Raw genomic sequence first — 57,671 nt, 5'->3', positions numbered from 1 at the left:
TTTTCAAAGGCTAAGTCATCTTGTGGTAGCTCTTGCACAAACCGGCTGAGCTCCGTTTGCGATGTTTCACCAAATTGACGACGAATTTTAGCATACGTTAAGGTTAGCTCTTGCTGCGCGCGGGTAATACCTACATAGGCAAGGCGGCGCTCTTCATCTACATTATCCTCATCAATGCTTACTTGGTGTGGTAATAGCCCCTCTTCCATGCCTACCATAAATACATAAGGGTACTCGAGTCCCTTTGAAGCATGCAGCGTAAGTAATTGTACTGCATCTGCTTCATCTTCTTCCTCGTTACGCTCTAGCATATCGCGCAGGGTCAATTTACTAACCACTTCAGCTAACGTCATTGGCGGATTATCGGCATCGCCAGTCAGCATATCGGTGATCCAACGGTACAGCTCCGAGACATTTTTCATCCGCATTTCGGCGGCTTTGGCACTCGGTGATGATTCATATAAATAGGCTTCATAATTAATATTTCGCACTAAATCTTTGACCGCTTCTAAGGTATCGCTGCGTACTGCGTTATCCGACAGCTCAACCACCCAACGGGCAAACCCAGCTAACGCATTAAAACCACGTCCTTTTAGTCTGTATCCTAAGTCGTTATCAAAACAGGTGGCAAACAAGCTTTGATGTTTTTCATTGGCTAAGGTGCCTAGTTTTTCAAGCGTCACCGTGCCTATTTCACGCCGTGGCGTGTTCACGATTCTTAAAAAGGCATTGTCATCATCTTGGTTCACTAAAAGACGTAAGTAAGCCATGATATCTTTAATTTCAGAACGTGAAAAAAACGACATCCCGCCGCTAATTTTATAAGGTATACGGTTACTCATTAACGACTTTTCAAAACCACGCGCTTGGTGATTACCCCGGTACAAAATCGCGTAATCTTTATAGCTGGTGCGCTTCATAAACTTATGAGAAATAATCTCTGCAACCACACGCTCAGACTCATGCTCTTCATCGCGACAACCAATGACTTTAATTTGCTCACCATAGCCAAGTTCACTAAAGAGCTTTTTTTCAAACTCATGGGGGTTATTTGCAATTAATATATTAGCCGCTTTAAGAATGCGCCCTGCACTACGGTAATTTTGCTCTAGTTTTATTAATCTTAATCCTGGATAGTCTTTACTTAATAACACCAAATTTTGTGGGCGAGCACCACGCCAAGAGTAAATTGACTGATCGTCATCTCCTACCACAGTAAAGCGTGCACGTTCACCAACCAGCAATTTTACTAATTGGTATTGGCTGGTATTAGTATCTTGGTATTCATCCACCAGTAAATACCGAAAACGCTGCTGCCAACGCTCACGTGATGTGGCATTACTGCTTAAAAGCAGCGTGGGGATCATAATTAAATCATCAAAGTCGAGTGCATTATAAGCGCGAAGCTGATTTTGATAACGCGCATATAACTGAGCAAACAAGGCTTTTTGTGGCTCTCTGGCTTCGCGAATAGCTTGCTCTGGTAAAATGAGTTCATTCTTCCAGCTACCAATTTGCATTTTAAGTAGATTAAGTAAGTCTTTGTCTTTTTTAAGCTCATCTTCGGTTAAATCAGCAAGTAATTGATTCGTATCTTGGTCGTCAAACAACGAAAAACCAGGTTTGAACCCGAGTATTTTTAACTCTTTTTTGATGATTTCAAGCCCGAGTGTATGAAATGTAGAGACCCATAAACCTTTTGACTCTTGCTTTCCTAAGGTTTGCAAAACCCGCTCGCGCATTTCTTTAGCCGCTTTATTGGTAAAGGTAACCGCCGCAATATTACGCGCTTGATACTCACACTTCTGTACTAAGTAAGCAATTTTGTTGGTGATAACTCGTGTTTTACCCGAGCCTGCGCCGGCTAATACTAAGCAAGGACCACTAATGTACTTTACCGCTTCATCTTGTTTAGGATTGAGTTTCATAACGACTAGCTGATTGCAAAAAGACGGGCAATTTTAACGTAATCACTACAATACGCCTAGCCAATAAGGTAATATTAGTTATTATCATTTTAGGCAACAGGCAAGGGACGACTATGATTAACCCAGCAAAACTTGAAGAAATTGCGAAACAGATCACTAATAACATGCCACAAGGTGTAAAAAACCTGGCTGATACACTTGAAGGTAAAACCAAGCAAGTGTTACAAAATAAGCTTGCCGAAATGGACTTTGTAAGCCGTGAAGAGTTTGATATTCAAAGCCAAGTGCTGATCCGCACCCGTGAAAAGCTAACTGAATTAGAAGCAAAAGTAGCGATACTTGAACAGCAATTATCGGCAAAAACAGACGCAGAATAATAAATATAACGCCATAGACGAACCTGCTTTATGGCGCTAATCACTCAGTTATTCAAATAGCTCGTCGAGCACATAGTAACCCGTTGCTTGTTGCTGCTCTATGCTCACCCTTAGCAATTTATTAGCTACTTGCTCACCGGTTATTGGTCTATACCGTTTGAAGATGCCAAAACGCGTTAACAGTGGCAGTACCACCTCACCTAACTTTTCTGCAATTCTAAGCTCTGATCGCTCGCCGACTAACAAAGACGGTTGCAATATACTCAAGCGCGAAAAACCAAGCTGCTTTACCTGCTGCTCAAGTTCCCCTTTGATTTTTAGGTAACGGCTCATGCTATGCGCATTTGCGCCACTTGATGACACCAAACAATAATGAGGAACACCGTTATTGGCCGCCATTTGCGCACAAATAAATTGGTATTCAAAATCAACTTTACGCTGTGCTGCTGCGCTTCCAGCTTGCTTTAACGTGGTGCCTAAGCAGGAAAAAAACACGTCACCTTTGAATAACTCAACGTAATGTGTCAGGTTCTCAAAATCAATAACATGGCTAGTTAATTTAGGATGAGAAAAGTCTAATTGGCGGCGCGATAAGCTCACTACTTTCGTATAGCAAGGAGATGCTAACAGCTGTTGTAATAACTGGCTGCCCACTAAGCCGGTACTGCCGATTATTAACGCCGTTTTAGCCATATTAAGCGTGACTACCCGCTGACTTGCTCAGTACATGGTGTACTGCTTTTTTATAGCTAGTGCATTCTTCTTCAGCGCAGCTAACTACCGACTCTAAATCATGCAAGTGACCGTTTTCTAATCCATATACCCAGCCATGCACAGTGAGCTCTTGACCTCGTAACCAAGCATCTTGAACAATGCTAGTGCGCGATACGTTACGCACTTGCTCAATCACATTAAGCTCAATTAAACGATCAAGACGCTGTTTTTCTGGTAGAGCATTAAGTTGCTCTAAATGCTTTTCTTTTACATCACCAACATGGCGTAGCCAGTTATCAATAAAGCCAAAGCGATCTTCGTTTAATACCGCTTGTACACCACCACAACCGTAGTGGCCAACAACCATAATATGTTTAACTTTTAATACTTCAACCGCATACTGCATAACCGATAAGCAATTATGATCTGTGTGCACTACCACGTTGGCAACATTACGATGCACAAACAATTCACCTGGTAATAAATCAACAATTTGATTAGCAGGAACTCGTGAGTCAGAACAACCAATCCATAAATATTCTGGATTTTGTTGCATCGATAAAATTTTAAAAAATTCGGGATTAGCTTCGCTCGTTCTAGATGCCCAGCGTTTATTATTTTCTAGTAGGTTATTTAAATTTCTCATTACATCTCTTTTAGGTCGAGGGCGTTAAACTGGCTAAAATTAAAATATTACGGGGTGTTAATTGCTTCTCACAAAATGTACTAACACTGACGTTATAGCCTTGCTGTTGCAAATATAAAGCACGATCGAGCACAAGCCAAACTTCTATTGCTCTTCTAAACACATGTCGAACCAGTTCAACTCGCTCGGTTATCTTTTTTCGCGCCTGCCCAATCAATAAAAATTTATTGTAATCAATATCTTTTGGCAGTTTTAAGGCTTTTTTATCTGCCGCCCACTTACAAAATGATTCAAACGAATCTGAAAATATTGCTTTATTCACTGAGGGCACACTAACATACGCCGACTCACCGGTGAGTGACTTTCTTAAAGCATCAAACCCGAGTCGCCACTCAACTTCTGTTTTTCGTACTTTGCCCACTCGCGATGGAGCCGTGACGGTTTCTTGCAAGGCGAGTTTTAAATCTCGATGAGTTAAATTAAGCGCGCTTCGCTTCGCCTGTTCGCTCATTGCTTGATAATTATTCTCGGTAAACAAGTGATAGCAACAAGGTGAAAAACTAATTTGTGTTACTTTGGCCGCACTGGCTTGATGCATAAAAGTTTGATGTAACGCACCGCAGGCATGTAAAGCAACGGCATGGGTTTGTGGGTTAAAAAAACCCTGAGTGTTATCTGTGAGTACATCAGCTTGGCTAAATTGCATAGCAAGCCCCTGTTGCTGCGCACTTTTTTGTCCTTGCTCACATAAGTGAGATTGTAGCTCAATACTGTGCACGCTCGGCGCACCATTAAAAGCTAACATTCGTCCTAAATGGCCTTTGCCTGCACACCACTCTAAAATAGGCTGATCATTGGCAGGTAGCGCACCAACAAAGTCTTGTAGCTGTGTAAACTTTCGTCCTTTAATACCGTTACTAATCCAAAACGGATAATCCGTTCGACTGCTTGTTATGACAGGGAGTGAAGCTAATTGGCTTAATTGCTCAATACCGGGTATGTAAGGTGAAAAAAACTGATAAAGTTGCGCTTGATCAGTATCTAACTCAGCAACGTCCTGATCAGTTAAAGCAGTTAGGGGGTCGTGTAATTCAGGCCACGGTAAACAGTCAAAATCAAACGCAGTACATTGCCAATACGAGCGCGTATTCATCAGTAACGAATCGAGGGCAGTAAATTGCTCAGTTAAGGTCATAACAGCTTAAAATATTAAAAAGGCAATAAATTATACCAGTACACTCGCGCCTAATTAAGCGGTTATTTTTTTAACCTCGCAGAGCAAGGGGATTACTTAACTTTCCCACCTTTTCTATTGGTTAAATTAGCCATTAGCGTGCTTTGAACATTAACCGTAAATAAAGGGGAATAGAAATAATACTAATAATAATGGCCGCAATCAGCATCCAAGAAAGCTGCAACGTTTCTTGTTTTTTATATTTATAAATAAAATCGGCTTTTACTTCGTCAAACTTTGTTTGGTCAATCTCATATAAATCAGCAATTAAACGCCATTTGGCCATCGACATATTACCCACATTGGTGCTTGGCGGCGCAATATAGTCTTTTAGCACTTCGGCCTCATAAGCTAATTGATGAAAACTACGCTCAGGGGCATAAAACTGCTGAGTAATGGCGATGGCTTCATCCATATTCATTACCGCATAACGCCACCCTTTTAAACTCGCTTGGTAAAACTTTTCTACCGTATCGGGGTGGTACTTAATCATGTTATCACTGGTAAATAAAATATCTGCGTATACGTCCATACCATAACGTTGTGGACATATAAGTCGATGAGCAATACCTTGCTGATCCATATAATAAGGTAAGTCGGTAACATAGACTTCGATGGCATCTATTTTATTTTCCATCCATGCTTTTTGTAATTTATCGCCTTTGTATATAGCCAACTTTTCGATATTTATACCGCTGCGCTTGAGCATAGTTAACAACTCAGAATTGCTCTCTTTACTCACTTCACTTACACGTTTATTGACAAAATCACGGGCATGAAAAATATCAGAGCTTTCTTTGACCATCCAGCAATAAGGAGAAAACTGTAATATGGCAGCCATGGCGACAAAGGGTTTACCTGCAATACGCTGCTGTAAAATACCAGAATGCGCAACCCCAAACTGGGCTTCACCACGCTCTACCGCGCCAAAACTATTGGGTCGTTTTTGATCTGCAGGCACAATAGTAACGTCTAAACCGGCCTCATCATAATACCCTTTTTGCTGAGCCATATAATAACCCGCAAATTGAAATTGATGTGTCCACTTTAATTGTAGTGTGACTGATTCCTGCGCCATTAACTGGCTACAAAAAAGGCAGGCGCTAATTATCATTCCTTTAAGTAACAAAGAGAGTTTCCAAAAAACGTAGTGATTAACGTAACTATATGTAAAGCAGCTGATAAAGCAAGCATCCACAGAAGATGCCTGCTTAAAATAGGATTATGCTAAGGCGAGCTTTTCAAGCTTTTCTGCTTGAGGTTGTGTGGTTAAAAACTGGGTGAAACACGGGTTATGGGTTTCGTCTTGAACACTGTAACCTAGGCGTTTTAAGTGCTCATTAAACATCTCATATTGACTTGGCTCAATAGCAAAACCTGCCAATACATTACCCGTTGAACCGCCATGATTACGGTAGTGAAATAAAGTGATATTCCAATTACTACCCAGTGTATCTAAAAAGCGCGCTAATGCACCTGGGTACTCTGGAAACTCAAACCGCAGTAAGCGTTCATGTAGCTGCTCTGGCGCTTTACCACCAACCATATACCGTACATGAAGTTTTGCTAATTCGTTATCTGACAAGTCGCAAAACGAATAGCCATTATCGGTTAGGCTTTGTTTAAGCTCCTCAAGTTCTGCTAATCCTTGGCGCAGTGCAATACCAACAAAAATTTGCGCCTCGCCAGGCCCCGCATATCGGTAGTTAAATTCGGTAATAGCGCGCCCACCTAAAGAGGCACAAAACTGTTTAAAGCTACCGCGTTTTTCATCAATTGTTACCGCTAATAATGCTTCGTTCTTCTCACCCAATGCAGTACGTTCAGCTACATAGCGTAAGCGATCAAAATTTAAATTAGCACCAGACAAAATAGCCGCTAAGTTTAACCCCTTTAAACCCGACTGCTGAGACCATTTTTTAAGCCCTGCAGTTGCAAGTGCGCCTGAAGGTTCGGCAATAGCACGGGTTGATACAAAAATATCTTGCATGGCAGCACATATTTCATCATCTGACACGGTCACCACTTCATCGCAAAACTTTTGCGCCAGTCTAAATGTTTCGCTACCAATTATTTTTACGGCAACACCATCGGCAAAGCTTCCTACTCTTTCTAGCTCTACAGGCTCTCCCGCTTCCATGGCAGCTTTTAAACAAGCGCTTTCATTAGCCTCGACCCCAATCACTTTGATATCTGGGCGCAGCGATTTAATGTATACCGCCATACCCGCCAGCAATCCGCCGCCGCCAACAGGAATAAATACCACGTCTAAGTCGTTCAGCTGTTGCATTAGTTCACGGGCAACTGTGCCTTGACCAACAATGACATCGGGGTCATCAAATGGAGGGACAAATACGCCGTTTCGCTGCTCAGTTAATTCAAGCGCATAAGCCTTTGCGGCATCAAACTGATGACCATGTAACACGACTTCCCCGCCCAATGCTCTTACCGCATTAACCTTAATTTCAGGCGTGGTTACGGGCATGACAATAGTGGCTTTATGCCCTAGGTGTGAAGCACTCAGCGCCACCCCTTGAGCATGGTTACCTGCCGATGCGGTGATCACAACCGAGCCCTTTGGCAGCTTATTTAATTTATTAAAAGCACCGCGTAATTTAAACGAGTACACCGGTTGCTGATCTTCACGCTTTAACCAAACATGATTACCTAATCGTGCACTCAATTCGGCCATTTCACTCACCTCAGTCACCTTAGCTAAAGGCTCCATATTGGCTTGGATAATAGCGCGAAAATAATCGAGTTCTTGAGAAACCATACCTAACTAAGCTCCTCCAGTTTGGCTAAATCACGCACCGCACCTTTATCGGCACTGGTTGCTAGTAGCGCATACGCTTTAAGCGCAGATGACACATAACGATCGCGGTTAAGCGGCTTATAAGCTTGTTTACCACGAGCCAATTGTTTTTGCCTGCGAGCTTCGAGTTCCTCATCGCTTAATGCTAAAGTGATTTCTCGAGTAGCGATATCGATGATAATTTTATCGCCATTTTCAACATAAGCTATCGCGCCACCGCTGGCTGCCTCGGGAGACACATGGCCAATCGATAAACCTGACGTACCACCTGAAAAACGCCCATCAGTAATTAATGCACATTGCTCTGCCAAACCTTTTGATTTTAAGTAGCTGGTTGGGTATAGCATTTCTTGCATGCCTGGGCCGCCTTTAGGGCCTTCGTAACGAATTACAACTACATCGCCGGCTTTTACTTCGCTATTTAAAATCCCTTCTACAGAGTCATCTTGAGACTCATAAACAACAGCTGTGCCTTCAAAGTGCAGCATTTCATCGACAACGCCGGCACTTTTAACAATACAGCCATCAACCGCTAAGTTACCTGAAAGTACCGCCAGACCGCCATCTTGACGAAATGCATGTTCAACACTGCGAATACAACCATGTTCACGGTCATTATCCCCTTCGTCCCAACGGCAATCTTGGCTCATGGCTTTAGTAGTACGAATACCAGCGGGACCCGCGCGGTAAAACTTTCGCGCCACTTCGTTATTAGGATCCGTTGCATCCCATTTTTTTACCAGCTCACCCATGGTCATGCCGGCAACATGATTAACCGATAAATCAACCAAGCCGGCTTTACCAAGCTCGCGTACTATGGCCATCATGCCACCAGCGCGGTGTACGTCTTCAATATGGTATTGCGCGGTAGCTGGGGCAACTTTACATAAAAACGGGGTTTTACGTGAAAGTTCATCAATGTGTGACATATCAAAATCAACGCCAGCTTCTTGTGCCGCTGCGAGTAAATGTAATACCGTATTTGATGAGCCGCCCATGGCAATATCAACCACCATAGAGTTCATAAATGCGGTTTTATTAGCGATGGCACGAGGCAGTACGTCTTGGTTATCTTTTTGGTAATACTCGCGGCATAAATCAACGATGCGAGCACCTGCTTCAACATACAATTGTTTACGGTCTTTGTGGGTCGCAAGCGTGGTACCGTTACCCGGCAGCGCAAGGCCTATTGCTTCTAATAAACAGTTCATTGAGTTGGCAGTAAACATCCCTGAACACGACCCACAGGTAGGGCATGCAGAGCGTTCAACTTGCTCTGAGTCGGCATCACTTACCGATTCATCGGCACCTTTAACCATGGCATCTACTAAATCGAGTTTAATATCGATATTGGCTAATTTAGTTTTACCCGCTTCCATAGGGCCACCCGATACAAAAATAACCGGTATATTTAAACGCAGCGCCGCTAACATCATCCCAGGGGTGATTTTGTCGCAGTTTGAGATACAAATCATCGCATCAGCACAATGGCCATTGACCATGTACTCTACCGAGTCGGCTATTAAATCGCGCGATGGCAGTGAATAAAGCATACCGCCGTGCCCCATGGCAATACCGTCATCTATGGCGATGGTATTAAATTCTTTTGGAACACCGCCCGCTTGGGTGATGGTTTCAGCCATTAGTTCACTGAGCTGATTAAGATGCACATGCCCCGGCACAAATTGTGTAAATGAGTTAACCACAGCAATAATTGGTTTACCAAAGTCGGTGTCGGTCATGCCTGTTGCACGCCATAATGCTCTTGCGCCTGCGCGTTTACGTCCTTCAGTAGTCGTTGCACTTCTTAATTTAGCCATAGTTACCTCAGTATTTGCCGCAATAAATGCGGGCATTCCTCATTCTTAAAATTGATGAGTAACCACGTGAACAGTTACTCGTAAAATCTGTTAAATTTTTTGTTATACAGCTTGTTGCTGTAAGCTTTGCAGCTTGACATGTTTCACATCAACCAATTTATTTAGTTGACTGGTAAGCAAATAAATTGGTTTATCGCTATCAACCGTCATGGCCATATTATATTGGCCATCGTCCATATTGAGCTGCAAGTGAGTTAAATCAAAACCACGATGACGCACGACACGTAAAAAGCGCTCGATTGCGACACTTTGGCTTTTTAAGGCAATAGTTAAACTATGTTTCATTGTGCTTTCTCCGTCATCATTTCATCGTTAGCAGCCCCAGGTGGAACAAGTGGCCATACGTTTTCTTTATCATCAATACAAGCATGAACAATGTAAGGCCCATCACTATTTAATAAGGCTGTAATTGCATCATCCACTTGGTTGGCATGAGTAATCGTTTGCCCCGCAATACCAAAAACAGCCGCTAGCTGCACAAAGTCAGGGTTATCTGACAAGTTAGTTTCGCTATAGCGCCCTTCAAAAAATAACTCCTGCCATTGGCGTACCATGCCTAAACGCTGGTTATCAAGTATCAGTATTTTTACTGGTAAATTATTACGACGAATAGTGGCAAGCTCTTGGATATTCATCATGATTGAGCCATCACCTGATACGGTGATCACAAAGTCATCTTTTCTCGCTATTTGTGCGCCGATTGCCGCAGGTAAACCAAATCCCATGGTGCCTGCACCGCCACTGCTTAAGTGGTTGCATGGATGGTTAAATTTCATATGCTGCGCAACCCACATTTGATGCTGACCCACATCGCAGCAAACAACACTGGTGCTTGGCATACGCTGGCTTAGTTGATTAAGTAAATAAGGGGCAAATACTTTTTCACCAGGATAGTCGTAGCGCCATGCATGCTTAACCATCATTTGTTTATTATGATCGCACCACGCTTTTGGCGTAACGACGCACTCAAGGGCGGGAAGTGAGGTTTTTAAATCAGCAATTAAAGAAGCCTTTGCGGGTTTACGTTTACCGACCTCGGCTGCATCTATGTCTAAATGAATCACGTTTGCTTTTGCAGCAAACTTAGCTAAGTTGCCTGTTACACGGTCATCAAAGCGAGCACCAATACACACTAATACATCACATTCTTGCACCGCTAAATTAGCGGCTTGACCACCATGCATACCTAGCATGCCTAAATCATATTCGTAATCAGGTAATACACTGCCCAATGCTTTAAGGGTTGAAACCGCAGGCATCTGCGTTTTATTTAAAAATTGCATTAATTCATTTTGCGCATCAGCGGCATGAACGCCCCCACCAACATACGCTACGGGTTGCTTGGCTTCACTGAGTAATTGATTGGCGATAGCAACTTGGTTTAAATTAAGTTGCGGTAAGTATTCATCTGCCGCTAACCAAGGTTTAAAAGGCACCTGCGCCATTTGAATGTCTTTGGGGATATCAACTAAAACGGGGCCTGGACGGCCGCTTTGTGCTAAATGCATCGCTTCTTGTAATATTTCGGCTAAATCTTCTGCTCGCTCAACCATGTAACTGTGTTTAGTACACGAAAGCGACATGCCAAGCACGTCAATTTCCTGAAAAGCATCAGAGCCAATAGCGGCGGTTGGTACTTGCCCTGTAATAGCAAGTAAAGGCACTGAGTCCATCATGGCATCTGCCAATGCGGTAATTAAATTAGTAGCTCCAGGGCCTGATGTTGCCAAGCACACACCTAAACGTCCAGTACTGCGTGCATAGCCCACGGCGGCAAACCCTGCACCTTGCTCATGACGAGTAAGATAATGTTTTACAGGCGCACCATACAAGGCATCGTAAATGGGCATAATAGCACCACCTGGGTAGCCAAATACTTCATCTACGCCGTGTTTGGCGAGTAAATCGATTGTTAGTTCTGCGCCTGTCATTAGTAAATCCTCATTCCTGTGTGACAACCCATTAAAAATTTAACTCTAAAACTAAAAAGCCCCCCGGACGGTTAAGTGCGGAGGGCTTTTCAATGCTTAGTTTTTTAAAGCACTACGAAGCCCTCGCAGGAATAATCACCACGATAATAATCAGGACTAGGTTAAGTGCATTTTTAAGCATAAAATTCAGTACCATTTAAGATTTAGTCATTGCGAACATCTTGTTTCGCTGTCTTTTTATATTAGTACCGCGCTCAGGGCGGTAAGTCAACACCAAATTCAATTCAAAATAATTATAAAAACACGCTTACTCAGGTTTTAAAATTCAATTAAACCAGGTTAAATAGATTTTTTATCCCTTCATTTCAACTCAGGAAATTCACTATTCTTATAACACTGAATTCTGGTTTGATTAATTTTTAGTAAGCCACCTCATTTTTATCTAACAAAATTAAAATAAATCGATTTCTTAAGAGTTTCTTAAGTCTGGCAGCCTAGCATAACAACGTTCACGAAAAAGAGGCGTGTTATGAACCCAACTTTCAAACTCAGTAAGCAACCGCAAGAAAATACTAAAAAACGCTTTTATTTTAATTGCAGTGCTAATGCATTCATTATTTTTATGGCTTGTTATTACGGCTTAGTTATTAATATTCCATTTATGCATGGTGCGTTTAGCGCTATTACCTCGTTGCACACATTTTCATGGCTATTTTTGTTTTCTGTGCCGTTACTACTGATTTGTTTGCTAATCATATTCTTTTCAGTGGTTTCTATTCGGGGAATACTAAAACCCATTAACTACTTGCTGCTAGTGCTCTCGAGTGCGGCGTTATATGGCTCATTGAACTATGGTGTGGTGTTTGATTATTCCATGATACAAAACACCGTCGAAACTGACTCTAGTGAAGCGTTAAGCTATTTAAACCTGCAACTTGTTGGCTTTTTACTGCTTTTTGCCGCATTACCTGTCTTTATTTTGAGTAGAATAAAAATAAACTGCGCTCGCCCATACAAAGAAGTTATTAGCCGTCTTAAACTGCTTTTAGCAAGCTTTGCACTGATTGCATTAGTGGTCGTTAACTTTTACGCCGATTACGCGGCAACGGGTCGTAATAACCGTATTCTTAAAAAAGAAATTATTCCATTTCAATATCTCTCTAGTGGCTACAAATACGCCCGTGACCAGTTACTTTATAGCGATATTGAATTTAAAAATATTGATACCACGCCAACTTTAGCATCGCCAAGCACAACACGAGTTACTGTTATCGTGGTAGGTGAAACCGCTCGAGCTGAAAATTTTTCCTACCAAGGCTATGAGCGTAATACCAACCAATACACGCAAAAACATAATGTCACTTATTTCGATAACGTATCGTCGTGTGGCACGGCCACAGCAGTGTCAGTACCATGTATGTTTTCACTGCAAACTCATGCCAATTTTTCTCGTTTAGACAGTGATAACCAGCAAAACGTAATTGATTTGATACAACAAGCAGGCGCAGATGTCTTGTGGGTTGATAATAACAGTGGCTGTAAAAACGTCTGCACGCGCGTACCTACCATTAATATTGATACCAAAGCATCTGAACTATGTGATGGTAAATACTGTTTTGATGAAGCGTTACTAGCCCCTTTAAAGTACAAGCTTGCCAATTTGAGTCAGGCTAATACGGTTATAGTGCTGCATATGATGGGTTCACATGGCCCTACTTACTTTAAGCGCTACCCTGAAAAATTTAAACAGTTTAGTCCAACCTGCGACCGCAGCGATATTCAAAACTGTAGCGCTGAAGAACTGGTTAACACCTACGATAATACAATTGCTTATAGTGATTTTATCAACGCTCAAGTTATTGAACAGTTAAAGGCACTGCCAGCTAATATTGATAAGCAGTTACTGTATGTGTCAGACCATGGCGAGTCGCTCGGTGAAAATGGCGCATACTTACATGGCTTTCCCTATGCATTTGCACCAACAGCTCAAACCCATGTGCCTCTTTACATCTGGGCTGATGAGCATAATCAGCGCATTACAGCCAAGTGTCTAAACAACTTAAATAGCACTTTAGCGCAATCACACGATGCTATTTTTCATACCCTTTTAAGCTTAACCGGTGTTGCGAGTAAAACCTACCAAACCTCTGAAGATTTACTCGCGTCATGTCAAACGATTAACCATAGCGAAACTAAAATATGAATAATAAAACCGTTATAAAACGCCAAGGCCTAATGCGCCTAATTTTTACCTTAAGCCATACATTTAACGGCCTAAAATGGATGAGCCGATTTGAGGCTGCTTTTCAGCAAGAGTTGGTTTTATTTAGTTTGCTAGGCGTATTTGCCTGCTTGCAAGAAATTACTTTAAGTAGCAAATTAATCTTGATTGCCAGCTTATTGTTTGTGTTATTTGCTGAGTTGGTCAATACCGCAGTCGAAGTGGTGGTTGATCGCATCGGTAGCGAATATCATGAACTATCAGGCCTAGCTAAAGATATTGCATCCGCCAGTGTCTTTATCGCCATGCTTATTGCTATTTTAGTTTGGTGGTCTGTGCTATGGACTTAATCAGTAGCACTAAAAAAGTACTGGGGCCATTGTGGGTTTTAGCGGTATTTTTTTTCGCACTCCTATGCTTGCTAACTTTTGCGCGATTAGGTTTAAGTTTGTGGCAAAGTGGCCGTGTATTTACCGAAGGCGCCTGGCACTTTGTTTTTGTAGGCGGTTTACGTGTTGATATAGCAACATTATGCTACATCATAACCCCCGCTTTGTTACTAACACTTGCAGCACATGCTCTCAAATTAACTGCTTATATTCGAGGAGTCGTAAAGTGGTATTTAGTAATAATGGCTGCAATGTTAGTGTTTTTTGAGGTTATTACACCCACGTTTATTAACGAATACGACTTACGCCCTAATCGCCTATTTATTGAATACCTTATTTATCCTAAAGAAGTCTCTAAAATGATTTTTTCAGGTTACAAACTCGAAGTCCTCTTCGCTGTTTTAGCGCTCGTTTTCACCATTAAATTTGCTAACAAAATTCTTACTCAGCAATGGCAAAACCGCTCGTCCCTAGGGGCAATAAAACTATCACTATTAGCTGTTATTATATGTAGCCTAACACTGTTAGGCGCTCGAAATTCATTAGGCCATCGTCCATTAAACCCCGCTATGGTGGCATTTTCGACCGACCACTTGCTGAATGACCTCACGCTTAATTCATCATATAGCGTAGCATTTGCGTTAAAACAGCTCTCCAATGAGCAATCAAGTCAGGCATATTATGGCAAGGTCCCTCAAGAGGAGTTACTCGCCACAGTACGCAGTACCATGCAAAATCCTCAAGCAATATTTAATAATCCAAATGCCCCTACCCGCACTTTTCATCAGGCAAGCTACCAAGGTAAAAAGAAAAACCTGGTTATTATTCTGCAAGAAAGCTTGGGCGCTCGTTATGTAGGTACCTTAGGTGGCTTACCCTTAACGCCTAATATAGATGCACTTTATCAACAGGGCTGGGGATTTGATAACTTATACGCTACCGGCACTCGCTCTGTACGCGGTATTGAAGCAGTTATAACCGGTTTTACACCGACTCCCTCACGCGCGGTTGTAAAACTCGATAAATCACAACGTGACTTTTTTACCTTGGCTAGTTTTTTAGCAAAGCAGGACTACCATACTCAGTTTATTTATGGTGGAGAAAGTCACTTTGACAACATGCGTAGCTTCTTTTTGGGTAACGGCTTTAGTGATATTGTTGATAGTGAAAGCTTCGATAACATTAACTTTAATGGTTCATGGGGCGCATCTGACGAAGATTTATTTACTCAAGCAGATAAAGAGCTGAATAAATTACAACAACAGCAAAAGCCATTTTTTAGTCTGATTTTTAGTAGTTCTAATCATAGCCCTTATGAATTTCCGGACGGTAAAATAGCCCTGTTTGAGCAACCAAAGCAAAGCCGTAATAACGCAGCTAAATATGCAGATTATGCCCTAGGCACATTCATTGAAAAGGCGAAAAAGTCATCTTACTGGGACGATACTGTGTTTATAGTGATTGCTGATCACGACTCACGCGTGTCTGGTTCCAGCCTTGTACCTATTGATCACTTTAGAATTCCTGCGGTTATTTTTGGAAACGGTATTAAGCCCAAACGCGATCATCAATTAGCCAGTCAGTTGGATATTCCTACCACCTTACTGTCGCTTATTGGCGCCAGCGGTGAACACCCAATGATTGGTCACGATCTCACTCGCCCTGTGGCCAAAAATAAGCAGCGTGCAATGATGCAGTACGATAAAAACTTTGCTTACATGCAAAATGATAACGTTGTTATTTTGCAGCCAGATAAACCGGCAACCACCTATATTTATAAAAATAAGCAATTACACCCCAAACATAACGATAGCGCACTCATCAAGCAAGCTCGTGCGCTGGCTAATTATGGCAACATGGCCTACAGCAATAATTGGTATCAATAACACCGAAAAATGCCTGATTGATTAATCAGGCATTTTTACGTTACCTATAAAGTAAACTAAGTTAGTATTTATAAAACGACTTAAACTTGGATAGGATTTTATGAACGTGTCATTACGTATTAGTCATTTATTTATGGTGTTATTACTTTTAGCCTTTAGCGTCAATGGCTATGCAGCACCGGCTCTATTCAAAATAGAAAAACAAGGCGCTAGCTCGTATTTATTTGGCACCGTGCATGTGGGTGATGCCAGCATGAAAGGGCTACCACAAAAAGTGACTCACGCACTGGATGACAGTAATCAAGTTGTTGTTGAAGTGGATATAAGTAAACTATCACCATTACAAATGCAACAACGTTCTATGCCGTTTATGCTGCTTACTAACGGGCGTACGCTACAGAGCGAGCTTTCAGAAAAAAATTATCAACTCCTCAAAGACTACTTTGCTAAAAAATCGATTGATATTGCCATGTTCAACAGTTTTAAACCTTGGGCTGTCATGTTGACCATGATGCAAATTGAGTTTCAAAACGCGGGCTATTCTGATAAAAACGGCATCGATAAGCAAATACTCGAGTACGCGCAAAAGCACAGTATTAACATTGCGGAGCTTGAAACCATAGAGCAACAACTACAGATGTTTAATGGCTTAGAGTCATTAAGCAATGCCATGATGGCAGAAACTTTTGAGCAACTAAGCGATATTAATACCTACTTTATCACCCTAGTGGATGCATGGAAAAAGGGCGATATGCAAACCCTAACCAGCTATTACCACACCAGTTTTGATGACAGCCAATACGGTCAACAAAGCGAGCAAGTGATGCTGATTGAGCGCAATAATAATTGGGTCACTCAGCTCACGCCTAAACTTGAACAAGGTAAGGTGTTTATTGCGGTAGGTGCTCTGCACTTAGTTGAGCAGCATGGTTTAATTAAACAACTTCGCGACCAAGGGTTTAAGGTTACTCAGTTATAAACAAGCTTATATAAGCGTCTCACTATGAGCAGCTTGTTGCCCATAGTGAGCCGGTTTAAAATCTTCCATTTTTAAGGTGTGTTCAATCCCTTTAATGGTATCTGCTGCATGATGGTTTACATAAATAACGGTACTCGTTTTTGCAGCACACACCTTTTCAATCAGCAGTAAAACGCGTTGACGATTTGCCTCATCAAGCCCTAAACATGGCTCATCTAAAATAAGCAAAGCAGGATGTTTAACCATTGCGCGCACAATCAGTAATAGTCGCTGATCGCCATACGATAGCTGGGTAAAAGCGCTATTTGTTTTGTCACTTAAACCTATTAGTGCCAACCACTCTTTAGCTAAACGCGTTTGTAACTCACTGGCTTGTTGATATAAACCTATACTATCGAAAAACCCTGAAATAATAGTATTAAGCGCCGAAATACTCACTCGATACTGCAAATGTAGCGTATTTGAAATATAACCAATGTGCTGTTTTATATCCCAAATACTCTCCCCTGTGCCACGCTTAAAACCAAACACTTCAATCTCATTGTTATAGCACTGAGGGTTATCACCTGTAATTAAATTTAATAAACAAGTTTTACCTGAGCCATTTTTCCCGGTGAGTTGCCAGTGCTGATATTGGTTAATCGTCCAGTTTAAATTTTCAAAAATTGTTTGTTCGCTGTAACGCACATGAGCATTAGTGAGCTTAACAAGTGGCATGTTTGTCGCTGATTTAAAACAGCGCTCAGGCGCACCGGGAATACTTAATGATGTATGCTCTAAATGAAGTAATTTGAATAAATCCGCTTGTTTTGCTGCACACGGTTTTGCCAAGCTATGTTGTAAACGACCATTATTCACATAAGCAAAGTGATCAACAAACGCTGGAATTTCGTCAACACGGTTTAGCACAAACACAAAGCAGGTTTGTGCGCTCAACTGCTGTAATAGGCGGTTGAGCTGCCCAACCGATTCAGAGTCTAAGCCATCAAATGGTTCATCAAGCACAACTAAATCACTGTTAGCAGATAGCGCTTTAATTAATAATAATTTACGCGTTTCGCCAGTAGATAAATCAGTAAAATCACGATTAAGTAAGGCATCAAAATTAAAAGCGGTGATTAACAGTTGGCATAAATCGCTATTTATTTGAGGCTCAGCAAAGAGCATGTCTGTTACTTTTTGTGGCTTTTCACTTTTACGATGCGTATTAAGTAACTGCTTTTGTAGATCACTTGACACTAATTGTAGCTTGTTAAAGGTACTATGACGTTGCCCGCTTTGTTGTTTTGCTTCACCAATTAACGCTGCTGCGAGTGCTGATTTTCCAGCACCATTACCCCCGAGTAAGACCCAATGTTCACCCTGCTTTACTTGCCAAGTTAAATCGTCGATATAATACCGTTCACTGTCATCGGTAGATAAATAACCACTAAATTGCTGTAGTAAAATTGAGCGCACGTTAGATCCCAAAACAGAGCTTAAAAACTCAAACTAACGTAATAAGGAATAATTAAGCAAGTGAGATTTAATCAACCTCAGGTAGAAAAGCATCGTTTAGCGCCGCGATTATACTTTGCTGATCTATGGGTTTATGAATATGACCTATTGCTCCACAAGCTTTAGCGCGAGCAAGATCACTATCAGAGGTGTTTGCGGTAACCACAATAATCGGCAGTGTTTTATCGTTATCATGCAAGATTTTAGTGGCTTCAAACCCATCCATAACCGGCATATTTAAATCCATAAAGATGACGTCATAAGATTTTTTGGCGACCATTTCACACGCTATTTTGCCATTCTCAGCGCATTCAGCGTGTATGTTCAATGCAGTTAATAGCTTAGTGAGTACCAGCATATTAAGTGGGTTATCTTCAACGACTAAACAATGTAAGTTATCAGGCATTGACGATGACTTGCTTAAAGTAGTATCCATCTCTAATGGTAATGTTAAAAATACAGATGCCCCTTGCTGACGATTATTTTCAAAACGAATCTCGCCCTTAAAGGCATCAACAATATATTGTACACGGGCAAGGCCTGTTCTGAGTCCTTGAAAATGGTTACTTTGCTCAGTGCTGTCTAATTCTAATTGCTCGATAAGGTGATCAAAGCCACAGCCGGTGTCCTCGACGCTCAGCGATAGTTGGTTATTGTTGAGCGTAGCGATGACTTTTACCTCTCCTTGCTCTGTAAACTTTAATGCATTACTAAGTAGCTCATTAACTATTTGTTGTAAGCGTGCATGATCTACAATCACCGCGCAGTCTAAGCTCGCTGCTAACTCTCTGATTAACTTTAACCCTTTTTCAGTACAACCATATTCATACACAACTAACACTTTATTTATGGTGGTTAGTAAGTTGTCAGAGGTCGGGTTTAACGACCAACGATTTAAACTCAGCGCTTGTAAATCTTGTAATTCATCTAACATCGCCAACAACCTCGCCGAGCAATACCGAGCTTGGCGCTGTATATCCTGCTGTGAAGTGGGAATTCTTAGCTCATCGATCGAGGTAATTAACCCCTGTAATGGGGTTCTAAATTCATGACTGGCTCGTGCAATAAAGTGCTCTTTGTTATTACTTACCTGCTCTGCAAATTCTTTTTGTTGTTGATACTTTTGTAAGGTCTGCAGAACTCGTTTTTCCATCGGCATAAACACAAATCTAAGTTCTAAAAACAATAATGCCAGAGTAAAAAACCAACAAAGCAGTTCAATACTAGAGATCCAATCAACCTTTTTTACCGCTTGTTGCTCAAATAAGCTCACCGCAGTGTCTAATTTTTTGAGTAATGCTTCAACTTCGCTCACAGAAAACGAAGCCAAATTAATAGGCTCCTTTCGAGAAACCAAATTTTTAGCTTGCGTTATAAAGGCCAACACTTCTGCATCTAAGTTGCTTGGGGGGGCATAATATAAATCAAATAAAGGTGTATTTAGACAAACTGCGTCACCTTGTTCATCCTTAGTGAGTAAATATTCATGGGCTTGTTCAAATAACTCAAGGGAGTGTTTTAACGATTGAAGATGTTGTGCGTGGTTATCCGTTTGATTAATTAATGCATTGCTATGCCAAGCTATTTTTTGCGAAAGCATACGTTGCTTGCCAGCTATATTGATAATTTTTGCATCGTATTTTTGCACTGAAAAGAAGTATTGCATCAGTAATGCAGATACGCTGACCAACAAGGCAATAGCAACTAAAGCCCAACGGTAACGTTTGCGAATACTCTTAACAATGTTGAACATACACTAGGTTACTTTTTTTGTTTTAACTGTAGCCTAAGCTTAGCAAACTAATTACTAAATTATTAAATATAAAAAACCCAGCTAGTTAAGCTGGGCTCTTGTAACCGTTTAGCGTGTACCTAACGATTTTCTAGTCGATTATAATCAAACATGCCAAATTCAACACCTCGGTACTGGCGGGCAACCTGATGTAAAATATCGCTGTATTGCCAAAATTGCGGGTGAGTTCGACGAATCGCAAACTTAGACTTTAAAGCGCGATAATCAGCTTCCACTTGCATTAGCGGTAACTGTTCGGCAAAGGCCGAAACCTGTTGGGCGTTATTTAAATACCAAATTGCAGAAGGGTAATCACCAATAAAGCCCGGAACAATTGTCACCGTATCTTCTTCATAGGCGCGCTGTCCATCTTCGTTTAGTAGACTCGAAATATTATAGTGCGCGTTATGGTGAATAATCGTATAGCCTGTGTGGCCATCCTGCTCTTTCACTAGCACATACGATAGCTGTGGCAGTAAGTTAACTGCTTTAGCAGGCATGGTATTAATCGCACTTAATGGTGCGGGTACTTTTTTATAGTCATAACGAGGACTTAAAACGGGCTCTAATGCCTCTTTAATTAAGCCATATAGCTCTGATTGCGGTTCATCTGTTTGATAGTTAATACCGCTGGGTTGACTAAACTCACGATTGTTTTCAAAAAAGGTCGACAAACTAGGTGGTGATTTTCGATACCAACTCTGTTTAATTGTCTCTCGCTGAGCTTCAGGTAACAAAGCTAAAAAGTTGTGCTCACCCTCTAAACGTAAAAAGTCCATGTATAAGCGCGTTATTAATTGATGGCCAATATTGCCATACACATCAAAGCCCGCAACTAACAAGTAATGAATACGCTCAAACAGCGCGTAATCAAGCACCCACATAGTTTTAGGTTGTTGGCCAATAAAGCCTTTAACTACAGTTGCACTATCAAAGTGTCGAAAAATAGTCAGTGCCGCATTTTGATTGTGCCCATCCCCTTTCCACAATAAGTCGGTGGTTAAATGCTCGCCGTTTTTGAACAGATTATTAGCAAGCTCTACCTTGGCTTTTAAGTAACGTTTTTCGCGAACCGAGTATTTGACCCAATTAGAAATCGGTAACGCATTACTTTCCTCTGCTGCGGGCAACTCTAATGCATCCTCATGTTGTACCAGCATTTTACCTACCGCCGGAGTCGCTACCTTTTTAGGATCAGCAAACGCCACCCAAAAATGATCATTAATCACATTGAGTGCTATTTGACCACGACAAACAGGGCCTTTAATAAAGCCCATAATAATTAGCTCAGCTTCATCTAGCATAAATTGATATTTTGCATCTATAGGCAGTGCTTCAAACGTTTTAAACGGGTTTGATGCAAGGGTAGGCTCGTAGCTTGGTAAACTAGATACAGTGTAATTTGGCGCAATAAATTGCTGGTAAATACGTGCCAACTTTTCATCATTAAGTTTAAGCGGTAAATGCGTTTTTGATAAAATAGTAGAACGGTCGTGAAGCAGTCGATAATAAACACGCTCAACGTTTGGATTATCGTAAGGGCGACGAGAACTTATTAATTTAATGTCTTCACCAGGGGGAGTACTTGAGCGTACCAACTTAAAAAAGTTAGGTGATTGTGCATCACTAAAATAGATGTGAGCTAAAAACCAATGCTCATAAATATAGCGCGCTGATAATTGGTACTTCAAACTATCTTGATTTAAAAATGCTTCCCAGTTTTTTACTTGCGCAAGCTCACTGGCTGATGGCGGCTTGATGTGCGCCATTTTCCCGCCTTTTTTAATCCAGTTTTGTAAGTGCTGAAATTCAGCAGCAGTCACTCCAGGCAAGCCATAAGGCATACCCGCATGCGGTTGCTCATCCGCTAATTGGTCAAACTCACCCATCGCCGCACAACTTTGGTTGCGGCTAAGCGAAAAATCAAAACGTTCATCTAATACTTCATCTTCTGGCAAGGGTGAACTTTGCTTTAATACCAGCATATTAAATAACACACTACCCGCTAAATTGGCTTCTTCAGTTTGTGCTCGCTCGTTTAATACCGGGCTAAATTCTTTATCACGCCATTGCTCAGTCGTGGTTGCATCAAATAATAATCGGCTCGGCGTTGAGGCTAACAACCGAGTACCATCGTAAACCAACTCTTTACTGAGGCCTCTGTCGATACCTTCAGGAGAAGAGAGTTTTAATTGGCAAGGCGCATCATAACAGCCATGACAAACCACGCAGCGGTTATCGAGTACAGGCTTTACTTGCTGTAAAAACTCAGCCCCAGCACCGCTATTATGAGCAACCATACGATCTTGTGTTTGCTCAGGACCGAATAACTCATTGTAATGTGCATTACCTAAGTAAGCACAACCACTTAAGATAATCAGTACAAAAGTACCTATAATATTTTTTTTCATTATTCAGTCTCATCACCTAAATCGAACGTAGGCATCATATCGATTTGTGGTGATACGAATGTTAGGTTTTCAACAGTAGTCACCACAGCGCTTAATAGAGGGCCCTGTGTTATGGTTAATTGAGCGTCATGCCCGCTATGCGCTATGGTAGCAAAGCTTGAATTGATGATATTCAACTCATAGTCTGCAATGCTAATGCCTATACTACTGTCAGCACTGGGGTTCTGGCATAGTTGAGTAAGCAGCTCATCACTTAAGATAACTGAAATTTCCAAGTCAGGCTGCGCTAAGTCACGGGTACTTAGTGTTTCATCTAGAATAAATAAAGGAAGTGTTAAATTGCTATCTTGTTCAAGTTCCATTGGACTCTCTGCGCTACTGACTATTTAATTATTACCTATTATAACAACGTTCCAACTTAAATAACGATAAACAAGCCATAAAATAGCCTCGTTAATTTTTAAGCAGCGGTATCAATGCTGCTTTAAACTTCGTTACGACAACAGGAACGCCTAACTTCACTAATTAAAACCTGAAACCTGCAGCATTACAGTAATTGAGAACTCAACGATCGTTGCTACTAAGCACCAATGCATAAGGTAAGTGTAGAACCTTCATGCTTTACCCTCTAAGTGCGATAAAACTCAACCCAAGTGACAGTGTTAAATTTACACCGAGCTGCTTTATACCAATCCGCAATAATACTCAATCATTTTGCGGGGCTAAACGTGCCGCTACCTGTGTTAAAAAATTCTCATTTAGAACAACTAAATAGCGAATTTTTTGCCTAACTATCACCCCGTTTTTCCTGCCTCAAAATAGACCGCTTAATTAAGCGAATTGGTATTACCTAAAACCTTAAACCTTGCACCTGAAACCTTTATTTTATTGCAGGCATTAAAAAACCCGAGGCTAAGCTCGGGTTTTTTCGTATTAATTAGCTAGGCTAATTATTACTCTACGATAGTTGCTACAAAGCACCTACGCCTAAGGTAACTGCGCCACCTTCACATGATGTAAATCGCAGCCATTAAAAAAGGCCACCTAAGTGACCTTTTTCTAACAATTAACTTAAACGTTAATTATTACTCTACGATAGTTGCTACAACACCAGCACCTACAGTACGGCCACCTTCACGGATAGCGAAACGAAGACCTTCGTCCATCGCGATTGGCGCGATTAGCGTTACTGTCATCTTAACGTTATCACCAGGCATTACCATTTCTACGCCTTCTGGTAACTGTACGTCACCTGTTACGTCAGTTGTACGGAAGTAGAACTGTGGACGGTAACCTTTGAAGAATGGAGTATGACGACCACCTTCATCTTTCGAAAGTACGTATACTTCTGAAGTGAATGTAGTGTGTGGCTTGATTGAACCAGGCTTAGCTAGTACTTGACCACGTTCAACGTCTTCACGCTTAGTACCACGTAAAAGTGCACCAATGTTCTCACCAGCACGACCTTCGTCAAGAAGCTTACGGAACATCTCAACACCAGTACAAGTAGACTTAGTCGTCTCTTTGATACCAACGATTTCAACTTCGTCGTTCACGTTGATGATACCAGCTTCAACACGGCCAGTTACAACAGTACCACGACCTTGGATTGAGAAAACGTCTTCGATAGGCATGATGAATGGCTTATCGATGTCACGCTCTGGCTCTGGAATGTAAGTATCTAGTGCTTCTGCAAGCTCTACGATTTTAGCTTCCCATTGCTCTTCGCCTTCAAGTGCTTTAAGTGCAGAACCTTGAATTAGTGGTAAGTCATCACCTGGGAAGTCGTATTCAGAAAGAAGTTCACGAACTTCCATTTCTACTAGCTCAAGTAGCTCTTCATCATCAACCATGTCACATTTGTTCATGAACACAACGATGTAAGGAACACCAACTTGGCGAGAAAGTAGGATGTGCTCACGAGTTTGTGGCATAGGGCCATCAGTCGCAGCTACTACTAAGATAGCGCCATCCATTTGAGCAGCACCAGTGATCATGTTTTTAACATAATCGGCGTGACCAGGACAATCTACGTGTGCGTAGTGACGAGTAGGAGTATCGTACTCAACGTGTGAAGTTGAGATTGTGATACCACGCTCGCGCTCTTCTGGAGCGTTATCGATTGATGCGAAATCTTTAGCAACACCGCCGTATACTTTTGCAAGTACGTTAGTGATTGCTGCAGTTAGTGTAGTTTTACCGTGGTCAACGTGGCCGATTGTACCAACGTTTACGTGCGGTTTTACGCGTTCAAACTTTTCTTTTGCCATCTTAAAAAATTCCTAATAAAGAAATTAAAGCCTGACTCAGTATTGAGCCAGACAAGCTAAAATCATATAACAGCGCGAGCTGAAATTATTGTATCTGCAACCTGTTTAGAGGCTTCAGCGTACTTCAAAAACTCCATAGAGTATGAGGCACGGCCCTGTGTTGCAGATCGTAAAGCAGTTGCATAACCAAACATTTCAGATAACGGAACCTGAGCATTAATTTGCTTAAGTCCACCAAGTGCATCTTCCATGCCTTCGATCATGCCGCGACGACGGTTTAGGTCGCCAACTACATCACCCATGTTTGCTTCAGGAGTGAGTACTTCAACCTTCATTACTGGCTCTAATAAAGCAGGGTTTGCATCTAGCGCACCTTGCTTCATAGCGAGTGAACCTGCTATTTTAAATGCCATTTCATTCGAATCTACATCATGGAATGAACCATCATATAAAGTCGCTTTCACGCCAAGTAATGGGTAGCCTGCCAGTACACCTTGAGCCATTTGCTCTTGGATACCTTTGTCTACCGCAGGGATGTATTCTTTCGGAACTGACCCACCTACGGTTTCGTTAACGAACTCGTAAATTGGGGCTTCATCATCCGAAATATCCATCGGTTCAAGTTTAAGCCAGACGTGACCATATTGACCACGACCACCTGATTGACGTATGAACTTCCCTTCAACTTCAACAGTTGAACGAATAGCTTCTCGGTATGCAACCTGCGGCTTACCAACGTTACATTCAACACTGAATTCACGTTTCATACGGTCGACAATGATATCAAGGTGAAGTTCACCCATGCCAGAGATAATCGTCTGGCCTGATTCTTCGTCAGTTTGTACGCGGAAAGATGGATCTTCTGCCGCTAGTTTACCTAGCGCGATACCCATTTTATCCTGGTCAGCGATTGTGCGAGGCTCAACCGCAACAGAGATAACTGGTTCTGGGAATTCCATACGCTCTAGCGTAATAATAGAATTCGGATCACACAGTGTCTCGCCTGTTGTTACGTCTTTGAGACCAATAGCCGCCGCGATGTCGCCTGCGTAGACTTCTTTGATCTCTTCACGTGAGTTTGAATGCATCTGAACGATACGACCAAGACGCTCACGCTTACTTTTTACTGGGTTATATACCGCGTCACCCTGTTTAACAGTACCAGAGTAAACACGGAAAAAGGTCAAGGTGCCAACAAACGGGTCTGTTGCAATCTTAAAAGCAAGTGCAGCAAACGGCGCTTTATCATCAGCAGGACGCTCTTCCTCGGTACCATCTTCGAGGATACCTTGGATTTGTTTCACTTGTGTGGGTGATGGCATGTATTCAACAACGCAATCAAGCACAGCTTGAACGCCTTTGTTTTTAAATGCACTACCACAGGTCATGGGAACAATTTCGTTCGCTAATGTGCGTTGACGCAAAGCATTTTTAATTTCTGCTTCGCTTAACTCTTCACCTTCTAAGTATTTATCCATTAGTTCTTCAGAGGCTTCAGCAGCGCTTTCAACTAAATGAGAGCGCCATTCTTCAGCTAAATCCTGAAGTTCTGCCGGTATTGCCTCATAAGAGAAAGTCATACCCTGGTCTTCATCATTCCAGTTAATAGCTTTCATTTTAATAAGGTCAATAACACCTTTAAAGTCGTCTTCAGCGCCAATTGGCAACTGGACTGGAACAGGCGTTGCTCCAAGACGAGATTTCACCTGGCCGACAACCGTTAAGAAGTCAGCGCCTGTGCGATCCATTTTATTTACGAAGATCATTCTCGGAACTTCGTATTTGTTCGCTTGACGCCAAACTGTCTCAGTTTGCGGCTGTACACCAGATGAAGCACAAAGAACAACTACCGCACCATCTAGTACACGTAAAGAACGCTCTACTTCGATAGTGAAATCTACGTGTCCTGGGGTATCAATGATATTGATGCGATGGTCGTCAAATTGCGCGTCCATCCCTTTCCAGAAACACGTTGTTGCAGCAGAAGTGATTGTGATACCACGCTCTTGTTCCTGCTCCATCCAATCCATAGTTGCGGCGCCATCATGTACTTCACCGATCTTATGAGAAAGACCTGTGTAGAACAGAACACGTTCTGTTGTGGTGGTTTTGCCTGCATCTACGTGAGCACAAATACCGATATTGCGGTAACGCTCAAGTGGAGTTGTACGTGCCATAAAATCCTCTTAAAGGTTAAGGACAGATTACCAACGGTAATGAGCGAATGCTTTATTCGCTTCAGCCATACGGTGAACGTCTTCACGTTTCTTAACCGCAGTGCCTTTGTTGTCAGCAGCGTCAACGATTTCTTGAGCTAAACGTAAGCCCATAGATTTTTCGCCACGCTTACGTGCAGCGTCTACTAACCAACGCATACCTAATGCGTTGCGACGTACTGGACGTACTTCAACTGGTACTTGATAAGTTGAACCACCAACACGGCGAGATTTAACCTCTACCTGTGGACGGATGTTATCAAGTGCAGTTTCAAAGATTTCTAGGTGCGACTTGCCTGATTTCTCAGCAGCCACGTCTAGCGCACCATAAACGATTTTTTCAGCAGTAGATTTCTTGCCGTCTAACATTACGATGTTAACGAACTTAGCAAGAAGTTCCGATCCGAACTTAGGATCTGGAAGAATTTTACGTTGACCTATTACGCGTCTTCTAGGCATTTTGTATCTCCGGTTTATTCAGGTTTGCTCTTTCGAGTCAATCACCCAAAACAATAATTAATAATATTTAGTGCTTGGCCTTACTAACGGAAAACAATTAGCCTTTAGGGCGTTTTGCACCGTATTTAGAACGAGCTTGACGACGGTCGCTAACGCCTGCACAGTCAAGTGCACCACGTACAGTGTGAAAACGCACACCTGGTAAATCTTTAACACGACCACCACGGATTAGGATTACACTGTGCTCTTGAAGGTTATGACCTTCACCACCGATGTATGAAGTTACTTCGAAACCGTTAGTTAAACGTACACGAGCTACTTTACGTAACGCCGAGTTTGGTTTCTTAGGTGTAGTTGTATATACGCGAGTACATACACCACGCTTTTGCGGACACGCTTTAAGCGCAGCTGAGTTACTTTTAGTAACCTTGCTACGACGTGGCTTACGCACTAGCTGGTTAATAGTTGCCATTTAAATAGCTCCTGAAATTAAAATTACTACTGAAAAAAATAAAAAATCCGCCCTTGTTTTACCAGCATGTTTTAAACGTGCAAGTAAATGGGTGGCGGAATTTTAATGAGCAAAGATTGACCTGTCAACCTAAACCGCTCACAAGGCAGTAGATAACTGCCTTGTGAAACTCTAATCTATTGATTAGATTCGGTTTATTGATTTCCAGATAAATCCGCGTTTAAAGCATCAGTGAGTGCTTGAGTTGCCTCTTCCGCACTTACCGTTTGCTCTTCAACAACGTCTTTTTGCTTACGACGAGCCATACGCTCTTGATGATACGCAAAACCGGTACCGGCTGGGATCAATCGACCCACAATTACGTTTTCTTTCAGACCGCGTAGTTCATCGCTCTTACCATTTACAGCGGCTTCTGTTAGGACACGAGTTGTCTCCTGGAACGAGGCTGCTGAGATGAAAGATTCTGTCGCTAGTGATGCTTTTGTGATACCCATTAACTGGATTTCAAACTTAGCTGGGATCTTACCTTGAGCTTCAAGGTCGCGGTTTGCGATATTAACGCGTGCCACTTCAATTTGCTCACCGGCTAAGAACTCAGTATCACCACCGTCTAGAATGATACATTTACGTAGCATTTGACGAATAATAGTTTCAATGTGCTTATCATTGATCTTAACGCCCTGCAAACGGTAAACCTCTTGCACTTCGTTAACAATGTAATTAGCAACATGAGTCACACCACGTAGGCGTAAGATGTCATGCGGTGATTCTGGACCATCGGCGATAACTTCACCTTTAGACACTTGTTCACCTTCAAACACGTTAAGTTGACGCCACTTAGGAATCATTTCTTCGTAATGATCGCCTTCAGCTGGTGTAATAACTAAACGTTTCTTACCTTTAGTCTCTTTACCGAAGCTAATCGTACCGGTGATTTCAGCTAAGATAGCTGGATCTTTCGGCTTACGTGCTTCAAATAAGTCGGCTACGCGTGGTAGACCACCCGTGATATCACGAGTTTTCGAACCTTCTTGCGGAATACGTGCTAACACGTCACCTGGGTTTGCAGTCGCGCCGTCTGTTACTTCAATCGTAGTGAATGAAGGAAGACGCGTTTCTTGCAAGCCACGCTCATCACTTTCAATGATAAGCTTTGGCTCTTTCGCATTCGCTTTAGCAAGATCTTTAACAACTACACGAGTTAAACCCGTTAGTTCGTCAGTCTGTGCTTCAGTGTTTGAATCATCGATATCGCTGAACGATACTTTTGATTTATGCTCAAGAACGATTGGGTGACTATGCGGGTCCCAAGTAGCAACGATGTCGTTACCTTGAACTTCTGCATTGTCTTGCACTGTTAATACCGCACCGTAAGGTACTTTATAACGCTCTTTCTCACGACCATAGCTATCAATGATAGTGATCTCGGTAGAACGAGAGGTAATAACAATCTTACCGTCTGTATTTAATACATATTTAGCGTTGTGAAGTTTTAATGTACCGTTTGTTTTAACTTGTACATTATTTTCAGCAGACGCTCTTGATGCCGCACCACCGATGTGGAAGGTACGCATCGTAAGCTGTGTACCCGGCTCACCGATTGATTGAGCTGCGATAACACCTACTGATTCACCCGCGTTGATGATATGACCACGTGCAAGGTCACGACCATAACACTTAGCACATACACCAAAGTCGTTATCACAAGTGATAACTGAACGTACGCGAACTTCATCAACTGAGTGCTCTTCTAAAAGGTCACACAGTTTTTCGTCAAGCATGATGTTACGTTCAACAAGTACTGTATTAGTACCTGGGATCACAACGTCTTCAGCGACAACACGACCTAGTACACGTTCGCGAAGTGCTTCTACAACGTCACCACCTTCAATTAGCGGTTTCATTGTTAAGCCATCTTCTGTGCCACAATCGTCTTCGTTGATTACCAAATCTTGTGCAACGTCTACTAGACGACGCGTTAGGTAACCCGAGTTCGCTGTTTTCAGTGCTGTATCGGCAAGACCTTTACGCGCACCGTGCGTTGAGATGAAGTACTGAAGTACGTTTAGACCTTCACGGAAGTTAGCCGTGATTGGCGTCTCGATGATTGAACCATCTGGACGTGCCATTAGGCCACGCATACCTGCTAGCTGACGGATCTGAGCGGCACTACCACGAGCACCTGAGTCGGCCATCATAAACACTGAGTTAAATGACGGTTGCTCTACTTCTTCACCTTTTGCATTGATAACCGTGTCTTTTGACAAGTTGGCCATCATTTCACGTGATAAGTTTTCATTTACACGTGACCAGATATCGATAACTTTGTTGTACTTTTCACCAGCCGTTACAAGACCTGATTGGAATTGTTGGTTGATTTCAGTTACTTCAGCTTCAGCTGATTCAATGATTGCTGCTTTAACTGGTGGGATAACTAAGTCATCGATACCAATTGAAACACCAGACTTCATTGCATAGTGGAAACCGGTGTACATGATTTGGTCAGCAAACATAACTGTGTCTTTTAGACCAAGACGACGGTAACACTCATTAATTAAGCCAGAAATCTGCTTTTTACCTAGGGCTTGGTTGATTGACTCATACGGCATGCCTTTTGGTAAAATTAAAGACAGAATCGCACGACCAACAGTAGTATCAATTACGGTTACAGTGTCTTCAACAACACCTTCTTCGTTTTTAACTGATTGGCTAATACGTACTTTCACGATAGCGTGAAGGTCGGCATTACCACTACGGTATGCTTTTTCTGCTTCTTTAGGATCTTTAAATACGGCGCCTTCGCCTTTCGCGTTAATACGATCACGCGTCATGTAATAAAGACCTAATACAACGTCCTGTGAAGGAACGATGATTGGCTCACCATTAGCAGGCGATAAGATGTTGTTTGTAGACATCATTAAAGCGCGAGCTTCAAGTTGCGCTTCAATTGTTAGCGGTACGTGTACCGCCATTTGGTCACCATCGAAATCGGCGTTGTACGCCGCACATACTAATGGGTGCAAATGAATCGCTTTACCTTCGATAAGCACAGGTTCAAACGCTTGGATACCCAAACGGTGAAGTGTTGGTGCACGGTTAAGTAATACTGGATGTTCACGAATTACTTCGTCTAGTACATCCCATACTTCCGCTACTTCACGCTCAACCATCTTTTTAGCAGCTTTGATTGTCGTAGCCATGCCACGACGCTCTAATTTGCCATAGATGAATGGTTTGAAAAGCTCTAATGCCATCTTCTTAGGAAGACCACACTGATGAAGCTTAAGTGTAGGACCAACCGTGATTACAGAACGGCCAGAGTAATCTACACGCTTACCAAGTAAGTTCTGACGGAAACGACCTTGCTTACCTTTGATCATATCAGCAAGCGATTTAAGAGGACGTTTGTTAGAACCTGTAATTGCACGACCACGACGACCGTTATCAAGTAGCGCATCGACCGCTTCTTGTAACATACGTTTTTCGTTGCGTACGATAATATCTGGTGCAGCTAAATCTAGTAGACGCTTAAGACGGTTATTACGGTTAATAACACGACGGTAAAGGTCATTTAGATCAGATGTCGCAAAACGACCACCGTCTAGTGGTACTAATGGACGTAAGTCAGGTGGCAATACTGGAAGTACTGTCATGATCATCCACTCAGGGTTATTACCTGATTGGTGGAACGATTCCATTAACTTAAGACGTTTAGTGATCTTTTTACGCTTAGTTTCAGAGTTAATTGTTGGTAACTCTTCACGCATTTCTGCAATTAATTGAGCAAGATCGAGTTCACGCAGTAAGTCTAATACTGCTTCAGCACCCATCTTCGCTTCAAATTCATCACCGTGCTCTTCAAGTGCATCTAGGTATTCTTCTTCACCTAATAGCTGACCACGCTCAAGCGTTGTCATGCCAGGCTCAGTTACTACGAATGATTCGAAGTAAAGAACACGTTCAATATCACGAAGCGTCATATCAAGCATTAAGCCGATACGTGACGGTAATGATTTTAAAAACCATATATGCGCAACTGGACTTGCCAGTTCTATATGACCCATACGGTCACGACGCACTTTAGTGAGTGTTACTTCAACGCCACACTTTTCACAGATCACACCACGGTGTTTAAGGCGTTTATATTTACCACATAAACACTCATAATCTTTCACTGGGCCGAAAATACGGGCACAGAATAAGCCATCGCGCTCAGGCTTGAAAGTACGGTAGTTAATAGTCTCAGGTTTCTTTACTTCACCGTATGACCATGAACGAACCATGTCTGGTGAAGCAAGACCAATGCGAATTGCATCGAATTCTTCGGTCTTATTTTGTTGCTTCAGAAACTTAAGTAAGTCTTTCACCTTAGCTCTCCTGTCGGAGTTAATCTTGAGGACGGATGTTCTCGTCCCTACATTCTATTCAGCCATAACAGATGCTGCAGCGCTAACTGCAGCATCTAATTGGCTTAATTTTCTTCCAACTCGATGTTGATACCCAGTGAGCGGATTTCTTTCAACAATACGTTGAACGATTCTGGCATACCTGGTTCCATTTTATGGTTACCATCAACGATGTTTTTATACATCTTAGTACGACCGTTCACGTCATCCGATTTCACTGTTAGCATTTCTTGTAGCGTGTAAGCAGCACCGTAAGCTTCAAGTGCCCATACTTCCATCTCACCAAAACGCTGGCCACCGAACTGTGCTTTACCACCCAGCGGCTGCTGAGTAACAAGGCTGTAAGAACCAGTAGAACGTGCGTGCATCTTATCGTCAACCAAGTGGTTAAGTTTAAGCATGTACATGTAACCTACAGTTACTTGACGTTCAAACTGATCGCCAGTACGGCCATCATAAAGTGTAACCTGACCACTTCTAGGGTAGCCGCCTAGCTCTAGCATGTCTTTGATTTCGCTTTCTTTCGCGCCATCAAATGCAGGAGTAGCAATCGGTAAACCACCTTTCAAGTTTTCAGCTAAACGACGAATTTCGTCATCAGAGAAACTAGCAATATCCACAACCTGACGAGACTCACCGATCTCATAAGCTTGTTTAATGAATTCGCGTAGCTCATGAAGCTCGCGTTGCTCTTTCATCATTTCTTCTAAGCGCTCACCAATACCACGTGCAGCTAGACCCATATGTGTTTCAAGGATCTGACCGATGTTCATACGTGATGGTACACCTAGTGGATTTAGTACGATATCTACCGTACGACCTTTGTCATCGTATGGCATATCTTCTACTGGTACGATAGTCGAGATAACACCTTTGTTACCGTGACGACCCGCCATTTTATCACCCGGTTGGATACGACGTTTAACAGCTAGGTATACTTTAACAATCTTAAGTACGCCTGGTGCTAAGTCATCACCTTGGGTAATTTTACGACGTTTGTTTTCAAACTTCTTATCGTATTCAGCTTTAAGCTCATCGTACTGTGCAGCTAGTTGCTCAAGTTCAGCTTGCTTGTCTTCTTCAGCAAGGCTTTGAGTTAGTAACTTTTCAGCATTCAGTGACGCTAAGTTGTCTTCATCGAAACCAGCTGCCACAAGTAACTTGCGTGCACGGTCTAAAACACCGGCTTCTAGAATACGGAACTCTTCGTTGAAGTCTTTTTTCGCTTCGCGAAGCTGCATGTCTTCAACTTCTAACGCACGTTTATCTTTTTCAACACCATCACGGGTGAAAACTTGTACGTCGATTACAGTACCAGTTACAGAGTTTGGTACACGTAAAGAGCTGTCTTTAACATCAGACGCTTTTTCACCGAAGATAGCACGTAGTAGCTTTTCTTCTGGTGTTAATTGCGTTTCGCCTTTCGGAGTCACTTTACCTACTAGGATATCGCCGCCTTTAACTTCAGCACCAATATATACAACACCTGATTCATCAAGCTTGCCTAGTGCAGATTCACCCACGTTCGGGATATCTGCTGTGATCTCTTCTGAGCCTAATTTAGTATCACGGGCAATACACTGTAGTTCTTGAATATGAATAGTCGTTAGACGATCTTCTTCAACTACGCGCTCTGATAGTAAGATTGAATCCTCGAAGTTGTAACCGTTCCATGGCATGAATGCCACGCGAAGGTTTTGACCAAGGGCTAAGTCACCTAAGTCAGTCGAAGGACCATCTGCTAACACATCGCCACGAGTAACCGGTTCACCAACCATGCATGTTGGTTTTTGGTTAATACATGTATTTTGGTTAGAACGTGTGTACTTGGTTAAGTTGTAGATGTCGATGCCCGCTTCACCAGGAATGCGTTCTTCTTCATGTACATTAACAACGATGCGACTTGCGTCGGCATACATTACTTCACCACCACGTTTTGCAACAATCGTTACACCAGAGTCTTTCGCTAGTGTTAACTCAATACCAGTACCTACTAACGGTTTGTCCGCTTTCAATGTTGGTACTGCTTGACGTTGCATGTTTGAACCCATCAATGCACGGTTAGCATCATCGTGTTCTAGGAACGGGATAAGTGCGGCCGCTACAGAGATCACCTGTTGTGGTGATACATCCATATATTGTTGGTCCATGCGACCCATAAAGGTTGATTCACCTTTGTGACGACATGGAATAAGTTCATCTACAAACTCATTGGTTTCAGTTAAGTTTGAGTTCGCCTGTGCGATAACAAACTGACCTTCTTCAATGGCTGATAGGTAATCAACTTCATCAGTTACTACACCGTCTACCACTTTGCGGTAAGGTGTTTCTAAGAAACCGTAGTCATTGGTACGTGCATACGTAGACAATGAGTTAATTAGACCGATGTTTGGACCCTCAGGAGTCTCGATTGGACATACACGACCGTAGTGAGTTACGTGAACGTCACGTACTTCAAAGCCAGCACGCTCACGAGTTAGACCGCCCGGACCTAATGCAGAAATACGACGCTTGTGCGTTACTTCTGATAGCGGGTTATTTTGGTCCATAAACTGTGATAACTGAGACGAGCCGAAGAACTCTTTAACTGCTGCCGAAATAGGCTTAGCATTAATAAGATCTTGTGGCATGATCGCGTCTAGGTCACCTAAGCTTAAACGCTCACGTACAGCACGTTCTACACGTACTAAACCTACACGGAATTGGTTCTCAGCCATTTCGCCAACACTACGTATACGACGGTTGCCTAAGTGGTCTATATCATCAACATCGCCAACACCGTTACGAATAGCAATCAATACTTTCATAACCGCTACGATGTCTTCTTTGCTTAATGTGCCAGGGCCTGTGTCCGAATCGTAACCAACACGGCTATTGAACTTCATACGACCTACTGTTGATAAGTCATAGCGTTCTTCTGAGAAGAATAAGTTCTCAAATAAGGCTTCAGCCGCGTCTTTCGTCGGTGGCTCGCCTGGGCGCATCATGCGATAAATTTCTACTAGTGCTTCTAAACGGTTGCTTGACGAGTCAATGTTTAATGTATTTGACATGTAAGCGCCGCTGTCCACTTCATTGATATATAATGTATCAATAGTAGTGTGACCTGCTTTAACCAATTCAGCCATCATTTCAAGCGTTAGCTCGTCATTTGCAGTCGCGATGATTTCACCTGTTGACTCATCAACATAGTTCTTCGCTAATACACGGCCAATGATGTACTCATGTGGTACTTCTAATTGATTAATGCCTTTTTTCTCGATGCTCTTGATGTGGCGAGCCGTAACACGACGACCGCTTTCAACAAGGACTTCACCGTCTTCGCTCTTGATATCAAAAGCGGCAGTTTCACCACGTAAACGTGAAGGTACAAGTTCCATAAGAACTTTACCGTCAGCAATTTCAAACGCAGTAGTATCGAAGAAGATATCTAGGATTTCTTCACTCGTGTACTCAAGTGCACGTAAGATGATAGACGCCGGTAATTTACGACGACGGTCAATACGTACATATAAGTTATCTTTTGCATCAAATTCGAAGTCTAACCATGAACCACGGTAAGGAATTACGCGTGCGTTATAAAGCACTTTACCTGACGAGTGAGTTTTACCGCGGTCGTTATCAAAGAATACACCAGGGCTACGGTGTAGCTGAGAAACGATAACACGCTCTGTACCATTGATTACAAAAGTACCGGTATCGGTCATGAGCGGAATTTCGCCCATGTAAACTTCTTGCTCTTTAATGTCTTTAACTGTGCCTGGAGCTTCTTTGTCCATTACTACAAGACGCAGTTTCACGCGAAGTGGAGCAGAATAAGTCACACCGCGAATTTGACATTCTTTTACATCGAATACTGGCTCACCAATACGATAACTTACGTATTGAAGCTCAGAATTTCCCGAGTAGCTTTTAATTGGGAACACAGAACGGAAGGCAGCTTCCAAACCATGATCGCCATCAGCGTCCGGGACTAAGAATTTTTTAAACGATTCTAACTGCGTCGACAGTAAGAAAGGTATATCCAAAACTTGTGGACGTTTACCAAAATCCTTACGGATACGTTTCTTTTCAGAATAAGAGTAAGCCATGGGGTTCCTCAGCTTGCTGATCTTTGACCCGACCTGTTCTTGTAAGAACAGACTTAACTGGCATCTATGCCAAGATGTACAACATTTAACTGTTGTTCCAACTTAATCCCACCTCAACACTAGCAAACTATAAAGCGTTGAAATTAAAGAATAAATCAGATTTTATTTGCGCTATAAGAATAGTCGCTCTATAGCGCAAAAAGGCCGGTGATTAAATAATCACCAGCCCTTGCCTGATTTCTCAGGCAGCGAACCTAGCAAAAGCTAGATTACTTAACCTCAACTTCAGCACCAGCTTCAGTAAGTTCTTTAGCAAGAGCTTCAGCTTCTTCCTTAGAAATACCTTCTTTAACTGGAGTTGGAGCAGCTTCAACAAGTGCTTTAGCTTCTTTTAAGCCAAGACCAGTTGCGCCACGAACAGCTTTGATTGCCGCAACTTTATTAGCGCCAGCGCCAGTAAGGATTACGTCAAATTCTGTTTTCTCTTCAGCAGCTTCAGCAGCAGGACCTGCTACCATAGCAGCTGCAGCAGTTACGCCGAATTTTTCTTCCATTGCTTCAACTAGAGCAACAACGTCCATTACTGACATTTCAGCAATTGCGTCAAGGATTTGGTCTTTAGTTACAGACATTACAAATTTCCTAATAATTAACGGACTCTAAGGTCCAAATAAATTTACACCGAAAGGGATTAAACAACTTAAAATTAAGCAGCTTGCTCTTCTTTCTGTACACGTACTGCTTCAATTGTTTTACACAATTTGCCAGCAGACGCTTCTTTCATAGCGCTCATTAAGCGTGCAACAGCTTCGTCGTATGTAGGTAGAGTTGCAAGCATAGCTGCGTCTACTACATTACCTTCAAAAGCGGCCATCTTAAGTTCGAAATGCTCATTCTTTTTCGCGAAATCTGAGAAGATACGCGCAGCAGCACCTGGGTGCTCTGATGAGAAAGCGATTAAGCTTGGACCAACTAATGAGTCAGAAAGGCACTCAAACTCTGTACCTTCAAAAGCACGTTTTGCTAAAGTGTTACGGACAACTTTCATCCAAACACCATTTGCACGAGCTTCTTTACGAAGGGCAGTGATTGCACCAACTGTTACACCACGAGAATCTGCAACAACTGCAGAAAGAGCACCATTGGCTGCTTCGTTGACTTCAGCAACAATTGCTTTTTTGCCTTGAAGATTTAAAGCCATGGGTGTTACTCCTGGTTTAATGGGTTACCGTTTATCGGCTTCCCTGTTTTACTCTTCCCCATCAATAAAGATGGAGATGCTTTTTACGGCGAGAGCCAGAAGATTAGGAAAAATCTATCTGGGGATTCACACCGTCTACGTAGGTAATATTAAGGCCGAAGCCGCCTACGGTCTTGGACGGAAGCCCAATTTATCGCGTTGCCCAAAGGCGCTTCGAAATTATGGACTTCAACCCGAATTCTTTACTTTGCGATTAACTAAATTAATCAACAAAATGGCGCAAAATTATAGTACAAATTTCACGCCATGTAAACACTCAATTAAGCAACAACTGTGCTTAAAGTGCTTTGGTCAACAGAAACACCTGCGCCCATTGTTGTAGAGATAGTTACTTTCTTCAAGTAAACACCTTTAGCTTGAGAAGGTTTAGCCTTCTTAAGCGCAACAATTAGAGCTTCAAGGTTTTGTTGTAACTGCTCAGCAGTGAAATCAACCTTACCAATCGTAGTATGGATGATACCATTTTTGTCATTGCGGTAACGCACTTGACCTGCTTTCGCATTTTTAACTGCTTCTGCAACGTTAGGTGTTACAGTACCAGTTTTAGGGTTTGGCATTAGACCACGTGGGCCTAAGATTTGACCTAGTTGACCAACAACACGCATAGCGTCTGGTGATGCAACAACAACGTCAAAATTCATCTCGCCTTTCTTAACTAGTTCAGCAAGATCTTCCATGCCTACTAATTCAGCACCGGCTTCTTTTGCAGCTTCTGCATTAGCGCCTTGAGTGAATACAGCAACACGAACGTCACGACCAGTACCGTTAGGTAGTACAGTCGCACCACGAACGTTTTGATCAGATTTACGAGCATCGATACCAAGGTTAACAGCAACGTCAACACTTTCTACGAATTTAGCTGTCGCTAATTCTTTTAAAAGAGCAACTGCTTCGTTAATTTCGTAATCTTTAGTTACTTCCACTTTTTCGCGGATAGTACGCATACGTTTAGTTAATTTAGCCATTATCTTAGTCCTCTACGTTCAAGCCCATCGCACGCGCAGAACCTGCGATAGTGCGAACCGCAGCTTCTAAATCAGAAGCTGTAAGGTCTGGTTTCTTTGTCTCAACGATTTCTTCAAGTTGAGCACGAGTTACTGTGCCTACTTTTTCAGTGTTAGGACGGCCTGAACCAGATTTGATACCTGCAGCTTTCTTAAGTAAGTAAGCAGCCGGTGGCGTTTTCATGTCGAACGTAAATGAACGGTCGCCGTAAACAGAGATCACTACAGGAACTGGAGCGCCTTTTTCGATAGATTCTGTACGTGCGTTGAACGCTTTACAGAATTCCATGATGTTTACACCGTGTTGACCTAGTGCTGGACCTACTGGAGGACTAGGGTTAGCCATACCAGCAGCAACTTGTAGCTTGATTAGAGCTTCAACTTTCTTAGCCATTATAAATACCTCATTAGGTGGGTCTTAGCCTTGTGCGCGCGAGGACGCGTACTCTAGCGGCTTCCCAGTTTAAAAATTGGTTTCTCACTTTTTAGTAAACAGTTAAACAAACGTTTTCCCTGAATACAAAAAGGCCGCTGATTATAAGTTAATCAGCGGCCTTTTTCAAGCTTCGTGCCAAAAATTAAGAAACTTTTAACACAACGCTTTAAATCAATTACTTATCTTGTTCAACTTGACCAAACTCAAGTTCAACTGGCGTAGAACGACCAAAAATAAGTACCGATACTTTTACACGACTCTTTTCGTAGTCAACTTCTTCAACCACACCACTAAAGTCAGCAAATGGACCATCAGTAACACGAACCACTTCACCTGGTTCAAATAATGTTGCTGGTTTAGGCGCTTCAGCGTTTTCTTGTAGGCGATTAAGAATGCGATCAGCTTCTTTAGAACTAATTGGTGCAGGACGGTCTGATGTGCCACCAATAAAGCCCATAACACGTTCAGTGCTATTTACTAAGTGCCAGCTTGCATCGTTCATATCCATTTGTACTAATACGTAACCTGGGAAGAATTTACGCTCAGACTTACGCTTTTGACCAGCACGCATCTCAACTACTTCTTCAGTAGGAACTAATACTTCACCAAAGCTATCTTCTAGGCCTTTGATTTTAATGTGCTCTAATAATGTTTGAGCAACACGCTTCTCATAACCTGAGAAAGCTTGTACTACGTACCAACGTAGTTTCTTTTCGTTATTCTCATCCGACATGGGATCAGATCTCCAATCCAGTTAAAAAGCCTACAGCGCGGAATAAAATGCCATCTAATCCCCAAAGGATAAGTGCCATAATCACTGTTGCAACCATTACGATTAATGTCGTGTGCGTTGTTTCTTGACGCGTTGGCCAAATTACTTTGCGTACTTCAATACGCGCTTCTTTAGCAAAAGCAAGGAAGGTACGTCCCTTAAAAGTTTGCGAAGCAATAGCTAAACCCGCCGCTATTGCAACCACAACGCCAATAGCACGTAGTAATACAGACTGATCTGCAAACATATGATTACCAACGACTGCGCCTGCAAGTAGCGCAATTGCTACTAACCACTTTACTGACTCCATCCCACTTGATGGTGTTTCTATATTCGTGCTCATAATATTATTACCTTAACTACAGACACAACAACCCTGCACGTCGACAGGGTTAATCCATTAAAATCTAAACTTAAAAACAAGCTTACTCAAACCGATTTTTAGTTCTAGACTTTATTCACTTTGTAAAAATTGGCAGGGGCGGAGAGATTCGAACTCCCAACCGTCGGTTTTGGAGACCGCTGTTCTACCAATTGGAACTACGCCCCTGCAAAGTGGATGCCTATTATACTTACGCAATTCATTAACACAAGAGTAAAAAGATACCCATAACTTAAAATCTCATTGGCCACACTCAAAATCAAACTTAACATTAATAAAAAAGCAGTTTATGATTATTTCACTTTTAGGAATATTAATAGCACAAGGAAGCGGGTGCATTTACTTCATACACTTTACAAAATCGTGATTCTAAGCGTTTTATGCTTATTTCACAGTGCACTCGTCGCGCGCCCTATTCACTTAGATACATATTCTAGTGAACAGGGGTTATCGCAAAATTCGATTACTTGCAGTATCACTGACAAGCAAGGGTTTCACTGGTTTTCGACACAAGGCGGTCTTAATCGTTTTGATGGTTATGAGTTTAAGCGCTTTAAGTCTCACCCTACTGAGGCTAGCATTTCAGGAAACTGGGTCACCGATTGTCTGGCTGCCGATCAACATGCTATTTGGTTTTCTACCGCCAGTAATGGTTTAAATTTACTTGATACTCAAACCGGCCAATTTAAGGTTTTTAATACGCAAACGGAGTTGGCTATAACTGATAACCGCATTTGGTCATTGGCTTCAGATAGCCTAAATAATATTTGGTTAGGCCATGAGCATGGAAAGTTAACGCGTCTAAATATAGTTAAGAATGAAGTAGAGTCATTTAGCTATACTAGCCCCGAGCAAGCTAATACAGTCATACAAGATATTGTTATAGATACACAACAAAATGTCTGGTTAGCAACCAACGAAGGATTAATTAAGTTTAACCCAAAGCATAAAACCTTTAATCACATTGCAGGAAGTCATAAAAATTTATGGCGGCTGCAATTAAATGCACAAGGGCAGCTATTAATAGCAAGCAAACAAGGGCTTAGCCTATTTAACCCTAAAACAGAGGCTTTTGGGGAGTTTGCTCAGTTTGCAGGTGTATGGATCACCGATATCTTAGTTGACGACACCGATACCTTGTGGCTAACAAGTTATGGTAAAGGTTTATTTTACAAAACAGAGCAAAGTACATCTAAAAATAATTTTCAGCACATACCGCACAATAAGCAGCAACTAAATGGGCTTGCTAATGATTACCTATTGTCACTTTATCAAGATCGGTTCGGTATCATTTGGATTGGTACAGATGGCTATGGGTTACAACGTTATGATAAAAAGCAAAATCAATTTTCGCATCAACAGCACTTGAGCGATGATGACAATACCATTAGTCATAATTTTGTTCGCGCTCTACTCAAAGATACACAAGGCCAATTATGGGTTGGTACTCGTGACGGTTTAAACAAACAAACCGACACAGGTTTTAAGCACTATAAAGTTAACTCAAAATTACAAAGCGGCCTAACCAATAATAATGTCTTTAGCCTGCATGAAGATAACAAGCAGCGACTTTGGATTGGCACTTATGGCGGCGGATTACTGCAATACAATCCAACTGAAGATAATTTTATTGCCTATACAATGCAAAGCCATCAGCTTAGCAGCGATCGTGTTTATGCGATAACGAGCGATCCTAAAGGAAATTTATGGCTAGGTAGCAATCAAGGTTTAACACGCTTTAATCCCGACACCTTAGAGGTTCAACATTACAAGCACGACGACTCGACTAATAGTCTTGCTAACAATACCGTATTTACTCTGCTTTTTGATCAAAATACAAACGGATTATGGGTCGGGACGCGTGCAGGTTTAGATTATCTAAGCATAGAAGATGAATCATTTACTCATTACCCCGCCAATCAGGCATCGCAAACTGGTTTAAGCCATAATATGGTTACTTCTTTGCACCTACAAAATAACGATACTTTATGGGTGGGTACCTTTGGTGGTTTAAACCGCCTTGATAAAAAAACACAAAAAATCTCTTACATTACCGAACATGATGGATTACTAAACGATAATATTTTTGCCATTAAAGATGATAGTAAAGGCTACTTATGGCTAAGCAGTAACCAAGGACTAACTCGCTATAATCCTACGAATCAAGCTATGCAGCATTTTTTACCTCGTGACGGCGTGCAGCATAATTCGTTTATTTTAGGTGCCGCTTTTCAAGCAGCTGATGGCGAGCTATTTTTTGGCGGAATCAATGGCTTTAATCAGTTTTACCCTAGTAAACTGCAACTGAGTACTTCAGCACCAACCCCAGTATTAACTGAGCTATTAATTTACAACCAAGCAAGTGAAACAAAAAACTATCTAACAGATAAAAAACAGCCCGCAAAACTAATAAACCATACTAAAAAACTCTCTTTTCCAACCAGCCAAGGGGTCATTGGCTTTAAATATGCCGCCATTAATAACGCTTCATCGGCTAATCAATACCAGTATGCTTACAAGCTAAATGGTTTAGATAAGCAATTTATCTATACCGATGCAAGCCAACGACAAGTTAACTATTCACAGCTAAGTGCAGGTAACTATCAATTACAATTAAAAGTAAAAGATCAATACGGGCAATGGAGCAAAGTTCACACTATGCTAAAGCTGACAGTAACGCCTCCTTGGTGGCAAACGCAATTAGCCTTTGCGGCTTATTTTATAATAGTTTTGATTATTACATGGTTAATTTTAGCGTCACGCTATCGAGCTAAAACCGCAGAGCAACTCATTCAACAAGAAAGAAAGCTCAATCAACTAAAGACCCAATTTTTAGATAACATTAGTCATGAACTTAAAACGCCATTGAGCTTAATTTTAGCGCCAGTAGAAAACTTACAACAGCAACAACTTGGTGCTCAAGCACAACAACAAGTTTCTATAATTAAGCGCAACGGGCACCGCCTTCTTAATTTAATCAATGAGTTATTACAGTTAAGTCAGCGTCCAAGTTCGGCTACAGAGTATGTATCCGCTTATTCTTTAAGCCCTTTTGTAGCGCAAATAGTAGACGACTTTGCTATTTTGTTTGCCCAAAAAAATATTAATTTTTCCTTTAAAGACACGACGCAACAGCCTAGTTACATAAATTTAGAAACTAAACATACTTTATCTATTATTGATAATTTATTGACCAATGCACTTAAATACACCCCATCAGATGGAACCGTTAATCTAACGCTTTCTAACACAAACAATAATGTTGTTATAACGGTATCTGATACTGGTATTGGTATTGAAGAGCACCAGCAAGCGCTTATTTTTGAACGCTTTACTCGTATTGCAACACACAACCAAACAGGCAGTGGTATAGGTCTCGCTCTGGTTAAGCAGCTTGTAGATCAATACGACGGGCAAATTTCATTAGTTAGTAAAATAAACAAAGGAAGTTGTTTTACAGTCACGTTGCCATTGTGTGAATCAGATAACTTATTAACGGATAAACAACTAGCGTTCTCTCAAACTATGCTGGTAGAAAACAACAAAAAACTACTCATTGTTGAAGATAACGAGGAAATGCGTGAGTTACTGGTTTCATTATTTAGTGATAACTACACCTGCCTCACCGCTAATAATGGAGAAGAAGGGCTAGTGCTGTGCCAAACTCAAATGCCCGATATAGTGCTCAGTGACGTGATGATGCCAACGATGGATGGATATCAACTTCTCAGTGCCATTCGCTCAGATATCTCTATTAATCATATCCCTGTTTTATTACTCTCTGCCAAAGCAGACAGTCGCAGCCGAATAAAGGGGCTTGATTTGCTGGCCGATGACTACCTGTGTAAACCCTTTGAAGCATCATTATTAAAAAGTCGGGTTCATGGCTTATTAGGCATTCGTGATGCGTTAAATAAGCACCTAATAAAACAGTTATCAGCCCAAGCACATGCTGTGACCTTAGATGCACAAATAGAGCAGAATAAAGATTACACGTTTACAGAACGCTTAAAAACAATCTTGCGTGAAAATTACCAAAATGAACTGTTTAGCGTGGAAGAGTTTGCCAGTGCAATGTGTTTGAGCCCTCGTGCACTGCAATTAAAAATGAAAGCACTTTTTGACATTACACCCAGCGATTACATTCGCAATACCCGCTTAGAATATGCAGCAAAATTATTAACTGATAGCGACTTAACCATAGGTTTAGTTGCAGATAACACCGGCTTTAGTTCTCAAAGTTACTTTGCCCGTTGCTTCAAAGCCAAATATTCACTTACACCAAAACAATACAGAGAAGCACAAACATGTAAAAGTAATTAGCTTCGCGTGTGTACTCAAAGCTTTCGCCTGAGTACTATTTTTAAGATACTGATTTATTTAAATTAACCTTAATTAGCCATTGCTAAAAAAATAACTACAAATGTAATTAAGCAGATAAATTAAGGAAAATACTATGCTCTCATCAATACAAAAAACGCTACTAGCTACAGCATTAATAACCAGCTTAAGCGCATGCCAAAGCACCTCAACAAACGTTACTTCAAATCAAAACTCGCCTGACATTAATGAAGTAAGCAAACAGCAATACAATGGCCCTAAAGCACGTATCGCCGTGGCGCGTTTCACTGATAAGTCGAATAACTCTAGATGGTGGCGAAAAGAAATTGGTGAAGGTATGGCAGATCAACTTACCACCGCACTTGTTGGCACTAATCGCTTTATTGTATTGGAGCGCCAAGCACTAGACGCTGTACTTTCAGAGCAAGATTTAGCTGTATCAGGCAGAGTGAGTGCACAATCGGGTGCTGCGTATGGCGAAATTGAAGGCGCTGAGATTGTCGTCGTTGCAGCGGTTACTGAATTTGATGATGACAGTTCAGGGGCAAGTGTTGGTTCAGGCGGCTTTATTGGTGATGTGTTTAGTTCTGTTTCAGCTGGCTTTTCTGGATCGCACATGGCTATTGATTTACGCTTAATTGATACGCGCACTTCACGTATTCTGGCCGCTACTAGCGTTGAGGGTGGTAGCAAAGATTTTGATTTTACCAGCGCAGCGACTAATTTTGGTGGCGCACTCGTTGGAGGAAGCCTTAGTGGTTGGTCAGACACTCCAAAAGAAAAGGCACTACGAGAAGTAATAATTAAAGCCGTTGAATTTTTAGAAACTAAAATTCCAGATACCTACTATCGTTATAACCAAAACAACACGCTTGCAGCAGGCTATACAGCACCACCACCGCCAAAGGTAGCTAGTAAAAAAGCAGCACCTGCTGCTGTCGCTGTCGCTGTCGATGTGCCGAATCATAGAATGCCACATTATGAAAAAATGGATTTGGCTATGTCTCGTATGAACTTGGTTTGCTTAGGCTATTTAAAAAACCAACCTGATTATGAAGAATTTGAGACTGAAGACGTAAAATACGACCGTCAAACTGTATTAGCACTGCGCGAATATCAACAAGAAAAGAGCTTGAAAGTAACGGGCCTTGCCGATGAAACAACAAAGAAATCTTTAGATGACTCAAAATGTTTAGCAAAAACTCAACAGTCAGGGCTAGAAAGCTTAGGCAACATGTTTAAGTTTAACTAATCAGCACCTTTGAATTTTAATCAAACAATAAAAAAGCGGCTACTTTATAGCCGCTTTTAATCCACTCGTAATAACTCACCGCGATAAAAATCACACAGTAACCATATTTGTTCAAATTGATGGGTATTTGGAAAACATACTTTTTTGACTGCCGCTTCAAAGTCGCTCTTATGCCAAATAGTACTAGCGTTACGAATTAACAACCACGTACGCTTTGAATAATAACGCTTAGTCGCTTTTTGTTTTAATAAGCGCTCCAACGCTGATTGCAACCGGTGTTCGCTTGGTTGTTGCGCCATGTCGGCTAAATCACGCTGCATTTGTATCGACAGTGGCCGGCCTAACACGGCCATGGCTTCCGTTTCACTGGCGTATAAATGCGCCACTTCTATATCGAGCTGCTGATTTTCTTGATAACAGCTTACATCGGGTCTGTTCGGTTCATTGTGCCAAATATGGCGCATGTGAATTCCCGTTTGCTGCTCATAACATCGCAAAAACAACTTGGCCGCATCGTGCTCTAACTGTTGTTTTTCGGCATCACTGCTGCGCTTCATTCAACACCTTATAAACGTCATTTAACAGCGATGAAGCGCCAAACCTAAATGTATCTGGTGCTAAATAATCATGCCCCATAATCTCGGTTGCTAGTTGCAAATAAGCATTTGCATCTACTGCAGTCTTGACTCCACCAGCCGCCTTAAAACCAACTCGCTTTGATGACTTTTTGATGGCTTTAAGCATTATTTCAGTCGCTTCAAGCGTGGCATTCACCGCTACTTTTCCTGTACTGGTTTTTACAAAATCAGCTCCGCCTTGAATGGCAAGCTCGGTTGCTTGAGTAATAAATGCTGCTGTTTTTAGCTCGCCAGTTTCAATGATCACTTTGAGCTTAGCACGGCTGCCACATACCTTTTTACTTTCACTAACGTATTCAAGCACGGTATCGGCTTCACCTTTTAAAAGCGCTTTATAAGGAATAACTAGGTCAATTTCATCGGCCCCCCGCTCTATGGCTATCAGGGTTTCATTGAGTACTTCATTGAGTGGCGCATCACCAGAGGGAAAGTTAGTTACGGTGGCCACTTTTACATGGCTCAATAAGCGATTAGCAAGTGCTATTTTAGCGTCATCAACAAATTCACTAAACACACAAAGCGCAGCAGGCGTGCCTAGCTTAGGGTTTATACTGTTTACTAATGCGTTAATACTGGCTTGACTATCATCAGTGTTTAAACTGGTTAAGTCCATTAAGCTAACGGCTAGCGTGGCGTTTTGAGTATTGTTTGTCATTTTATGCCTATGAAATTGTGTGACCTTAAACTATATAAGAGCATCATAGCTTAAACTTGCTATAGCTCATAACCAAACACTATAAGCGCGTTTTTTATACTAAATGTCACTCTACCCCTTACTAAATACGATTTAGACCTAAAAAACATGATTGATATAACTTTTAAGAATATCAACTAAGATTTAATTATTTTTTACTTATCAATAGCCACTATATTCTGCTTCTCAGTTAAACACTTTATTATTTTTAGGGGCGTTATTCAGTGCAATATTTACCTATCTTTACCAAACTCGACAACAAACCCGTATTGGTTGTTGGCGGTGGAGAGGTTGCCTTGCGAAAATGCCGTGCGTTTTTAAAAGCACGCGCCGATGTAACGCTAGTTGCCCCTTGGTTTTGCGAAGAGTTAAAAGAACATGCGCATAATAATGAAGTAACATTAATAGATGCCTATTTTGAAGAGTCGCATCTTGATGGCAAAATTTTGATTATTGCCGCCACCGACAACGATGAAGTAAACAACACCGTATTTGAACTCGCCAATGCGCGTAATGTGTTTGTGAACGTGGTGGATGATCAACCTAAATGTACCTTTATTTTCCCCTCTATTGTTGATCGCAACCCAATTACCATTGCGATTTCAAGTGCAGGTACCGCGCCGGTTTTAGCAAGACGTTTACGTGAAAAGCTCGAAACACTTATTCCCCAGCATATCGGCCCACTCGCTAACTTGGTCGGTGGCTTTCGCCATAAAGTAAAGCAACGCTTTAAACATTTTGCTGATCGTCGCCAATTTTGGGAAGGCGTGTTTGATTCATCAGTAGTAAGCAAAGTCCAAACCGGTGATACCCATGGCGCTGAGCAACAACTAGAGCAAATGCTAGATGCCAAAGTTGAACCAGAAGGCGAAGTATACGTAGTCGGTGCAGGCCCAGGCGATCCAGAGCTACTCACACTAAAAGCGCTGCAACTAATGCAACAAGCCGATGTGGTGGTATATGATTACTTGGTATCCGATGAGATCATGGAATTAGTGCGTCGCGATGCCGATTTAATCTGTGTGGGTAAGCGCTTAGGCGATCACAGCGTAGCTCAAGAAGATACAAATAAGATGTTGGTTGATTTAGCACAACAAGGTAAAAAAGTGTGCCGAATTAAAGGGGGCGACCCATTTATTTATGGCCGTGGTGGCGAAGAAGTCCAAGTACTGGCAGCCAATAACGTAAATTACCAAATAGTGCCAGGTATAACGGCAGCCGCGGGATGTAGTGCCTACGCAGGTATTCCTTTAACGCATCGCGACCATGCTCAGGCTATTCAGTTTGTTACCGGACACTGCAAAAAAGAAGGACAAGAACTTAATTGGCAGTCGCTTGCACAAAAAAACCAAACACTGGCTATTTATATGGGGGTAATTAAATCGCCGCATATTCAAGCCGAGCTATTAAAACATGGGCGAGCAGCAACAACACCAGTGGCCATAATTGAAAACGGCACACGCAAAAATCAACGTGTTGTCACAGGACAGTTAGACCAATTAGCGCAGCTCATTGAGCAGCATCAAATTATTTCACCCGCTTTACTGATTATTGGTGAAGTAGCTTCGCTGCATCAAGAATTACACTGGTTTGGCGAAAAAGCACAGATCAGTAGCTTTGCTCAGCCGCTGACAGACGTAGCGTAGTTTAACAGATTTTAATTTAATCATTTTAGTAGGACGACCAACAATGGCTTTAACTCACCTTCAGCAACTTGAAGCTGAAAGTATCAAAATCATGCGCGAAGTCGCCGCTGAGTTTGAGAACCCAGTTATGCTTTACTCAATCGGTAAAGACTCATCGGTACTTTTGCACTTAGCTCGTAAAGCATTTTACCCTGCAAAAATTCCGTTTCCGTTATTACACGTAGACACCAACTGGAAGTTTCGTGAAATGATTGAGTTTCGCGACCGTTTAGCCAAAGAGTATGGCTTTGATTTAATCGTACACAAAAACCCTGAAGGCATCGAAATGGGTGTAGGCCCATTCACCCATGGTTCGGGTAAACATACCGATATCATGAAAACCCAAGGATTAAAGCAAGCGCTCAACAAGTACGGTTTTGATGCAGCATTTGGTGGCGCACGCCGTGATGAGGAAAAATCACGGGCTAAAGAGCGCGTGTATTCATTTCGTGATAAACACCATCGCTGGGATCCTAAAAACCAACGTCCTGAGCTTTGGAATACCTATAACAGCCAAGTGAATCCAGGTGAGAGTATTCGAGTATTCCCACTATCTAACTGGACTGAGCTAGATATTTGGCAATACATTTATCAAGAAAATATCGAAATGGTGCCACTGTACCTTGCTAAAGAGCGCCCTGTAGTAGAACGCGACGGTACCTTAATCATGGTAGATGACGATCGCATGCCGCTTAATGAAGGTGAAGTACCACAAATGAAGTCGGTTCGCTTTAGAACCTTAGGCTGTTATCCACTCACTGGCGCGGTTGAATCAACGGCAAGCAGCCTAACAGAAATTATTGAAGAAATGTTGCTATCGTCGTCATCTGAACGTGAAGGTCGGGTGATTGATCATGATTCAGCAGGCTCTATGGAGAAGAAAAAACGTGAGGGGTATTTCTAATGTCTAACCTAAATAACGATACATTTAACGAAGTAAAAGAAATTGGTATAGACGCTTACCTAGCACGTCAACAAGATAAAAGCTTATTACGTATGCTAACGTGTGGCAGTGTGGATGACGGTAAATCAACCCTAATTGGACGCCTACTGCACGATAGTCACCAAATTTATGAAGATCAGCTAGCTGCACTTCATAAAGATAACGAAAAAGTAGGTAATGCCGGTGAAGAACTTGATTTAGCATTGTTAGTTGATGGCCTACAAGCTGAGCGTGAGCAAGGCATAACAATTGACGTAGCGTACCGTTATTTCTCAACCGCTAAGCGTAAGTTTATTATTGCCGACACCCCTGGGCATGAGCAGTACACCCGTAACATGGTTACCGGTGCATCAACCAGTGATGTTGCCATTATTTTAGTGGATGCACGTTATGGCGTGCAGGTACAAACTAAGCGCCATAGCTTTATTTGTGACTCATTAGGCATCAAACAGTTTGTGGTTGCGGTTAACAAAATGGATATTGTTGATTTTGACGAAACCGTTTATGAAAAAATTAAAGCCGATTATTTAAAATTTGCCGAGCAACTTAACGTATCCAACATTAAGTTTGTGCCTATGTCGGCGCTTAAAGGCGATAATGTAGTAACTCGCTCTGCACACACTCCTTATTACACCGACAAACCATTGCTTGAGCTGTTAGAAGACTCTCCGGCAGCTGAAATCGACACTGGTTTTGAAGCGCGCCTTCCGGTGCAGTATGTGGTTCGCCCTAATTTAAACTTCCGTGGTTTTCAAGGCACGCTGACCTCAGGTAAATTACGCGTTGGCGATGAGATAAAAGTACTGCCTTCAGGTAAAACATCTAACATTAAAGAGATTGTGACTTTTGATGGCAACCTCGACACCGCCGAAGCAGGCCAAGCAATCACGGTTACTCTTAATACTGAAATAGATATTAGCCGAGGGGACGTTATTGTGCCTGCGAATTCGCAAGCGCAAGTAACCAACCAATTACAGGCTAAAATTGTGTGGATGCACGAATCGCCATTAGTACTAGGTAAAAGCTATAACCTAAAACTAGGCAGCAAAAACACCTCGGCTATGGTCACTAAAATAGACCACACTATTGATGTAAACACCCTAGAGCATGGCAGCGCAGATTCATTACAGTTAAACGAAATTGCGATTGTGACACTCGAGCTCACCGAGACTATTTTAGCGGATCAGTACAATCACAATCATGAAACTGGTTCGTTTATTCTTATTGACCGTTTATCAAACTTAACGGTTGCAGCAGGAATGATAGAACAGGTACTGCAAAGTGAAGAAAATGCGGGTAAATTTAGCGACTTTGAAGTTGAATTTAACGCCCTCGTACGCAAGCACTTCCCACATTGGCAAGCGCTTGATATTTCAAAGCTATAACGTTTAATGAACGCCTGTTAGGAACATTTAAAGCATGGTAGAACAGCTCATTTTAACAGGCATTATGTTGCTTTTAGTCGGGTGCCTATTTGGCACCCGTATTAACCCTGCGTGGTTATTTGTCAGTGCCATAGGCACCAGCTACCTAACTGGGCTCATTGACTTAGAAAACATGCTGGTTAATTATACTAACCCATCATTAATTACCTTAGTGTTATTAATTTTAGTGTCGATAGCGATAGAAAAAACCACGCTTATTCAACGCTTAGCTAAATCGTTATCCAGTGGCAGTTTAGTTAAATCAGTGACCAAGCTTGGGCTTTCTACAGCGTTTTTGTCTTCCTTTACTAACAATACTGCGGTGGTTGCCTCCTTAATTACCGCCATAAAAGATAACCCAAACCACTCCCCTTCAAAGCTGTTGCTACCCTTGTCGTACACCGCAATTTTAGGCGGTACTATTACACTCATCGGTACCTCTACTAACTTAATCGTAAATGGCTTTGCAGTAGATGCGGGGATGGCGCCATTAGGCTTTTTTGATTTTACCTTAGTGGGTTTAGGCGCACTCAGTGTGGGCTTAATCACTATTTTAGTGATGCTAAAATGCCTGCCCGACAACGGCAAAAATAGCCAAGAGGTGGTGCCTTTTTATTTAGAAGGGAAAGTACAAACCGGCTCTAAACTAATAAACCGCACCGTAGAAGAAAACGGTTTACGCGATTTAAAAGACTTGTTTTTGGCTGAAATTATTCGCGATGGCAATCGCATTTGCGCCGTGACCCCCCAACATATTATTCAACAAGACGACATACTGCTGTTTGTAGGCGATATAAAGTCGGTACCTTTGCTCACTCGCTTTGACGGCTTAAAAGTGGTGCACGACAAACACGAAAAAGACATAGAACACCTCGTTGAAGTTGTCGTTAGTCAGTCGTCTAAATTAATTGGCAAAACGGTAAAAGAAGCCCGCTTTAGAGAGCAATTTCATGCGGCCGTTATTGCTATTCGCCGTGGTCATGACCGCTTACAAGGCGGGCTTGGGCAAGTGCGCTTACAAGCGGGTGACTCATTAATCCTCGCCCCTGGTAAAAGCTTTTATGACTTAACTAACTTAAAGCGCGAATTTGTGTATATTTCAGGGCTTGATTTACAAACCCACCTCGGTGCAAAACAATCAAACATTGTATTGTTAAGTTTTGCAGGTGTGCTGGGGTTAAGTATTTTAGGTGCAGTACCGCTGGTTAAAGGCTTATTAGTGTTACTTATTGGGCTGATGCTGTGTGGCACGATTAAGCTGAGCGAAATAAAACGCCGCTTTCCTATTGAGTTACTTGCCGTAGTAGGCAGTGCCATAGGTTTAGCTAAGCTAATGATAGGCACCGGCCTTGCTGGGCAAATATCAGACGCCATGTTTGTAGTGCTTGGCGACTTTGGCCCTTATGGCGCGTTTATCGCAATCTTTTTAATGACGGTGTTATTTACCGAATTGATCACTAATAACGCCGCAGCGGCACTGTCGTTTCCGGTTGCCTACTCATTGGCTATTGGCTTTAACGTAGAACCTTTGCCGTTTATTATGGCGGTTGCATTTGGTGCCTCAGCCAGCTTTATTTCACCTTTTGGTTATCAAACTAACTTAATGGTTTATAGCGCGGGTAACTACCGACTAAAAGACTATGTAATGATGGGGCTACCCCTTTCTATTATTTATTCAATTACCGTACTAACTTTGATCCCGCTGGTATTTCCGTTTTAATGCCCGCGCTTATAGCATAAAGAGACACAGCAAATGGATAACAATATTGTTTGGCATAATTACGCCACCACTAAAGTACAGCGCAGCGAACAAAAAAAGCATAAGAGCGCTATTATATGGTTTACTGGTTTTTCTGGCTCAGGTAAAAGCACCGTTGCGAATGCTTTAGAAGCGGCACTCAATCAGCAAGGCGCGCACACGTACCTACTTGATGGCGACAATGTACGCCATGGTTTATGTAAAGATTTAGGCTTTAGCGATGCAGACCGCATTGAAAATATCCGCCGCGTAGGCGAAACCGCCAAGCTAATGGTTGACGCTGGTTTGTTAGTCCTTACTGCGTTTATATCTCCTTTTAAAGCTGAGCGCGACATGGTTCGTGAATTAGTAGATGAGGGTGAATTTATCGAAGTATTTATCGACACCCCTCTTGAGGTGTGCGAAAGCCGCGATCCAAAAGGCTTATATAAAAAGGCGCGCGCCGGTGAAATTAAACACTTTACTGGGATTGATTCAACTTACCAGCCGCCGGTTAATCCTGAAATAATTTTAGATACCAGTAAAAACACCCTAGACCAATCGGTAGCTCAACTGATAACGTATCTAAAACATCAGCATATACTATAGGCCCATGTAATGAACCAAACTGAACTGCTAGAAGAAACCCTTATTCTCGCCCGCAAAGCGGGAAGCGCGATTATGGGTATTTACAATAAAGACTTTAATGTTGAATACAAAGCCGATGAAAGCCCTGTAACCGACGCCGACTTAGCAGCTCATAAGATCATTAGTGCAGGACTAAAAGAGCTCACCCCCGATATTCCTGTGCTTAGTGAAGAAAGTGCCGATATTGGTTGGGATGTACGCCAAACATGGAAAAGCTACTGGCTGGTTGACCCAATCGATGGCACCAAAGAATTTATAAAAAAGAACGGCGAGTTTACTGTTAATATTGCCCTAATCGAAAATGGCAAACCGGTTTTAGCCGTGGTTGATGCCCCTGCACTGGGTGTATCTTATTTAGCCGCCGAAGCCATTGGTGCTTTTAAAGATAAAGGCGATGAGCGCATCGAGCTTAAAGTGACCACCAAGCCTAACAAAGGCCTTATTCGTGTTGTAGGTAGCCGCTCGCACCCTTCCCCTGATTTAGCTGAATTTGTAAAACGCTTTGATGAGGTTGAAATGGTGTCAAAAGGCAGCTCACTGAAACTGTGTTTAGTCGCCGAAGGCAGCGCCGACATATACCCGCGCTTAGGCCCAACTTGTGAATGGGATACCGGCGCAGGCCACGCCATCGCTGAAATAGCCGGTGCAAAAGTAACTATGCTCGATGGCAGCCCGCTTATTTATAACACCAAAGATGAGTATTTGAATCCATTTTTTGTGGTATCGGCTTTAGAAGAATAAAAGCTGGTTTAGCGAAAGTTGGGTTGAGCGAAGCAAAATCCAACAAGCATCTTAAATTACGGGCTACGGGCTTAGAGTCGCGGACAGCGGACAGCTCGATGACAATTTAAACACCGCAGGTTTAGTTGAGTGGAAGCCTTTTTTAGGAATGATGTTTATTAGGCTGTTCTATACTAATACCTGACAAGTGACATGATTATTCAGATTTCAGAAGTTGTAATACGCTATTTAAATTCTGTTGCTTTTCACTATTATTACAAACTAATTGCTCTAAGCGTTTAATAATGACTTCTCTTTCTCTAAGGCTAATCTTTTTAATATCAGTTTCAATACCGAACTTTGGTTTATGATTATCATGTTTCAATATATCGACCAATAAACATAGTGATTTTTCATCTGTTCGCTCTAAAAACAATCTTAGAATAAAATCATAATTAGTTTTATCGCCAGCATTTTTAATGCTGTAGGAGTTCAATGCTGACAGGATGAGTAGGTGTTCATCAAAGATTTCTCCATCTAACAACACACCACCCAAGTGATTGAAGTCAGCGCCAATTAAAATATTTTCAAGCGAGTTACAATTACTAATCAGTGAATTCAAAAATCTAAGTGAAAGGTCGGGATCTGATAAATTTGCAATTTTAGTAGCAACATCTTCAAAATTCTCTTTTTTAATAATCTGTAAGGTTAGCCGACTGAAGATACTTTCAAATAAGTACCCATGAGTAAAATATTCTTCCCTGAGAACTTTTATGATCAGTTCAAACAGCCTTTCGGATGTAGCTTCACGACAAATAGGATTCTTCACCGTAAAAATAATATACTCAAATCGCCATACTATCTGCTGAAACTTTAAGTCATGGCATAAGTCATCTACTAACTTATACAAATCATCTGGCACTATGAAACGCCTAAATACTTCTTGTTCTCGAAGCTCTCCATCTAAGATATCTTCTTTTACAATCCGCTTCAGATAACAAATGTTCGGATCATTACAACTTAATAATTGAGTAGCTCTGTAATACTTATTAAAAATCAACTCAGGCTTTGTTGTAGCCGCTTTCTTATCAAAGTTATCAGCGATCCTGTTTAGCGCTTCCACTTTTTGATCATCATTATTCTGCGGTGACTTTTCAATTTTATTTGGTTCGCTTTTTTCTTGCTCGATAAGGCCTAGAAGAACTTTATAAAAATCAAAATATATTTTATCTTGCTCGTCTACTAAATCATGAATAATACGGGCTACATTCTTCGAACCATCTTTGATCAAAGAGTCATAGTGCCTTTCAAGTGAAGAAAAAGATGCGGGCCTAACTTCCCTTAAAGCACAGGCCATCAATAAAGAGAGTAAGCTAACTTCACCCATTAAGCGTTCAGAATTCCAAGCTTGATCAACTCGCCGTAATATTTTTTTAAGCTGCCTAATTGAAACTATTACTGCTTGTAGAGCATTAACTTCCTTAATAAATAAGGTATTTCTCTTTTTCAAAGCCTCTATAAACTCCGAACGACTGCGAAAAACATGAGATGAAAAGCTATCTTCTATTCTACTAGGGTTCAGCGCCACTTCAGGCATGGTATTAGATAAAATAATAACTTTATTATGATGCAATGCCTCTTTAAGACTTTCTTGAATAAAGGAATTTATTACCGCTGACAAGTCGGCTAGGAGAATATCCTCTCTATAATCAGTCGCTTTTGATATCACTTCAGCAGCAACTTCATTCTCATTCCCCATAGCGACGATGAAATTGATATGACTCAAATTTCGATTTTTCAATCTATCAAGCAACGCAGCTATATCATTTAGGCGCTTTTCGTTTTCATCACCCGTACCACGATCGACATCTTGTACGGTGATCAGTAATTTGTGGTTGGTAACTTCAAGAACATCATTAAGCTTTTGAAAGCTTTGCTCAATATCAATTGGGCCCGCGAGTAGTGTGGAGGCAAATTGAAATAGACCGCCTCCTGACTTTAGCGCTTCGGTATAATGCTTAGGTAGCGCACGAAAGGCGCACATGTCTAAGTGCTGGCTGATATCGTCGATAATATGGCTAAGTACAACATGTGCAACACTGCCACTTGCTGCACCCCAGGTTGAAATATCACTGTGTATCCAGTCACCACCTTGCTTAGGGCTGTTTGCTAGCTCACTTGCAATACTGTCAACTATACTACTTTTTCCGCATCCAAATGGCCCACATAATGCAATGTGTTGTGCTCCCCTTTTCTCATATCCTTCTTTATCGCCGCCTGCTCGCAGCCGCTCAGTAATGCGTGCGGCATAAACCTGCAAGTCAGGCTCTAATTGTTCTATGTTTTTAATAGTGGAATCGTCTTTAAACCATTCTCGAAAACCTTTTAAGCTCTCAAGTGTTAATTCAGCTTCTTGTTTTGATTCGACTTTCGACTCTGCGCTAAATGCTTTTAACTGCTCACATAATAAATATACCGACATAGCCAAATAAGCAACTGCTATACAAAAGAACACCCAGAATGCTTGCTCTGTTTCAACTAAGCATATTGCAGAAAATAAATAAAATGCTGATACCACGCACAGTGCAACTGAAAATATCGGTTTTTCTGTATACAGTTTAGTTTGATAGATAATAGTCGCTGCAGCAGCTAAAAAACTCAGTGACAGAAACTTGAAACTTACAAATGCATAAGCTGTCAGTTGTTCTTCTATTTTATTGTTAGTTACATACACATAACCAACAATGAAAAATAATCCAAACAATACACTCATTGTCACGGGCGGATATCGCCAATTGAAACCAATACTTCGTTTTGGGTGAGAAATGTAGAACTTATCCAGCAGTAGCTTTATGCCAATACCGGCTAAAAATGCAAAACTATAATGCAGTGCAGGGTTGGTATATAAAATACTACTCAAATTGGTATAGGTTGTTTGCACAAAAGCGACTTTGCTTAAAAATATAACGAGAGTGGTAGCCGTTATTGCACACAATAAAAGAGATAGCCAACGCTGGAATGGAATAAGAAGAGACTGCGACAATTTAATATCCTTATCAATAAAGTAACACTCATTAGTGTACAGTAAACACCCAAAAGCAAACACTCTATAGGAGGAA

41 protein-coding genes and 1 tRNA gene (1 of these 42 running past the window's edge) are annotated in these 57,671 nt (G+C 41.8%); 13 read left to right on the top strand and 29 right to left on the bottom strand.

What is annotated here, in order from left to right; genetic code table 11:
* Positions 1-1,928, bottom strand: partial view of a DNA helicase Rep gene (gene rep / locus AAGD16_RS01320; protein ID WP_377113164.1) — the 5' portion only. Its footprint begins 91 nt before the window's first position; the window shows 1,928 of its 2,019 coding nt (coding positions 1-1,928); its start codon is at positions 1,926-1,928; the stop codon falls past the left edge of the window.
* 113 nt (positions 1,929-2,041) lie between these two features.
* Here rep and AAGD16_RS01315 point away from each other — a divergent pair, with 113 nt between their 5' ends.
* Positions 2,042-2,305: an accessory factor UbiK family protein gene (locus tag AAGD16_RS01315; protein WP_008112735.1), complete on the top strand. Its 264-nt coding sequence runs from the start codon at positions 2,042-2,044 to the stop codon at positions 2,303-2,305.
* 48 nt (positions 2,306-2,353) lie between these two features.
* On the opposite strand, the gene AAGD16_RS01310 is transcribed toward AAGD16_RS01315, so the two are convergent.
* The 8 genes from AAGD16_RS01310 to ilvG form a co-directional block, all read right to left on the bottom strand.
* Entirely contained in the window at positions 2,354-2,998 is a 645-nt protein-coding gene (locus AAGD16_RS01310; RefSeq protein WP_028834472.1) for an NAD(P)H-binding protein, read from the bottom strand.
* A gap of 1 nt (position 2,999) precedes the next feature.
* Positions 3,000-3,665 carry a carbonate dehydratase gene (gene can / locus AAGD16_RS01305; protein WP_215521903.1) on the bottom strand — a complete coding sequence of 222 codons (666 nt, stop codon included), beginning with the start codon at positions 3,663-3,665 and terminating at the stop codon, positions 3,000-3,002.
* Positions 3,666-3,675: 10 nt separating this feature from the next.
* The gene (locus AAGD16_RS01300) at positions 3,676-4,860 is read right to left on the bottom strand and encodes a methyltransferase (RefSeq protein WP_377113159.1); all 1,185 of its coding nucleotides are present in this window, start codon (positions 4,858-4,860) and stop codon (positions 3,676-3,678) included.
* Positions 4,861-4,993: 133 nt separating this feature from the next.
* Positions 4,994-5,977: an ABC transporter substrate-binding protein gene (locus AAGD16_RS01295; RefSeq protein ID WP_368485250.1), complete on the bottom strand. Its 984-nt coding sequence runs from the start codon at positions 5,975-5,977 to the stop codon at positions 4,994-4,996.
* Between the two features lie 144 nt (positions 5,978-6,121).
* Entirely contained in the window at positions 6,122-7,675 is a 1,554-nt protein-coding gene (gene ilvA / locus AAGD16_RS01290; RefSeq protein WP_377113156.1) for a threonine ammonia-lyase, biosynthetic, read from the bottom strand.
* A gap of 2 nt (positions 7,676-7,677) precedes the next feature.
* Positions 7,678-9,534: a dihydroxy-acid dehydratase gene (gene ilvD, locus AAGD16_RS01285; protein WP_377114746.1), complete on the bottom strand. Its 1,857-nt coding sequence runs from the start codon at positions 9,532-9,534 to the stop codon at positions 7,678-7,680.
* A gap of 102 nt (positions 9,535-9,636) precedes the next feature.
* Positions 9,637-9,879: an acetolactate synthase 2 small subunit gene (gene ilvM / locus AAGD16_RS01280; RefSeq protein WP_024602120.1), complete on the bottom strand. Its 243-nt coding sequence runs from the start codon at positions 9,877-9,879 to the stop codon at positions 9,637-9,639.
* Positions 9,876-11,525: an acetolactate synthase 2 catalytic subunit gene (ilvG, locus tag AAGD16_RS01275; RefSeq protein ID WP_024602119.1), complete on the bottom strand. Its 1,650-nt coding sequence runs from the start codon at positions 11,523-11,525 to the stop codon at positions 9,876-9,878. The genes ilvM and ilvG overlap by 4 nt, the downstream gene beginning before the upstream one ends.
* A 529-nt stretch (positions 11,526-12,054) precedes the next feature.
* On the opposite strand from ilvG, the gene AAGD16_RS01270 reads away from it, so the two are divergent.
* The 4 genes from AAGD16_RS01270 (at position 12,055) to AAGD16_RS01255 (ending at position 17,000) form a co-directional block, all read left to right on the top strand.
* Complete coding sequence (locus tag AAGD16_RS01270; RefSeq protein ID WP_096038094.1) at positions 12,055-13,728, top strand: phosphoethanolamine transferase; 1,674 nt, start codon at positions 12,055-12,057, stop codon at positions 13,726-13,728.
* Positions 13,725-14,096, top strand: coding sequence for a diacylglycerol kinase (locus AAGD16_RS01265; RefSeq protein WP_008112748.1), 372 nt, complete (start codon positions 13,725-13,727; stop codon positions 14,094-14,096). The genes AAGD16_RS01270 and AAGD16_RS01265 overlap by 4 nt, the downstream gene beginning before the upstream one ends.
* Positions 14,087-16,021: an LTA synthase family protein gene (locus tag AAGD16_RS01260; RefSeq protein WP_013463858.1), complete on the top strand. Its 1,935-nt coding sequence runs from the start codon at positions 14,087-14,089 to the stop codon at positions 16,019-16,021. Before AAGD16_RS01265 ends, AAGD16_RS01260 begins: the two co-directional genes overlap by 10 nt.
* Before the next feature lie 100 nt (positions 16,022-16,121).
* A complete protein-coding gene (locus tag AAGD16_RS01255) occupies positions 16,122-17,000 on the top strand; it encodes a TraB/GumN family protein (protein WP_013463857.1) in 879 nt (292 codons plus the stop codon).
* Between the two features lie 6 nt (positions 17,001-17,006).
* On the opposite strand, the gene modF is transcribed toward AAGD16_RS01255, so the two are convergent.
* The 17 genes from modF to AAGD16_RS01170 form a co-directional block, all read right to left on the bottom strand.
* Positions 17,007-18,458 carry a molybdate ABC transporter ATP-binding protein ModF gene (gene modF, locus AAGD16_RS01250; protein WP_013463856.1) on the bottom strand — a complete coding sequence of 484 codons (1,452 nt, stop codon included), beginning with the start codon at positions 18,456-18,458 and terminating at the stop codon, positions 17,007-17,009.
* A gap of 67 nt (positions 18,459-18,525) precedes the next feature.
* Complete coding sequence (locus AAGD16_RS01245) at positions 18,526-20,250, bottom strand: response regulator (protein ID WP_013463855.1); 1,725 nt, start codon at positions 20,248-20,250, stop codon at positions 18,526-18,528.
* A gap of 119 nt (positions 20,251-20,369) precedes the next feature.
* On the bottom strand, positions 20,370-22,700 hold the full coding sequence (locus AAGD16_RS01240; RefSeq protein ID WP_377113148.1) for a fatty acid cis/trans isomerase: 2,331 nt from the start codon (positions 22,698-22,700) through the stop codon (positions 20,370-20,372).
* Entirely contained in the window at positions 22,700-23,062 is a 363-nt protein-coding gene (locus tag AAGD16_RS01235) for a hypothetical protein (RefSeq protein ID WP_377113145.1), read from the bottom strand. Before AAGD16_RS01235 ends, AAGD16_RS01240 begins: the two co-directional genes overlap by 1 nt.
* 723 nt (positions 23,063-23,785) lie before the next feature.
* Entirely contained in the window at positions 23,786-24,970 is a 1,185-nt protein-coding gene (gene tuf / locus AAGD16_RS01230; protein WP_013463851.1) for an elongation factor Tu, read from the bottom strand.
* Positions 24,971-25,032: 62 nt separating this feature from the next.
* Positions 25,033-27,147: an elongation factor G gene (gene fusA / locus AAGD16_RS01225; RefSeq protein WP_013463850.1), complete on the bottom strand. Its 2,115-nt coding sequence runs from the start codon at positions 27,145-27,147 to the stop codon at positions 25,033-25,035.
* Positions 27,148-27,174: 27 nt separating this feature from the next.
* Entirely contained in the window at positions 27,175-27,645 is a 471-nt protein-coding gene (gene rpsG, locus AAGD16_RS01220; protein WP_010392135.1) for a 30S ribosomal protein S7, read from the bottom strand.
* Between the two features lie 97 nt (positions 27,646-27,742).
* The gene (gene rpsL, locus AAGD16_RS01215) at positions 27,743-28,117 is read right to left on the bottom strand and encodes a 30S ribosomal protein S12 (RefSeq protein WP_002958885.1); all 375 of its coding nucleotides are present in this window, start codon (positions 28,115-28,117) and stop codon (positions 27,743-27,745) included.
* A 194-nt stretch (positions 28,118-28,311) separates the two neighbouring features.
* Positions 28,312-32,484 (bottom strand): DNA-directed RNA polymerase subunit beta', encoded by a 4,173-nt coding sequence (gene rpoC, locus AAGD16_RS01210; protein ID WP_013463849.1) that lies wholly within the window; start codon positions 32,482-32,484, stop codon positions 28,312-28,314.
* Between the two features lie 104 nt (positions 32,485-32,588).
* Complete coding sequence (rpoB, locus tag AAGD16_RS01205) at positions 32,589-36,614, bottom strand: DNA-directed RNA polymerase subunit beta (RefSeq protein WP_024602214.1); 4,026 nt, start codon at positions 36,612-36,614, stop codon at positions 32,589-32,591.
* Between the two features lie 269 nt (positions 36,615-36,883).
* Positions 36,884-37,246 carry a 50S ribosomal protein L7/L12 gene (gene rplL, locus AAGD16_RS01200; RefSeq protein ID WP_013463847.1) on the bottom strand — a complete coding sequence of 121 codons (363 nt, stop codon included), beginning with the start codon at positions 37,244-37,246 and terminating at the stop codon, positions 36,884-36,886.
* A gap of 74 nt (positions 37,247-37,320) precedes the next feature.
* Positions 37,321-37,815, bottom strand: a complete 495-nt coding sequence (rplJ, locus tag AAGD16_RS01195; RefSeq protein WP_013463846.1) for a 50S ribosomal protein L10 — start codon at positions 37,813-37,815, stop codon at positions 37,321-37,323.
* 320 nt (positions 37,816-38,135) lie between these two features.
* Entirely contained in the window at positions 38,136-38,840 is a 705-nt protein-coding gene (gene rplA / locus AAGD16_RS01190) for a 50S ribosomal protein L1 (RefSeq protein WP_013463845.1), read from the bottom strand.
* Positions 38,841-38,844: 4 nt separating this feature from the next.
* Entirely contained in the window at positions 38,845-39,273 is a 429-nt protein-coding gene (rplK, locus tag AAGD16_RS01185; protein ID WP_008108462.1) for a 50S ribosomal protein L11, read from the bottom strand.
* Positions 39,274-39,490: 217 nt separating this feature from the next.
* Complete coding sequence (gene nusG / locus AAGD16_RS01180) at positions 39,491-40,048, bottom strand: transcription termination/antitermination protein NusG (protein WP_013463844.1); 558 nt, start codon at positions 40,046-40,048, stop codon at positions 39,491-39,493.
* Between the two features lie 4 nt (positions 40,049-40,052).
* Positions 40,053-40,430, bottom strand: a complete 378-nt coding sequence (secE, locus tag AAGD16_RS01175; protein ID WP_013463843.1) for a preprotein translocase subunit SecE — start codon at positions 40,428-40,430, stop codon at positions 40,053-40,055.
* Between the two features lie 130 nt (positions 40,431-40,560).
* Positions 40,561-40,637 (bottom strand) — tRNA-Trp (locus tag AAGD16_RS01170).
* A gap of 165 nt (positions 40,638-40,802) precedes the next feature.
* Here AAGD16_RS01170 and AAGD16_RS01165 point away from each other — a divergent pair.
* Positions 40,803-44,792: a two-component regulator propeller domain-containing protein gene (locus tag AAGD16_RS01165; RefSeq protein ID WP_377113134.1), complete on the top strand. Its 3,990-nt coding sequence runs from the start codon at positions 40,803-40,805 to the stop codon at positions 44,790-44,792.
* A 133-nt stretch (positions 44,793-44,925) separates the two neighbouring features.
* On the top strand, positions 44,926-46,062 hold the full coding sequence (locus tag AAGD16_RS01160) for a CsgG/HfaB family protein (protein ID WP_377113131.1): 1,137 nt from the start codon (positions 44,926-44,928) through the stop codon (positions 46,060-46,062).
* 56 nt (positions 46,063-46,118) lie between these two features.
* On the opposite strand, the gene AAGD16_RS01155 is transcribed toward AAGD16_RS01160, so the two are convergent.
* The gene (locus tag AAGD16_RS01155; RefSeq protein ID WP_013463840.1) at positions 46,119-46,619 is read right to left on the bottom strand and encodes a hypothetical protein; all 501 of its coding nucleotides are present in this window, start codon (positions 46,617-46,619) and stop codon (positions 46,119-46,121) included.
* On the bottom strand, positions 46,603-47,355 hold the full coding sequence (gene deoC / locus AAGD16_RS01150) for a deoxyribose-phosphate aldolase (protein ID WP_058154042.1): 753 nt from the start codon (positions 47,353-47,355) through the stop codon (positions 46,603-46,605). Before deoC ends, AAGD16_RS01155 begins: the two co-directional genes overlap by 17 nt.
* Positions 47,356-47,618: 263 nt before the next feature.
* Here deoC and cysG point away from each other — a divergent pair, with 263 nt between their 5' ends.
* Genes cysG through cysQ form a run of 6 tightly spaced genes read left to right on the top strand, consistent with a single transcriptional unit; the run spans position 47,619 to position 54,573 of the window.
* Entirely contained in the window at positions 47,619-49,040 is a 1,422-nt protein-coding gene (gene cysG / locus AAGD16_RS01145) for a siroheme synthase CysG (protein WP_016900055.1), read from the top strand.
* 43 nt (positions 49,041-49,083) lie between these two features.
* Entirely contained in the window at positions 49,084-49,983 is a 900-nt protein-coding gene (gene cysD / locus AAGD16_RS01140) for a sulfate adenylyltransferase subunit CysD (RefSeq protein WP_013463837.1), read from the top strand.
* Complete coding sequence (gene cysN / locus AAGD16_RS01135; RefSeq protein WP_377113126.1) at positions 49,983-51,407, top strand: sulfate adenylyltransferase subunit CysN; 1,425 nt, start codon at positions 49,983-49,985, stop codon at positions 51,405-51,407. Before cysD ends, cysN begins: the two co-directional genes overlap by 1 nt.
* A gap of 34 nt (positions 51,408-51,441) precedes the next feature.
* Positions 51,442-53,166 (top strand): SLC13 family permease, encoded by a 1,725-nt coding sequence (locus AAGD16_RS01130; RefSeq protein WP_033103598.1) that lies wholly within the window; start codon positions 51,442-51,444, stop codon positions 53,164-53,166.
* A 33-nt stretch (positions 53,167-53,199) separates the two neighbouring features.
* Positions 53,200-53,793 carry an adenylyl-sulfate kinase gene (gene cysC / locus AAGD16_RS01125; RefSeq protein ID WP_377113123.1) on the top strand — a complete coding sequence of 198 codons (594 nt, stop codon included), beginning with the start codon at positions 53,200-53,202 and terminating at the stop codon, positions 53,791-53,793.
* A 9-nt stretch (positions 53,794-53,802) separates the two neighbouring features.
* Positions 53,803-54,573, top strand: coding sequence for a 3'(2'),5'-bisphosphate nucleotidase CysQ (gene cysQ / locus AAGD16_RS01120; RefSeq protein WP_377113120.1), 771 nt, complete (start codon positions 53,803-53,805; stop codon positions 54,571-54,573).
* A gap of 196 nt (positions 54,574-54,769) precedes the next feature.
* Here the strand turns inward: cysQ and AAGD16_RS01115 are convergent, their stop codons facing one another.
* On the bottom strand, positions 54,770-57,595 hold the full coding sequence (locus AAGD16_RS01115) for a P-loop NTPase fold protein (protein ID WP_377113117.1): 2,826 nt from the start codon (positions 57,593-57,595) through the stop codon (positions 54,770-54,772).
* Positions 57,596-57,671 lie beyond the last annotated feature (76 nt).

Source organism: Pseudoalteromonas sp. M58, assembly GCF_042604605.1.
GTDB lineage: Bacteria > Pseudomonadota > Gammaproteobacteria > Enterobacterales > Alteromonadaceae > Pseudoalteromonas > Pseudoalteromonas tetraodonis.
Note: the sequence above shows the minus strand (reverse complement) of the source record. Positions and strands in the feature narration are given on the sequence as shown.

Bases quoted from the DNA above. Each gene is read 5' to 3' on its own strand.
- AAGD16_RS01315 (WP_008112735.1), top strand. From the start codon at position 2,042: ATGATTAACCCAGCAAAACTTGAAGAAATTGCGAAACAGATCACTAAT.
- AAGD16_RS01310 (WP_028834472.1), bottom strand. From the start codon at position 2,998: ATGGCTAAAACGGCGTTAATAATCGGCAGTACCGGCTTAGTGGGCAGC.
- can (WP_215521903.1), bottom strand. From the start codon at position 3,665: ATGAGAAATTTAAATAACCTACTAGAAAATAATAAACGCTGGGCATCT.
- AAGD16_RS01300 (WP_377113159.1), bottom strand. From the start codon at position 4,860: ATGACCTTAACTGAGCAATTTACTGCCCTCGATTCGTTACTGATGAAT.
- AAGD16_RS01295 (WP_368485250.1), bottom strand. From the start codon at position 5,977: ATGGCGCAGGAATCAGTCACACTACAATTAAAGTGGACACATCAATTT.
- ilvA (WP_377113156.1), bottom strand. From the start codon at position 7,675: ATGGTTTCTCAAGAACTCGATTATTTTCGCGCTATTATCCAAGCCAAT.
- ilvD (WP_377114746.1), bottom strand. From the start codon at position 9,534: ATGGCTAAATTAAGAAGTGCAACGACTACTGAAGGACGTAAACGCGCA.
- ilvM (WP_024602120.1), bottom strand. From the start codon at position 9,879: ATGAAACATAGTTTAACTATTGCCTTAAAAAGCCAAAGTGTCGCAATC.
- ilvG (WP_024602119.1), bottom strand. From the start codon at position 11,525: ATGACAGGCGCAGAACTAACAATCGATTTACTCGCCAAACACGGCGTA.
- AAGD16_RS01270 (WP_096038094.1), top strand. From the start codon at position 12,055: ATGAACCCAACTTTCAAACTCAGTAAGCAACCGCAAGAAAATACTAAA.
- AAGD16_RS01265 (WP_008112748.1), top strand. From the start codon at position 13,725: ATGAATAATAAAACCGTTATAAAACGCCAAGGCCTAATGCGCCTAATT.
- AAGD16_RS01260 (WP_013463858.1), top strand. From the start codon at position 14,087: ATGGACTTAATCAGTAGCACTAAAAAAGTACTGGGGCCATTGTGGGTT.
- AAGD16_RS01255 (WP_013463857.1), top strand. From the start codon at position 16,122: ATGAACGTGTCATTACGTATTAGTCATTTATTTATGGTGTTATTACTT.
- AAGD16_RS01245 (WP_013463855.1), bottom strand. From the start codon at position 20,250: ATGTTCAACATTGTTAAGAGTATTCGCAAACGTTACCGTTGGGCTTTA.
- AAGD16_RS01240 (WP_377113148.1), bottom strand. From the start codon at position 22,700: ATGAAAAAAAATATTATAGGTACTTTTGTACTGATTATCTTAAGTGGT.
- AAGD16_RS01235 (WP_377113145.1), bottom strand. From the start codon at position 23,062: ATGGAACTTGAACAAGATAGCAATTTAACACTTCCTTTATTTATTCTA.
- tuf (WP_013463851.1), bottom strand. From the start codon at position 24,970: ATGGCAAAAGAAAAGTTTGAACGCGTAAAACCGCACGTAAACGTTGGT.
- fusA (WP_013463850.1), bottom strand. From the start codon at position 27,147: ATGGCACGTACAACTCCACTTGAGCGTTACCGCAATATCGGTATTTGT.
- rpsG (WP_010392135.1), bottom strand. From the start codon at position 27,645: ATGCCTAGAAGACGCGTAATAGGTCAACGTAAAATTCTTCCAGATCCT.
- rpsL (WP_002958885.1), bottom strand. From the start codon at position 28,117: ATGGCAACTATTAACCAGCTAGTGCGTAAGCCACGTCGTAGCAAGGTT.
- rpoB (WP_024602214.1), bottom strand. From the start codon at position 36,614: ATGGCTTACTCTTATTCTGAAAAGAAACGTATCCGTAAGGATTTTGGT.
- rplL (WP_013463847.1), bottom strand. From the start codon at position 37,246: ATGTCTGTAACTAAAGACCAAATCCTTGACGCAATTGCTGAAATGTCA.
- rplJ (WP_013463846.1), bottom strand. From the start codon at position 37,815: ATGGCTTTAAATCTTCAAGGCAAAAAAGCAATTGTTGCTGAAGTCAAC.
- rplA (WP_013463845.1), bottom strand. From the start codon at position 38,840: ATGGCTAAATTAACTAAACGTATGCGTACTATCCGCGAAAAAGTGGAA.
- rplK (WP_008108462.1), bottom strand. From the start codon at position 39,273: ATGGCTAAGAAAGTTGAAGCTCTAATCAAGCTACAAGTTGCTGCTGGT.
- nusG (WP_013463844.1), bottom strand. From the start codon at position 40,048: ATGTCGGATGAGAATAACGAAAAGAAACTACGTTGGTACGTAGTACAA.
- secE (WP_013463843.1), bottom strand. From the start codon at position 40,430: ATGAGCACGAATATAGAAACACCATCAAGTGGGATGGAGTCAGTAAAG.
- AAGD16_RS01160 (WP_377113131.1), top strand. From the start codon at position 44,926: ATGCTCTCATCAATACAAAAAACGCTACTAGCTACAGCATTAATAACC.
- AAGD16_RS01155 (WP_013463840.1), bottom strand. From the start codon at position 46,619: ATGAAGCGCAGCAGTGATGCCGAAAAACAACAGTTAGAGCACGATGCG.
- deoC (WP_058154042.1), bottom strand. From the start codon at position 47,355: ATGACAAACAATACTCAAAACGCCACGCTAGCCGTTAGCTTAATGGAC.
- cysD (WP_013463837.1), top strand. From the start codon at position 49,084: ATGGCTTTAACTCACCTTCAGCAACTTGAAGCTGAAAGTATCAAAATC.
- cysN (WP_377113126.1), top strand. From the start codon at position 49,983: ATGTCTAACCTAAATAACGATACATTTAACGAAGTAAAAGAAATTGGT.
- AAGD16_RS01130 (WP_033103598.1), top strand. From the start codon at position 51,442: ATGGTAGAACAGCTCATTTTAACAGGCATTATGTTGCTTTTAGTCGGG.
- cysC (WP_377113123.1), top strand. From the start codon at position 53,200: ATGGATAACAATATTGTTTGGCATAATTACGCCACCACTAAAGTACAG.
- cysQ (WP_377113120.1), top strand. From the start codon at position 53,803: ATGAACCAAACTGAACTGCTAGAAGAAACCCTTATTCTCGCCCGCAAA.